This is a genomic window from Sporosarcina sp. E16_3, assembly GCF_017347125.1.
In the GTDB taxonomy this organism is placed as follows: Bacteria; Bacillota; Bacilli; order Bacillales_A; family Planococcaceae; genus Sporosarcina.
Map to the genome: position 1 here is coordinate 1 of NZ_JADPRX010000024.1, position 54,415 is coordinate 54,415.

Annotated in this window: 75 protein-coding genes (1 of these 75 cut by a window edge); 5 read left to right on the top strand and 70 right to left on the bottom strand. The window is 47.9% G+C overall.

Translation table 11 applies throughout. From position 1 onward, the window contains the following. Window positions 1-165: 165 nt before the first annotated feature. The 17 genes from I2483_RS13590 to terL form a co-directional block, all read right to left on the bottom strand. The gene (locus I2483_RS13590) at window positions 166-1,494 is read right to left on the bottom strand and encodes a pyocin knob domain-containing protein (protein ID WP_207277675.1); all 1,329 of its coding nucleotides are present in this window, start codon (window positions 1,492-1,494) and stop codon (window positions 166-168) included. A gap of 3 nt (window positions 1,495-1,497) precedes the next feature. Next, window positions 1,498-2,355 carry a phage tail family protein gene (locus I2483_RS13595; protein ID WP_207277676.1) on the bottom strand — a complete coding sequence of 286 codons (858 nt, stop codon included), beginning with the start codon at window positions 2,353-2,355 and terminating at the stop codon, window positions 1,498-1,500. Between the two features lie 3 nt (window positions 2,356-2,358). Continuing rightward, a complete protein-coding gene (locus tag I2483_RS13600; RefSeq protein WP_207277677.1) occupies window positions 2,359-6,105 on the bottom strand; it encodes a phage tail tape measure protein in 3,747 nt (1,248 codons plus the stop codon). Continuing rightward, window positions 6,098-6,430, bottom strand: a complete 333-nt coding sequence (locus I2483_RS13605) for a hypothetical protein (RefSeq protein WP_207277678.1) — start codon at window positions 6,428-6,430, stop codon at window positions 6,098-6,100. The genes I2483_RS13600 and I2483_RS13605 overlap by 8 nt, the downstream gene beginning before the upstream one ends. Before the next feature lie 29 nt (window positions 6,431-6,459). Next, the gene (locus tag I2483_RS13610; protein ID WP_207277679.1) at window positions 6,460-6,825 is read right to left on the bottom strand and encodes a tail assembly chaperone; all 366 of its coding nucleotides are present in this window, start codon (window positions 6,823-6,825) and stop codon (window positions 6,460-6,462) included. A 76-nt stretch (window positions 6,826-6,901) separates the two neighbouring features. After that, window positions 6,902-7,339 carry a phage major tail protein, TP901-1 family gene (locus I2483_RS13615; protein ID WP_207277680.1) on the bottom strand — a complete coding sequence of 146 codons (438 nt, stop codon included), beginning with the start codon at window positions 7,337-7,339 and terminating at the stop codon, window positions 6,902-6,904. A 25-nt stretch (window positions 7,340-7,364) separates the two neighbouring features. Then, window positions 7,365-7,805, bottom strand: coding sequence for a hypothetical protein (locus tag I2483_RS13620; protein WP_207277681.1), 441 nt, complete (start codon window positions 7,803-7,805; stop codon window positions 7,365-7,367). After that, on the bottom strand, window positions 7,802-8,146 hold the full coding sequence (locus I2483_RS13625) for a hypothetical protein (RefSeq protein ID WP_207277682.1): 345 nt from the start codon (window positions 8,144-8,146) through the stop codon (window positions 7,802-7,804). Before I2483_RS13625 ends, I2483_RS13620 begins: the two co-directional genes overlap by 4 nt. Next, entirely contained in the window at window positions 8,146-8,538 is a 393-nt protein-coding gene (locus tag I2483_RS13630) for a hypothetical protein (protein ID WP_207277683.1), read from the bottom strand. The genes I2483_RS13625 and I2483_RS13630 overlap by 1 nt, the downstream gene beginning before the upstream one ends. Before the next feature lie 4 nt (window positions 8,539-8,542). After that, window positions 8,543-9,343 carry a structural protein gene (locus I2483_RS13635; RefSeq protein WP_207277684.1) on the bottom strand — a complete coding sequence of 267 codons (801 nt, stop codon included), beginning with the start codon at window positions 9,341-9,343 and terminating at the stop codon, window positions 8,543-8,545. Further along, a complete protein-coding gene (locus I2483_RS13640) occupies window positions 9,328-9,750 on the bottom strand; it encodes a hypothetical protein (RefSeq protein WP_207277685.1) in 423 nt (140 codons plus the stop codon). The genes I2483_RS13635 and I2483_RS13640 overlap by 16 nt, the downstream gene beginning before the upstream one ends. 12 nt (window positions 9,751-9,762) lie before the next feature. Continuing rightward, window positions 9,763-9,921, bottom strand: a complete 159-nt coding sequence (locus I2483_RS13645) for a hypothetical protein (protein ID WP_207277686.1) — start codon at window positions 9,919-9,921, stop codon at window positions 9,763-9,765. A gap of 11 nt (window positions 9,922-9,932) precedes the next feature. Further along, the gene (locus I2483_RS13650; protein WP_207277687.1) at window positions 9,933-10,946 is read right to left on the bottom strand and encodes a major capsid protein; all 1,014 of its coding nucleotides are present in this window, start codon (window positions 10,944-10,946) and stop codon (window positions 9,933-9,935) included. 80 nt (window positions 10,947-11,026) lie between these two features. After that, a complete protein-coding gene (locus tag I2483_RS13655; RefSeq protein ID WP_207277688.1) occupies window positions 11,027-11,413 on the bottom strand; it encodes a hypothetical protein in 387 nt (128 codons plus the stop codon). Between the two features lie 79 nt (window positions 11,414-11,492). After that, complete coding sequence (locus I2483_RS13660; protein WP_207277689.1) at window positions 11,493-12,026, bottom strand: hypothetical protein; 534 nt, start codon at window positions 12,024-12,026, stop codon at window positions 11,493-11,495. A gap of 89 nt (window positions 12,027-12,115) precedes the next feature. Continuing rightward, on the bottom strand, window positions 12,116-13,666 hold the full coding sequence (locus I2483_RS13665; RefSeq protein ID WP_255550437.1) for a phage portal protein: 1,551 nt from the start codon (window positions 13,664-13,666) through the stop codon (window positions 12,116-12,118). Between the two features lie 28 nt (window positions 13,667-13,694). After that, complete coding sequence (gene terL / locus I2483_RS13670; protein WP_255550438.1) at window positions 13,695-15,305, bottom strand: phage terminase large subunit; 1,611 nt, start codon at window positions 15,303-15,305, stop codon at window positions 13,695-13,697. Window positions 15,306-15,692: 387 nt separating this feature from the next. Between terL and I2483_RS13675 the strand changes: the two genes are divergently transcribed. Next, on the top strand, window positions 15,693-16,232 hold the full coding sequence (locus I2483_RS13675; RefSeq protein ID WP_207277690.1) for a tyrosine-type recombinase/integrase: 540 nt from the start codon (window positions 15,693-15,695) through the stop codon (window positions 16,230-16,232). 621 nt (window positions 16,233-16,853) lie between these two features. Here I2483_RS13675 and I2483_RS13680 read toward each other — a convergent pair. The 6 genes from I2483_RS13680 to I2483_RS13700 form a co-directional block, all read right to left on the bottom strand. After that, a complete protein-coding gene (locus tag I2483_RS13680; protein WP_207277691.1) occupies window positions 16,854-17,234 on the bottom strand; it encodes a phBC6A51 family helix-turn-helix protein in 381 nt (126 codons plus the stop codon). A gap of 19 nt (window positions 17,235-17,253) precedes the next feature. Then, on the bottom strand, window positions 17,254-17,409 hold the full coding sequence (locus I2483_RS13685) for a hypothetical protein (RefSeq protein WP_207277692.1): 156 nt from the start codon (window positions 17,407-17,409) through the stop codon (window positions 17,254-17,256). Window positions 17,410-17,413: 4 nt separating this feature from the next. Then, window positions 17,414-17,548, bottom strand: coding sequence for a hypothetical protein (locus I2483_RS19435; protein ID WP_255550440.1), 135 nt, complete (start codon window positions 17,546-17,548; stop codon window positions 17,414-17,416). Between the two features lie 438 nt (window positions 17,549-17,986). Then, on the bottom strand, window positions 17,987-18,811 hold the full coding sequence (locus I2483_RS13690) for a hypothetical protein (RefSeq protein WP_207277693.1): 825 nt from the start codon (window positions 18,809-18,811) through the stop codon (window positions 17,987-17,989). A gap of 807 nt (window positions 18,812-19,618) precedes the next feature. Further along, complete coding sequence (locus tag I2483_RS13695; RefSeq protein ID WP_207277694.1) at window positions 19,619-20,305, bottom strand: RNA polymerase sigma factor sigma-70 region 4 domain-containing protein; 687 nt, start codon at window positions 20,303-20,305, stop codon at window positions 19,619-19,621. Next, window positions 20,305-20,577, bottom strand: coding sequence for a hypothetical protein (locus I2483_RS13700; protein ID WP_207277695.1), 273 nt, complete (start codon window positions 20,575-20,577; stop codon window positions 20,305-20,307). The genes I2483_RS13695 and I2483_RS13700 overlap by 1 nt, the downstream gene beginning before the upstream one ends. Before the next feature lie 76 nt (window positions 20,578-20,653). Here I2483_RS13700 and I2483_RS13705 point away from each other — a divergent pair, with 76 nt between their 5' ends. Continuing rightward, window positions 20,654-20,806 carry a hypothetical protein gene (locus tag I2483_RS13705; RefSeq protein ID WP_207277696.1) on the top strand — a complete coding sequence of 51 codons (153 nt, stop codon included), beginning with the start codon at window positions 20,654-20,656 and terminating at the stop codon, window positions 20,804-20,806. Between the two features lie 256 nt (window positions 20,807-21,062). Beyond that, on the top strand, window positions 21,063-21,374 hold the full coding sequence (locus tag I2483_RS13710) for a hypothetical protein (RefSeq protein WP_207277697.1): 312 nt from the start codon (window positions 21,063-21,065) through the stop codon (window positions 21,372-21,374). Here I2483_RS13710 and dcm read toward each other — a convergent pair. From dcm to I2483_RS13830, 25 genes are all read right to left on the bottom strand, one after another. Continuing rightward, entirely contained in the window at window positions 21,331-22,620 is a 1,290-nt protein-coding gene (dcm, locus tag I2483_RS13715) for a DNA (cytosine-5-)-methyltransferase (RefSeq protein WP_481886348.1), read from the bottom strand. The genes I2483_RS13710 and dcm overlap by 44 nt on opposite strands. Window positions 22,621-22,814: 194 nt before the next feature. Continuing rightward, on the bottom strand, window positions 22,815-23,039 hold the full coding sequence (locus tag I2483_RS13720) for a hypothetical protein (protein WP_207277698.1): 225 nt from the start codon (window positions 23,037-23,039) through the stop codon (window positions 22,815-22,817). Further along, entirely contained in the window at window positions 23,036-23,539 is a 504-nt protein-coding gene (locus I2483_RS13725) for a DUF3310 domain-containing protein (RefSeq protein ID WP_255550442.1), read from the bottom strand. Before I2483_RS13725 ends, I2483_RS13720 begins: the two co-directional genes overlap by 4 nt. Window positions 23,540-23,588: 49 nt before the next feature. Then, window positions 23,589-24,275 (bottom strand): RlpA-like double-psi beta-barrel domain-containing protein, encoded by a 687-nt coding sequence (locus I2483_RS13730; RefSeq protein WP_207277699.1) that lies wholly within the window; start codon window positions 24,273-24,275, stop codon window positions 23,589-23,591. Continuing rightward, on the bottom strand, window positions 24,272-24,988 hold the full coding sequence (gene thyX, locus I2483_RS13735; protein ID WP_207277700.1) for an FAD-dependent thymidylate synthase: 717 nt from the start codon (window positions 24,986-24,988) through the stop codon (window positions 24,272-24,274). Before thyX ends, I2483_RS13730 begins: the two co-directional genes overlap by 4 nt. Further along, a complete protein-coding gene (locus I2483_RS13740; protein WP_346267730.1) occupies window positions 24,989-25,384 on the bottom strand; it encodes a dUTPase in 396 nt (131 codons plus the stop codon). 51 nt (window positions 25,385-25,435) lie between these two features. After that, entirely contained in the window at window positions 25,436-26,146 is a 711-nt protein-coding gene (locus I2483_RS13745; protein ID WP_207277702.1) for a PhoH family protein, read from the bottom strand. Beyond that, on the bottom strand, window positions 26,147-26,497 hold the full coding sequence (locus tag I2483_RS13750) for a hypothetical protein (RefSeq protein WP_207277703.1): 351 nt from the start codon (window positions 26,495-26,497) through the stop codon (window positions 26,147-26,149). A 277-nt stretch (window positions 26,498-26,774) separates the two neighbouring features. Next, a complete protein-coding gene (locus I2483_RS13755) occupies window positions 26,775-28,460 on the bottom strand; it encodes a ribonucleoside-diphosphate reductase subunit alpha (RefSeq protein WP_207277704.1) in 1,686 nt (561 codons plus the stop codon). Window positions 28,461-28,513: 53 nt separating this feature from the next. Next, complete coding sequence (locus I2483_RS13760) at window positions 28,514-28,663, bottom strand: hypothetical protein (RefSeq protein ID WP_207277705.1); 150 nt, start codon at window positions 28,661-28,663, stop codon at window positions 28,514-28,516. Between the two features lie 35 nt (window positions 28,664-28,698). After that, on the bottom strand, window positions 28,699-29,952 hold the full coding sequence (locus I2483_RS13765) for a ribonucleotide-diphosphate reductase subunit beta (protein WP_207277706.1): 1,254 nt from the start codon (window positions 29,950-29,952) through the stop codon (window positions 28,699-28,701). Continuing rightward, complete coding sequence (locus I2483_RS13770) at window positions 29,949-30,119, bottom strand: hypothetical protein (protein WP_207277707.1); 171 nt, start codon at window positions 30,117-30,119, stop codon at window positions 29,949-29,951. The genes I2483_RS13765 and I2483_RS13770 overlap by 4 nt, the downstream gene beginning before the upstream one ends. After that, window positions 30,119-30,241 carry a hypothetical protein gene (locus I2483_RS19440; protein WP_255550443.1) on the bottom strand — a complete coding sequence of 41 codons (123 nt, stop codon included), beginning with the start codon at window positions 30,239-30,241 and terminating at the stop codon, window positions 30,119-30,121. Before I2483_RS19440 ends, I2483_RS13770 begins: the two co-directional genes overlap by 1 nt. Then, entirely contained in the window at window positions 30,238-30,723 is a 486-nt protein-coding gene (locus tag I2483_RS13775; RefSeq protein WP_255550449.1) for a crossover junction endodeoxyribonuclease RuvC, read from the bottom strand. Before I2483_RS13775 ends, I2483_RS19440 begins: the two co-directional genes overlap by 4 nt. Before the next feature lie 26 nt (window positions 30,724-30,749). Continuing rightward, window positions 30,750-31,778 carry a hypothetical protein gene (locus I2483_RS13780; RefSeq protein ID WP_207277709.1) on the bottom strand — a complete coding sequence of 343 codons (1,029 nt, stop codon included), beginning with the start codon at window positions 31,776-31,778 and terminating at the stop codon, window positions 30,750-30,752. Window position 31,779: 1 nt separating this feature from the next. Further along, window positions 31,780-32,043, bottom strand: a complete 264-nt coding sequence (locus I2483_RS13785; protein WP_207277710.1) for a thioredoxin family protein — start codon at window positions 32,041-32,043, stop codon at window positions 31,780-31,782. Beyond that, window positions 32,040-32,750 carry an HNH endonuclease gene (locus tag I2483_RS13790; protein WP_207277711.1) on the bottom strand — a complete coding sequence of 237 codons (711 nt, stop codon included), beginning with the start codon at window positions 32,748-32,750 and terminating at the stop codon, window positions 32,040-32,042. The genes I2483_RS13785 and I2483_RS13790 overlap by 4 nt, the downstream gene beginning before the upstream one ends. Window positions 32,751-32,768: 18 nt before the next feature. Continuing rightward, the gene (locus I2483_RS13795; RefSeq protein ID WP_207277712.1) at window positions 32,769-34,901 is read right to left on the bottom strand and encodes a DNA polymerase; all 2,133 of its coding nucleotides are present in this window, start codon (window positions 34,899-34,901) and stop codon (window positions 32,769-32,771) included. A 154-nt stretch (window positions 34,902-35,055) separates the two neighbouring features. Further along, on the bottom strand, window positions 35,056-35,844 hold the full coding sequence (locus I2483_RS13800; RefSeq protein ID WP_207277713.1) for a hypothetical protein: 789 nt from the start codon (window positions 35,842-35,844) through the stop codon (window positions 35,056-35,058). Beyond that, window positions 35,844-36,242 (bottom strand): group I intron-associated PD-(D/E)XK endonuclease, encoded by a 399-nt coding sequence (locus tag I2483_RS13805; RefSeq protein ID WP_255550451.1) that lies wholly within the window; start codon window positions 36,240-36,242, stop codon window positions 35,844-35,846. The genes I2483_RS13800 and I2483_RS13805 overlap by 1 nt, the downstream gene beginning before the upstream one ends. Window positions 36,243-36,254: 12 nt before the next feature. Continuing rightward, window positions 36,255-37,040, bottom strand: coding sequence for a YheV family putative zinc ribbon protein (locus I2483_RS13810; protein WP_207277715.1), 786 nt, complete (start codon window positions 37,038-37,040; stop codon window positions 36,255-36,257). Between the two features lie 58 nt (window positions 37,041-37,098). Then, on the bottom strand, window positions 37,099-37,845 hold the full coding sequence (locus I2483_RS13815) for a hypothetical protein (protein ID WP_207277716.1): 747 nt from the start codon (window positions 37,843-37,845) through the stop codon (window positions 37,099-37,101). Window positions 37,846-38,043: 198 nt separating this feature from the next. Next, the gene (locus I2483_RS13820; protein ID WP_207277717.1) at window positions 38,044-38,607 is read right to left on the bottom strand and encodes a hypothetical protein; all 564 of its coding nucleotides are present in this window, start codon (window positions 38,605-38,607) and stop codon (window positions 38,044-38,046) included. Further along, complete coding sequence (locus I2483_RS13825) at window positions 38,604-38,774, bottom strand: hypothetical protein (RefSeq protein ID WP_207277718.1); 171 nt, start codon at window positions 38,772-38,774, stop codon at window positions 38,604-38,606. The genes I2483_RS13820 and I2483_RS13825 overlap by 4 nt, the downstream gene beginning before the upstream one ends. Window positions 38,775-38,920: 146 nt before the next feature. Further along, window positions 38,921-39,493 carry a hypothetical protein gene (locus I2483_RS13830; RefSeq protein WP_207277719.1) on the bottom strand — a complete coding sequence of 191 codons (573 nt, stop codon included), beginning with the start codon at window positions 39,491-39,493 and terminating at the stop codon, window positions 38,921-38,923. Window positions 39,494-39,623: 130 nt separating this feature from the next. On the opposite strand from I2483_RS13830, the gene I2483_RS13835 reads away from it, so the two are divergent. Beyond that, window positions 39,624-39,830, top strand: a complete 207-nt coding sequence (locus I2483_RS13835) for a helix-turn-helix domain-containing protein (RefSeq protein ID WP_207277720.1) — start codon at window positions 39,624-39,626, stop codon at window positions 39,828-39,830. Window positions 39,831-39,899: 69 nt separating this feature from the next. Beyond that, window positions 39,900-40,097 (top strand): helix-turn-helix domain-containing protein, encoded by a 198-nt coding sequence (locus tag I2483_RS19770; RefSeq protein WP_207277721.1) that lies wholly within the window; start codon window positions 39,900-39,902, stop codon window positions 40,095-40,097. 81 nt (window positions 40,098-40,178) lie between these two features. On the opposite strand, the gene I2483_RS13845 is transcribed toward I2483_RS19770, so the two are convergent. From I2483_RS13845 to I2483_RS13945, 22 genes are all read right to left on the bottom strand, one after another. After that, window positions 40,179-41,171, bottom strand: coding sequence for a toprim domain-containing protein (locus I2483_RS13845; protein ID WP_207277722.1), 993 nt, complete (start codon window positions 41,169-41,171; stop codon window positions 40,179-40,181). 70 nt (window positions 41,172-41,241) lie between these two features. Continuing rightward, window positions 41,242-41,574: a hypothetical protein gene (locus I2483_RS13850; RefSeq protein ID WP_207277723.1), complete on the bottom strand. Its 333-nt coding sequence runs from the start codon at window positions 41,572-41,574 to the stop codon at window positions 41,242-41,244. Between the two features lie 179 nt (window positions 41,575-41,753). After that, window positions 41,754-41,882, bottom strand: a complete 129-nt coding sequence (locus I2483_RS19445; protein ID WP_255550445.1) for a hypothetical protein — start codon at window positions 41,880-41,882, stop codon at window positions 41,754-41,756. A gap of 32 nt (window positions 41,883-41,914) precedes the next feature. Further along, entirely contained in the window at window positions 41,915-42,166 is a 252-nt protein-coding gene (locus tag I2483_RS13855; protein WP_207277724.1) for a hypothetical protein, read from the bottom strand. A 212-nt stretch (window positions 42,167-42,378) separates the two neighbouring features. Continuing rightward, window positions 42,379-43,185, bottom strand: coding sequence for a zinc-ribbon domain-containing protein (locus I2483_RS19685; protein ID WP_207277725.1), 807 nt, complete (start codon window positions 43,183-43,185; stop codon window positions 42,379-42,381). A gap of 15 nt (window positions 43,186-43,200) precedes the next feature. After that, window positions 43,201-44,457: an ATP-binding protein gene (locus tag I2483_RS13865; RefSeq protein ID WP_207277726.1), complete on the bottom strand. Its 1,257-nt coding sequence runs from the start codon at window positions 44,455-44,457 to the stop codon at window positions 43,201-43,203. A 105-nt stretch (window positions 44,458-44,562) separates the two neighbouring features. Then, window positions 44,563-44,742 carry a hypothetical protein gene (locus tag I2483_RS13870; protein WP_207277727.1) on the bottom strand — a complete coding sequence of 60 codons (180 nt, stop codon included), beginning with the start codon at window positions 44,740-44,742 and terminating at the stop codon, window positions 44,563-44,565. Between the two features lie 16 nt (window positions 44,743-44,758). Next, the gene (locus I2483_RS13875) at window positions 44,759-44,995 is read right to left on the bottom strand and encodes a hypothetical protein (protein WP_207277728.1); all 237 of its coding nucleotides are present in this window, start codon (window positions 44,993-44,995) and stop codon (window positions 44,759-44,761) included. A 45-nt stretch (window positions 44,996-45,040) separates the two neighbouring features. Next, window positions 45,041-45,295: a hypothetical protein gene (locus I2483_RS13880; RefSeq protein WP_207277729.1), complete on the bottom strand. Its 255-nt coding sequence runs from the start codon at window positions 45,293-45,295 to the stop codon at window positions 45,041-45,043. 38 nt (window positions 45,296-45,333) lie between these two features. Further along, on the bottom strand, window positions 45,334-46,062 hold the full coding sequence (locus I2483_RS13885) for a P-loop NTPase family protein (RefSeq protein ID WP_207277730.1): 729 nt from the start codon (window positions 46,060-46,062) through the stop codon (window positions 45,334-45,336). Window positions 46,063-46,069: 7 nt separating this feature from the next. Then, complete coding sequence (locus I2483_RS13890) at window positions 46,070-46,312, bottom strand: hypothetical protein (RefSeq protein WP_207277731.1); 243 nt, start codon at window positions 46,310-46,312, stop codon at window positions 46,070-46,072. 4 nt (window positions 46,313-46,316) lie between these two features. Continuing rightward, window positions 46,317-46,802 carry a hypothetical protein gene (locus tag I2483_RS13895; RefSeq protein ID WP_255550446.1) on the bottom strand — a complete coding sequence of 162 codons (486 nt, stop codon included), beginning with the start codon at window positions 46,800-46,802 and terminating at the stop codon, window positions 46,317-46,319. Next, on the bottom strand, window positions 46,727-47,080 hold the full coding sequence (locus tag I2483_RS13900) for a hypothetical protein (RefSeq protein WP_207277732.1): 354 nt from the start codon (window positions 47,078-47,080) through the stop codon (window positions 46,727-46,729). Before I2483_RS13900 ends, I2483_RS13895 begins: the two co-directional genes overlap by 76 nt. Further along, complete coding sequence (locus I2483_RS13905) at window positions 47,077-47,403, bottom strand: hypothetical protein (RefSeq protein WP_207277733.1); 327 nt, start codon at window positions 47,401-47,403, stop codon at window positions 47,077-47,079. Before I2483_RS13905 ends, I2483_RS13900 begins: the two co-directional genes overlap by 4 nt. Next, window positions 47,400-47,753, bottom strand: a complete 354-nt coding sequence (locus I2483_RS13910) for a hypothetical protein (RefSeq protein ID WP_207277734.1) — start codon at window positions 47,751-47,753, stop codon at window positions 47,400-47,402. Before I2483_RS13910 ends, I2483_RS13905 begins: the two co-directional genes overlap by 4 nt. Further along, a complete protein-coding gene (locus I2483_RS13915) occupies window positions 47,750-48,097 on the bottom strand; it encodes a hypothetical protein (RefSeq protein ID WP_207277735.1) in 348 nt (115 codons plus the stop codon). The genes I2483_RS13910 and I2483_RS13915 overlap by 4 nt, the downstream gene beginning before the upstream one ends. After that, window positions 48,094-48,255: a hypothetical protein gene (locus I2483_RS13920; RefSeq protein WP_207277736.1), complete on the bottom strand. Its 162-nt coding sequence runs from the start codon at window positions 48,253-48,255 to the stop codon at window positions 48,094-48,096. The genes I2483_RS13915 and I2483_RS13920 overlap by 4 nt, the downstream gene beginning before the upstream one ends. A 1,200-nt stretch (window positions 48,256-49,455) precedes the next feature. Continuing rightward, window positions 49,456-49,980 (bottom strand): hypothetical protein, encoded by a 525-nt coding sequence (locus I2483_RS13925; protein WP_207277737.1) that lies wholly within the window; start codon window positions 49,978-49,980, stop codon window positions 49,456-49,458. Between the two features lie 120 nt (window positions 49,981-50,100). Further along, complete coding sequence (locus I2483_RS13930) at window positions 50,101-51,027, bottom strand: helix-turn-helix domain-containing protein (RefSeq protein ID WP_207277738.1); 927 nt, start codon at window positions 51,025-51,027, stop codon at window positions 50,101-50,103. Between the two features lie 258 nt (window positions 51,028-51,285). Continuing rightward, window positions 51,286-53,781, bottom strand: a complete 2,496-nt coding sequence (locus tag I2483_RS13935; RefSeq protein WP_207277739.1) for an ATP-binding protein — start codon at window positions 53,779-53,781, stop codon at window positions 51,286-51,288. Window position 53,782: 1 nt separating this feature from the next. Continuing rightward, window positions 53,783-54,055, bottom strand: coding sequence for a hypothetical protein (locus I2483_RS13940; protein ID WP_207277740.1), 273 nt, complete (start codon window positions 54,053-54,055; stop codon window positions 53,783-53,785). Window position 54,056: 1 nt separating this feature from the next. Then, window positions 54,057-54,415: the 3' portion of a glycosyltransferase gene (locus I2483_RS13945; protein WP_207277741.1), read on the bottom strand. Its footprint extends 10 nt past the window's final position; 359 of the gene's 369 nt are visible here — the last part of the coding sequence; the start codon falls outside the window, past its right edge; its stop codon occupies window positions 54,057-54,059.

Here is a 54,415-nt window from a genome sequence, read left to right on the forward strand (position 1 = left end):
ACAGATCTCACATCAGCATCATCAACGTCCTCACCGATAATCTCTATAGACACCTCGTCATAGCTGCCATCATCATTCAGACCGTCATCATCGAATAATATATCGACGGCGATACCAACCGCCACAAATTCGTCCATTAATTTTATCGGGTTTACGCCATCCACTTTAATCACGTCGCACTACCTCCATCCCAAAATACACACCCCTAGTCGTCGGAGTGTTGGCGCTACCAGTCCCCTGATGGGTTACGGTTACCTCAAAGTAATCACCATCGTCGACAATAAGGACTGGGGTAATGCAAGTTAGAAGTAAAGAAGTACCTGGTACAATACCGTTAACTTGGGATTGGTCCAAATAAGTACCATTTTTCTTTATTATGACTATAAAGTTTCTATTAGCTATCGTTGTACCATCTAAATTGACACAAGCGGTTAATCTAACTCTACGTATACCGAGACCAGCAGGTATCTTTAATCTGGTATTCACCACCGCATCTACCAAATTACTATCACCTTTTGGATAGTTATTACTCCACTGCATAACAACCTCGGTATTTGCCGCCACGACTTGATTTTGTAGTTTCTCCACATATACCGAGCCTAAATTTGGGGATTTATTGACTCTGGTCCAAGTCCACCAGCTACCGGAATGCACCCTCATCCATATCTCTGGGTTATCCGATGATGTCATACTGAAAGCTATTTGAAGACAATTCATCAAGTTAAACTCGCCTGGAGAACCGGTCTTAGGTGTATATGTGGCAAGAACCATGATTTGATATGTGGATCCACCAGGTAATGTACCCAAAGTACCCCAGGTCTTGTTGGCAAAATATATACCCGTTTCTTTCAAATCATCTACATTTTTTGCCGCTGGTTCACCGAAGGAGGAAGTCGTGTCGAATGTGCTTCTGCCATTAGTCAATGAGTACATGGTAGCGACCTTTTCGACTAAATCCTGTAACCCTTCGGCATCGAAGTTCGGAAGAATATTACTCCCCGCCCACGGACAAATAACATCTTTCCCTCGCTCATCCGTAACGTCAACCGCATTAATATACGTCTGTCCGCCGATAACCTTCACCTGCGCAAGTGAGATTTCATATACGTTCGCCGTTCGCTCCAAAGGTGGCGCTGATGGACTAACACCCGCCACGCCTTTTTTCACAAACGCTTCAATGTAACGTGCGTCCAAATCTAAGACTAATCGCAACACTAATCGGTCTATACGTGACTTGCCTAGCGCTTCGACTTCGTGTAATAACGTTAGTATTGAATCGTTCTCGTACTGTCTGCCGTTTAGGAAGGCTGTTCCTGTATCAACAGTGGTAATCATATTCGAACCACTTGTGCCGACTTTCAGCATGTTTCCTGCACCCTTCATTATCCCAGTAGTGATTAACGTGTGGAAATATGAAGTGAACTCGTCGGCGGTATAAACTTTATCTGGGTTCAACGGATCTAAACTGTCAAAAAACCTGCTATGCTCTGCCATGTGTCACACTCCTAAAAATAAATTTCTGTATTCTACGAACACTTCTGGACTACCACCATCCGTAATGAACGACAGTTTGTTCTCACCTACATCCAAACTCATGAAAGTGGAATTTAAGTCGATATAGCCCATTGCGTTACTTTCCACTCCGTAAGGATCAATTATCTTCACTGATTTTTCGTTAAACCCTGTCGTGATAATCAGACTGTGTTCAGCGGGTATTGTTCGGTTGATTCGGATAAACTCACCTGTGGATACCTTCGTGATAACCGGATTCACTGATTCCCCGCGAAATGTCACATTGATTGGAGTCGGCACATCTCCCGTATTTAACAAGTTCTCTTCATCCCCGCGGATTGAAAAGCTTGCCGGAAATGATATTGGGAAAAAGAAGTTGCCCACAAAGTCTTGTAGTTTAATAATTGTTGGGTTAACATCTTGCCAAAACGGTGACGGACAAACGAACGTAACTAACGCTCGCTGCCACCGCTCACCGCGCCCTTCCGCGTCGGGATAATATGGAACTGATTCCGCTATCGCCATTATTTGGCGTTCTTCTCCGTCTGCCACATAGCGTAATACACCTACGCCCAACTTCGGATTAACTACGCCCGTAAGTCGCTTACGCTCCGACCTAACCACGTTGTAACCCCCGCCTCTAACGATAAGTTCCGTCTGTACATAGCGCGGTTCTAATAAGGCGTCAACAAAGGTCGCGCCGTCTTGAAAAGGAGAGCGGTGCGTTTGTATTTCCGCCCCGACATCGCCTAATCCTTCTACAGACACTAATCCGATATTTGCGTCGCCAAGACGTATGGTATCGCCTCGGCTATTCGTAAATTCGAGATATTCGCTTACCATACGTCAAACACCCCAATCCATTGCGATTTTCCGTAGTACCTGCTGTTGCTTGCGTGCGCTTTCCGACGGCGTAGAATGAGCCGGCGTAAAGTTGTTCGTAATAGTCGGCGAGAAACCTCCGCTACTGTTTGCGTTTGTTGATTCGCTAGACACGGATTTTAGCAGTCCAGTACCGCTTCTAGGCGTCTGATAGCCCGCAATCTGCGGCGTGTTCGGCGTCATCCATCCGCTTGCTTTATCGGAAACTCCGACCACCTTCGAACGCATCGAGGACATTCCGTCCATCCAACCTTGCATCATATTCACGCCGATAAAGTCGCGCATCCATCGGGAAGGAGATTTGATGTCGAAGGCTCCCGCCATTGCTTTCTTGACGGAGTTAGCGATGTCTGTTGCCGTGCGTACTAGCGCCGGCTGCATCGATTCTAGTCCGACCTTTAAACCTTCCGCAGCTTGCCGTCCGATAGTCTTTAGTGATGATAGTTCGCCGTCGGTAGCGCGCGTAATGCCTTTAATCTGATTCGTCCAGTCACGTTCTAGTGCGGACAGTTCCCGATTAGCGACCGCCTGTAGTTCCTTGATTTGCTTCGCCGTATCCGCCTTCATTCCGATAAGTTCCTTCTCCGCTTGCGTACGAGCCAGTTTAGACTTCTCTGCGTATAGCTTCGAATACTCCGTCATTTGCTTGTCGGTCATCGAGTTAAGCGCGACTAGCTGCGGTAAAGCCTTCGGCCCCATTGCGCGCAGTTCTGCGATTAGCCCGTCGTCGATAGCCTTCGCGGATAGAATGTCGATTTGGTGCTGCCAGCCTTTAAACGCCGATACTTGCGAGTTTAAGTTATTCAGTAGGTCGGCGCCCGTCTGCTCCAACTTATATTCGAAGTAGTCGAATGTGCCTGCGAAGTTATAAAGAGCGTTCGCGCGATCATCGACTGTTTTCGTATATTTGTCCGTAAGTTCCTGCTCGTCATTGCGTAGCTTTTCATTTATAGCCGTCATCTTACCCGCGTATTCTTCGTTAGTTTTCGTGATTTCATCGTTAATAACTTTGAGCGCCTTCTGATATTCCTGCTGTGCCGTAACGCGCTCCTTCGTGCCTACCTTAAACGTGTCAATTGATTTACGCCAGACTTCCGATTCAGCTACAAGGGAGAGTTCTTCCAGCGACTTCTTATCGCCTACATACGTTTTAACAGCTTCAAGACGCGCCTTAGAGACTTCGTTTTCTTTCTTAACGATGTCCGCCCAAGCCTTATCGTTAACCTTCGCGAGTTTCGCCTGCTCATCGGCATTAAGCTTTGTCAGTTTTGCGGAGGCATCTTGTCGGATTTTATATACGTTATTCTCGCCGGTAGTGACGATTTCACCTTTTTTATTCTTGTGCGTTTTTAATGCGGATTGAGAGGACTGCGCCGATTTGCGTGAAAGTTCCGCGCGTTTAGCTGCGAAGTCTTTCTGTATAGCCGTCCGATCCTTTTCAGCTTTGGATGCGATTAAAGTAACCTCCGCCGCATTCGTACGAGTGACTGCTGAAATCGCTTTGCCAACGCCAGCAATCGCTTGGATATTGGATGCCTTTGTTTCGTTAATTCCGATTGCAAGCCCGTCGCCTATGTTATTTCCGTATTCCATAAACAGGCGTGAGGGGGATTTCATTTGCATCAAGTTCGTAAATGTCGTCTTAATATTATTACCAATATTTTTAATTGTGTCACTGACTGCCGTAGCCATCGAACTGATCCCCTTAATAAGTCCGTTCATGATGTCCTTACCAACGGAAACTAAGTCGACCGCTCCGAGGAATGATAGGATATTACCCCATATCGTTTTCATCGTATCGAGAATTGTATTCCAAGCGCCTTTCCAGTCCCCTTGTAACAGTTTTAACGCCGTTTGGATTACACCTAAAACTAAAGTAATACCACTATCAACTACGGTTTTAATTAAGTTCCATGCGACAACGACTACGCTCGTAATTATCGGCCACACCGTTTGAAATACGATTTGGATGACTTTCATAGCGCCTTGTATTACCGTCTGTATTACAGTGAAAGCGCCTTTTACGATAGTCATAATAGCTTCGCCGTTCTCCGTCCAGAATGCATCAAGTTTATCTAGCTGTTTCTTAACGAGGTCGACCGTACCTGTAACGATCATAATGACGATGTCCTTTATTTGCGTAAAGACTTCTTTCGCCTTATTCATAATCCCTTCGCCGTTCTCCGTCCAATACTGCTTTAACTTATCGAGCGCTTCTTTCGATAACTTTACAATGGCGTCCATGACGGTTTTGAGTAAGTCCCTTATACCGTTAAACGCGGTCGTCGTGGCGTTCTTAACTGCTGCCCATATTTCATTTACGCCGTCACGGAACCATTCGACTTTCTTATACGCCAATACTAGTGCCGCAACAATCGTACCTATCGCCAATACCGCTAATCCAATAGGTCCCGTCAATGCCGTAAACGCCGCGCCTAGCGATGCCCCTACCGTACTTACTGCCGTGAACCCTGCGATAATCTGCGGGATGAATCCGATTAGTAGTAATATAGGTCCGACAACCAATGCGACAGCCGCCGCTACTGCTAAAAATACCGCAATCGCCGTCTTAGTTCCTTCGGATAGACCGTTAAACTTGTCCGCTAAATCTTGAATAAATTCGACTAGTATTTTAACTGCGGGTAGTAGTGCCGTTCCGATGGAGATTCCGATTTCTTCGAAGGCTGACGAAAGATTTTCCATCGCGCCTTGCAGGTTATCCTTCATCGTATTACGCATCTGCAGTAGGGCGCCGTCCGAGTCGATGATTGCTTCCTTTAATTCGTCGTACTCACCGCTCAAGCCGCCCATCATCGCACTAAACGCTTTACCGTGATTAAGCCCAGCTATCTGCGTTTGGTAGTGCGCCTTTTCCTGATCCGTCAGTCCGCTTAACGCTTTATTAGTTTCTTTCAATACAACTTCCATACCACGGAAACTTCCGTCGGCGTTAAACGCATTGACTCCTAGCGCTTTCAACGCACCTGCGGACGGACCTGCCGTCGCTGTCATACGTGTCATAATTGCGTTTAGGGCCGTCCCTGCTTCTGATCCTTTAAATCCGCGGTTGGCGAGTATCCCGAGGATGGCGTTAGACTCTTCGAGGGGTACGTTAAATCTGCTGAACGTACCGCCGGCGATTACGAACGCTTCCATAAGTGCGTCGATGTCCGTGTTACTACTTGCCGCAGTCTTTGCGACTTTATCGAGGTAGCCGTCGAGGTCTCCTACTTGCAGCCCAAGTCCTGCCATACTATCCGTAACTAAGTCTGAAGTCCTACCTAATTCGAGGGCGCCCGCTTCCGCTAAGTGGAGAATCGGCGTTATTCCTCCGAGCATTTGCTCCGTACTCCACCCCGCTAAAGCCATAAACTCGAGAGCATTCGCACTGTCAGTCGCACTAAACGACGTAGCACTTCCCATCTCTCGCGCCTTTGCGGTTAATAAGTCGAGGTCTTTTCCGGTCGCACCACTTATCGCAGCTACCTTCGACATCCCCGCTTCAAAGGTGGCTGCGATTTTAACGGCACCCCCGAGACCTACGGCAACTGCTACGCCGAAACCTGTAACAGCCGCTCCAGTCTTCTTAAACGCGTCAAACGTCTGCTGATTCGCCGCACTAAAGTCACTTAACGCTCGATTCGATTCGGCCATAGCACGACTAAATTGCGTAATGTCAGCGCCAATCCGTACTAAAATATCGTTACTCATTTATTTCGTCACTCCTTTCCGCCGTAAACAACGTAAACTGCTCCATCCATTCGGACGCGTTACGGCTTTTTTTGAGTAAGTCTTCGACCTTCTTTTCCGCCGCATCTACGTCTACTGGCCGCTTAAATAGATCGCTTGCCTTCGGACGTTTCGCCCTTGTCGCACTTTCCTGCATAATCGACGCAAAGGCCATTCGCTCATATTCGTCAAATTGGCGTTCCTGTTGCGCCCGCATAAGAATCGTAAACTCGCGCGGTGTCAACGATTCTACTTCCTGCGGTTTGAGCGCTAGGTAACGCCAACCATCCGCTTTAGCGACTTCCACTTCGCATAAATCACGTAAGTAATTCGGTGTTATTTTAGAAGTGTGTCCAGCGCCTTCTTCGCGTCCTTGTTGTCCTTCATCAGTTTCGCGATTGTTGCTTTGTAGAAAAAACTCTGTGTAATCACTTCGTTGGATACCTTCAATACGCCGTCTAGGTCCAGACGTTCAGCGTCGATAGCTTCTGCGATAGCCTGCTCAATGTCACCGTACGAGAAGTTCTCGCCAGTATGTTTTAGTGCTGCATGAACTACGTAAGGGAATGTATCGAAGTCACCCATCATCGCCTTACCAATCATTTCGTAAGAACCGCCTTCGTAAAGTCCGTTCAAATATTTAACGCCGTTATAATCAATTTTAAGATCGTATTCCTTGCCGTTTACCGTAAAGTTCGCCATCTATAATTACCTCCATTGTTTTCGTAGTTAAGTATGTGGCGAGGGTTTTACGCCCCGCCGTTATTGCTTAGTAGAATTATTCTGCGCCGTCTGGGAGTTCTGTCAGTGTTTCCGCAGTTACGGCGCCGTTTAGTGTCGCATCCAGTGAGTAAGTAGCGAAGTCTCCGTTACCATATTCGCGGTTGAACGAAGAAACCATGTATAAACCATGCTCCGCTTTTAGGTCACGCGTATTAATTTCGTAAATCTTAACGAACTTCTTCTTGCGGATTGCCTCGATAATGAAGTCGATAAACTCGTCGCCCTCCGTCAAGATTCCTTCTAGCGATACGGACTCCGTTACTTTCCCGTAATCCGACCCCGTGCGATCTTTCGTATCTAATTCGATAGAGTCTGCCGAGATTTCCTTAGAACCGCCGGTCTGGTTAAACGGACGGATTACTTTTACCGTTTCTAGTAAGTCGGGAATCTCTACCGCAAAAATCTTTTCTTCGCCTCTGTATTCAATCGCCATTAATAATTCCTCCTATAAATTCGTATTATCTTCGTTTCACGTCCGTTATTTCCACGTCGAAATAGACGCGATGGTACCCCGTCCTAACGCTCACATCCGAAGCAGGCATCGGAACGACCGCCCTTAAAACGCAATTAAAAAAGCCTTCCTGAACGGAGGGCGTCTGTAACGTATCGTAATAAGGAATATCGTCGAAGTTGAAAACCTGCGTTAACCGTTCTTGATTAATCGAAAGCTGTACGCTATTAACGTCATGCAAACCGACTTGATAACGATAAATTACTTCGACTGATTCGCGACCTTTGGCTAGGACGCGGTTATTCGCCTGCATCGTTTCTAACGTAATTAGCGGTCTGTCCGCCGGGAACTTATAGCCGTCATATACGAGGTCGACCTTCGCCTCTGTAAATGCTTCGCGTAGATGCATGATTAGCGAGCGGTTTAATCCGTGTTGGTGTACACTCATACGTCAGTCACCTCGCGTCGCATAGCCTCGCGGTAGCCTTCGCGGTTATCCCAAACGGACTTACGTATAAACCCTTTATGCGTCGCATGTTCGTATTCCTGTCTACGCGTGTAAGGCAATGTTCCGCCGAATTCCCACGTAGCAGGCGCTAGTCTGTGTGGACTCGCTACGATATTGGCGCGCATATCTCCGCTATCGACCGGTGCCAACGCCGCCGCCTCATTCGCCATCTTCCGCGTATACGTTTCCGTGACCTTATCCGCCGTGCCTTGCGCCTTAATTCCCGCAAGCGTAAACCGCTTCATAACGGCATCCAATCCGTCTATCCTTACGTTCAGCATCACGCAATCACCCGCCCTTTAATTTCGTAGCGGTTACGTTTCCCAATACCCTTACCGTCATCGCCGAGAATTTCGTACTGTTTTCCGTTGTATGATAGTCGCGTAATCTTGTCGATAATGTCCTCGATATATTGGACTTTAACGTCGACTTTAATATCGCCTTGATCGAATTCGATACCGCCTACAACGAACCGACTTCCGTTCACACTCTTCGTTGAGATTTCGGTCACGACGGCTTCAACTTCGCGCGACACCGGTACGTTTCCGATTTCTTCGTTGGTAAAGTCGTCATACTGAATATCATCGTAAATAACAGTAATTGGGCGTTTCCGCAATTCATACATTTCGTCCTGTGCATCGTTCATAAACGTAATATCTCCGCTTGTTATCATTCCGTCATAACCACCTCTCGTCTAGGACGTAGGAAGAGTATCCCGTACAATTTACGTGAGGCATCCACAAGTCTGTATCCACGGGGCTGAATATCCCTGTCCCTTTTCCGTAACGGTCTTCCTCGGATAAAGCTACGCAAGGCTTCGACTTCTTAACGCCCGCATGAAACTGGACCCACTTTACGAGTCCAGATTCCTGTGCGTTGTATCCGATAGCTGCACGATGGGCCGTTACCGATTCATTGCGTGCGAGCCGTCGAATCTTCCACGTTTCGTTATCGTAGACCTTGCGTATCTTCGGTATCATTGCGTTAATTCCATCGCCTCGGATTATGCCCGTACGAATAACCGTAGACAGTTCGTCACGTATTCCGCCAGACAGACCCCATACGCGATCCGATAAGACTAAGCCGTCCTCGCCGAACCGTTCGACTGCGTATCTGACAACGTGTTTGTTGATTCGGTCGAACTGCGTAGCTGATAAAGTTACGCCCATTCCCGCCGTAATCGCCCGTGTAGTCCATTCGCTAGAGTCCCCGATAATCCCTTCGAGGACTATTGTGCCATTACTGCGTAAGGACGCTTCTATCACGTCTAATTCACGTAGTAACCGAGCCGTCCGCTGTTGCTTAATAACGCCGTCCGTATCAGCAAAGTCCGCTAACATCTCGGCTGTTTCTCCGCGTATTCTTCCGATTTCTTTGATTGCATACGCCTGCTGTTTTTTAGTAAGTGCGCCGTAATCACGTTCCATCTTTCGGAATACTGCATCCATATCCGCTTGTGTCGTTAGTACCTTCGCCATACGTTACGCCCGCTTTCGCCCGTTCTCGGCGTTGTATTAGGTCGGTCTATACGCATAGCTGTGTAAGCCCCACTACCGTTACTCTTCGCTGATTCCGCGTCGTATTGACGTCTAAGGTCAGCCGCTAGTTTGCGATAGTTTTCGGATAGCATCGACTTGTCGACCGATTCTTCTCCGTCCGTAAACTTGAAGTAATGCGCAACCGAGAACGCTATTTGAAAGGCACTCTCCGATTGCGCTAGTAGTAGCAATGCCGTTTCTTTATCCGTGGGAACGCTATCTGACGGGTCATATCCGATAACTTGCATAGCGTCCGCGACGGAATCTGCTGCGTCTGTAATTTCGTAATTAGGTACGCCTTTAAAGCGTCGTAATAGACGTTCGGCAAGTTCTGATATATTCGCCATTTAGCGTCCTCCTTATTTATCTTTCGATACTTTCGCCTTTGGCGCAGGTTTCGGCGTTTCTTTAATTGGCTCCACTAAGCCTAATTTTACGTAATGATCCGCCTCTGCTTGCGTCATATCGACGATAGAGCCGATAGGCTGACTGTTAAAAACAGCGCCTATCGATTTCATCTGAACTAGCTTCATACGCCTACGTTAGCGTGGAAGATAAGGCTAGGGTTTTCTACGACAGGTACGCCCGCCGCTGCTACTCGGATAATCGACTGGATTGGCTCGAATTTATCGTAAGCGCGAAGGTCGATGCCCGGCTTATAGTCGTTCTCTACCGTTGGGCCAAATAGATACTGACCTGCTCCGCGAGATGCGAATACTACGCGATATTTCGGAAGGAACTCGATAACTTCGTCTGCGCCCGAGTAAATATCCTTAACCGTGATAGAGCGCTCGGCTTGGATTTTGATTGACGGCAATCCGTAACCTGCAAGTACGTCGTTTACTTCCGCTACTGAAATACGTGAGAATACGCCTGTCGCTCCGCGTGCTTCCGTAATAAATTCAGCGTTAGTTTGTAGTAGCGATTGTGCTTCACGTGACATAATGATTGCGTCCGCGATTTTTCCGTTCTTCGTTACATATGCGTCGTTCCATTCGATCAAATCCGATAGAGGTTTCGCAGTGGCAGTCGCTGTCCATGCGTTAACGCCCGTTTTAGATACAGGTGCTTCGATGCCGTAATTTACGTTGATTTTAACGCCGTTCTTGTTATACGAGAACGTTCCTTTGAGTAGCGCCTCTAGTTTCGAAATGTCTACGCGTTTACGTAGTGCATTAACGAGGTCTGCCGCTTTAACGACTAACTGATCGACCATCGCTGACTTTTCAGCGTCAGAACGCGCTTGGTTCAACGCAAGTAATTCTTCTTCCGTAGCGATATATTTAAGACCAAGTTTCGCAACTTCGCCCATTTGCGATGCTACTGCGTCACGGTCGATGACCGGTGGCTCTGCGCCGTATCCGATATATGCTGCGATGTGATTCGACTTCTTAACGATGTCGTACGCGAATGTCGAACTGAACGTCTGACCGTCCGGTAGAAACTCGTCCGCCAGTGTAGGCGCCTTGTCGTTTTCGATTAGTACCGTTAGTCCGCGAAGTGCGGGTTTCTGCATTTCCTTTAAGTGTGTAATTCCAGCCATAATTAAATTCCTCCTAATAGTTTCCGTTGTATTTTCGTTATTTTTACGTAATTAAAAAGACGCCTATATTTAAGCGTCCGTCAGATGTGTGAAATGTATTGGATTAGTGGTGTAACTGCTTTGAAATCGGCATTAGGTACTGCCGCTAGTTTAGCTGTATATACGCTACCTCGTACGATTACCTCGCCCGCGATAACGTCATTAGTACCGTCGTTATCGAAGTCTACGTTTAGGATTCCGAAGTTATCGTATGCGTCTAGGGCTACCTTCGCAAGTGCGCCGACATCCTCGAACTTACCGCCTGTCTTGTTACGAGCAACTAAAAGACCCGCTTCGTGGTACTTCTTCGCGAACTTAGTAGCGTCAAGTGTTGCACCGCCTTTAATAAATTCCAAGTGTTCCGACGCTAAGATGTTCTTACCGCCTTTAAATACTGGCTTCGTGAATTTCGGTGTGTATAATGGCATTTGTATTCCTCCGTTAGTTTTTATTTTGAGTTCGCTTGTATACCGTTATCTCAAACGGTGTGCCTGTCGCAGATTGTGCTTAACGCAATTTGTGCTTTATTCGTTCGTACATACTTGCGCCTAGTTCCTCGCCATCTTTCGCAGCAGGTCGTCCGCTCCCGCCGTTCATTCCGCTTGGATCAACATAGGCCGCTTTAACTGGAAACGCCTTTTTCAAACCTTCAAGGGATTCCGTTAACTCTTCGTCCGTGCTACCTTCGAGCAAACGCGTCAATAACGTAGCTTGTTCGCCTTCATAGCCTGCAATCGTAATGAGTGCTTGTTTTCGCGTGGCGAGCGCCGTTACTTTCTGCGCCTCTAGTTCTTCGCGGTATTTCTCCGCCAATTCCTTGTAGTTCTCCGATTCTTCCAAACGTTTACGCTCGGATTCCTCTTGTGCCTGCTCAAACTCCGCAAGTCTTTTCTTTAACGCGTTAGATTCGTCAACCTTCGCTTTAAAGCGGTCATACGGAATTGTCTTGCTATCGACGTCGGTACCAGTGTTTTCCGTCCCTGCGGACGCATTTACGTCGTCTGTTCCTTCGTTTGTTTCGTCAATAACTTCTTCTGCCATGCGTATCTACCCCTTTCGGTTAACGCCCGACGGCGAATTTGTAGCAGATGGTCCCGAATAGTTTAACGTCTTTGCGGACAGGTTCGGGATTATTCTGCGTTGCTGTATGGATCGGTCATTCGTTGTTGTGAGGCGCGTTCGCCTTCGATTTCCTGTTTCTTCGCCGATACATTCTCGACACCAAGTCGTTCGATAGCGCCTTTCACCGATTCGAAGCCTGCGCCTGTTTCAAACGTAAGCAATTCGACTAGTTCCTTGCGGTTATCCGGTAATGGTAAAACGAAACGCATTTCATTCGTATAATCTTCGCCAATACCTTTAACGACCGCTTTGTCGTATGCAAAACGTTGTGCCTCCGTCCTTGCTTGTAAGTAACGGATAGACTTTTCGTGTAATTCCGCTAGATTATAGCCCCACGATAGCCAGTGTTCTTCCGTATCCGTAATAATGTCGTGGAATAGTACCTGCATAGCCTCGCCGTTAAGTCCGCCGAAGTTGAGTTCTTGCGGTACGATTTGAGGTAAGCCGGATATTTCATGCATTGCGGATTTAACGCGCATATACTGGTCCTTAAACGCTTCCTTCCACTTAAATCCGGATTCCACACGCTTAACGTCCGGCTGCTGTCCATCACTACCGCCAGTAATTTCGAATACCGCGTTAGGTGCGATGAATAACTTCTCCGCAGCGCCGGGTGGTCCGTTTAATACGGCGATTGGCGAGAACATTTCGAATTTCATCGAGTCGATAGCGTCCTCGTTCATCTGATTAAGTACGTCGTTCTGCTCGCGTAGGTCGCTGATTTCGGATTGTCCCAGTGATTCCGATATTAATTCGTTGACGGGGAATATTACGACGGGAATAAAGTCGATGCCCATATCGGCTAACGGTTGTATCGTTTTGAGTACGGTTAAGTCGCTTTCTGCGTAGATAGCTTCCTCTACGTGGCAATTACCGTCTTCCATAAATCGGAATGTCTGGCGTTGTATTGCGTCAATCTCCGTTCCGTCCGCTTTAGTCCATTTCCGAGCCTTAACGAAGTGTGCTGCGATTAAATCCTCGAAGTCATCGTCGCTAAATACGGGAATAAATTCGTAATCCGGTACCCATATCCATCGTAGCTTGCCGGTGGTCGGATTGAATACGATTTTACATACGACTCTATCCGCAATAAGCCGATCCCTTGCCGCCTGCACTAGTTTAGCGCGCATCTTGTTTTCGTCCCATAGGCGATATAACAAACGCTCATACGATTCCGCGCGTACGTTTTCCGCTTGCTGTGCGGGGCTTGGCGTATAGCCCTCCGTAAATGTATCCTCGATAGCATCGACTTGTGCGCGAGGTACGGAAATTCCGTGCTTGCCTCCGTGTTGCCAACGTGCCTTACGGTCGACTATCGCCTTGAAGTAGTTCGTTGCATAACGTGTGGGGTCGTAGTCGAGTCCGGGTGGTCGCGCTAGTTCGGACGCTTTAACGAGTTGTCCCGTTTCAGGCGATACGTGCTGCTTGCCTTCGTAATATGCGTAGTTGTCGAGTTGTAATCGTAATCGTTCTCGCGTTTGCTTGCCGAGGGATTGCTTATATGGCGTGAATAGTAATTCATCCATTTCCTGCGGTGTTAATAAGTTGTAGTCCGTCAAATTAGCGCCTCCTTTCGTTTAGTTTGCGTCACCAGCGACTGGCTCGCCTTACGGTTGTTACTGATGCCGCTTGCCCTAATAACGCTGATACCGACATTTCAGCCGCATCTATTACGTCATCATGTGAGCCAGTTCCGTACATTTCATATTGTTCAAGAAGTAATGAGTGCCTGCGGTTATATTGGATAGTGCCGTTCTCAATCTGGGGCAATAACGCCTCGATACGTAACTCTTTACGACTGCGGTGGTAAATCTTCTTGACTCGAGTGCCAGCCGGATAGCCGACCGCTTCTAACGCCTTCTTTAGTTCGTCGACGATAAATTCCTGCGCTGCAACGGCCTCTGCCGCAACTACAGTCGGCTGATATTTAAGTACCTTTTCGACGATTACCTTAATAAAGTCGCTCGGCTTGATGCGTTCTCCGTATGCGTCTATTACGTATATGATTCCGGTTTCCCTGTCCTTCGCAGTCGTAACGATTGCCGAGAAGTCACCGCGTTGCTTACCCATTGCGGGGTCGACGCCCATTGATACGTCATATCGTCCGCTTAGATAATCTATTTCTCCGTGATAGTACGTAAATGTTTCGGGATTGAATATCATCGAATCAGGATCGACGGGATTGTTCATATACTCCGTATTGAACGCCTTTGATCCGTTATCCCATTTCCACGTCATCAACTTCCATATCGGCTGGAACTCTTGCCATAAAACTTCGACGCCTTCGTCCATATCCTCGCGATTATCTGCGTAGAATTGACGAGCATCATCCGCCCGCTTACTGTTATCACGATTAATATAGATAAGACGGCATTGCTCCCACAAGTCCATACGTTTAGGCTCGTTGATAATCGCACGATATACCGTCGACTTATAATCGGACCGTCCATATAGAACGTGCATTAGTAAAGATTCTCGGTGGACTGTCGTTCCCATAACGACGAATGCCGTCTTAACGCCTTTAGGGTCGCCTAGCGCCATTACCGTTTGAGCCATCCAGTCGCGAAGTTTAAGTCGTTGTTCCGGTGTGGATGCGTTACCGCCCGGACGAGCATCCTCCAAGTCATCGCACAAAATGAGGTCGGGTCGCGTTCCGTTCCAGTTACGTCCACGAAGCGCCTGCCCTGTCGATGCTGCCTGCATAATCGCTAGTTGTCGCTTACCTCCGTGACCGTCATCGTGCCAGGCGATAAACTCTTCGCCGTTGTCTACGATGTTCGATTGATCCTTCGGCGATAACAGCGGCCCAAAGTCCTCGCGTAGCTTACGATTGTATTTCAGTTGATTACGTATCCACTCCATATTCGCTTTTGCTACCGTAGGTGTTTCCGAAATGATTATCGTGTATTTACGTTTACGGAATACTAATTCGCTGACCGGAAAGGCTTTAGATAACCATGTTGATTTAGCGTGTGACCTCGGTGCCGCAGCGGCTATCTTGGCGTTCTTTTCCGTAGTAGATACGTTATCCATGATTCCGGTCAAGTCTACGTGGAAGTCGGCTGATTCGGAGGCATTCGCGATATCAAAGCCATCCCAGTTTCCGTCGTTGCTGGGGTTGCGTGCTTCCGAGAAATATTCAATACCAAATTCGAGTAGATTACCGTCACAGAGCTCAATCCGTTCCAACCGCTCCAATTCCGTCCTCTTCTCGATATAGTCCTCGATAAGTCCAGCGTCTGCTAATTCGTCAGTGGTCGGATACTTTGCGTCCAGTACGGCGATGTATTCCGCATAGACTTCGATCAGTTCATTACGCCGTTTCTTCGATAGCCATTCATTATTAACCCATGCGATAAGACATCGCCTCCCTTCCGCTTAGTATGTACTTCGTTGTTTGCGCTTGTTTCTAGCGTGTGCAGCCGTTGCCTATGTGTTTATACCAAACGTAGGCTAGGACGGTTAAAACGCCGTATGTATCGTGGGTGAATCGTGTTGATTACGCTTGGCTGTCGCTAAAAGACACTTGACTTACGTTATCCCTCCGTATATACTGAATGTAACATAACACGGGAGGCGTTACTTATGAACGAAGTACAGGCGATTAAAGACCGCGCGCATATTGAGCGAATGAAGTTGGCACTTAACGGACGCGACCTACTATTATTCACACTAGGTATCAACGTCGGATTACGCATAAGCGATTTACTCGCGCTAAAGGCGTCTGATTTACGCGACAAGGACGTTGTGAAGGTAACGGAAGGTAAGACTGGTAAGATGCGTATATTCACGTTAAATGACGCCGCAAAGGACGCGGTTAAGTCGTTACTGCCCGCCGATACTGAATACGCGTTTCCTTCACGTAAGGGTGATCGTCCGATTGGACGCGTTCAGGCGTATCGAATCCTTAATGCCGCAATAGTACGTGCGGGGCTATCCGAAGTGTATACGTCATTCGGAGCTCACAGCCTTCGTAAAACATTCGGATACTTTGCATATAATAGTGGCGCAGATATTACGTTGTTAATGCGGATACTGAATCACTCGTCAGCACGCGAGACGCTTCGGTATATTGGCGTAGAGGCTGACGATATTGCAGACGTGTATAACGCAATTAACCTTTAGGCATGCGATCAACCTTTAATAGTATTAGCGATGGTCCTCCGTATTGTTTACGGGGGCTTTTCGTTGTGCTACGATAAGGGCTACGCATAGTCAAAGTGATTATTTTATATCGCGAAGTTAAAATCGACCAAAGCGTTATTTTGAGTTGCGCGAGTTAGAATCGTCAGGAAATCGTTTTTCATTTCCGACACCCCCGCCCCTCTTTCGATTTCCCTACGTTAGCCTCTCCGCCATAACACGTATACATAGTTAGTGTATAACGAATGGTACACAATCATGCGGAGTTACATTCGCAAGTAGCTACTAACCGCATGCCTACGCCATTCCTTCGATGTTACGCACACCATCGTCTATGCATACGATATACATCCGCATACCTATCGCCTTTATACATCCAACGTATAGCCTTCGCATGTATATAATACAGGCGTTTATGCATAGCGGAGTTGTGTGTAATACGTGATAACTTCAAAGCGTTCGGAGGGTCACGCGGAATATCCGTTTTGCTGATACGGAGCCACTACGTTACCCCTATGCGCTATCCCTCGATGTCACCTATTGACACGTACCCTCTACGCCATCCATCCGAGTTCCTTCTATATAACAGCCGTATCCATTCGCTTACTTCCCATCCTCTACGCCTCGCATACGTTCTATCTGCGCCTTCATAGCGTCTATGTCTGTACCTGTACCCTTCGTATCTACTTCGATCTTATCCGTCAGTAGTCCGTGTGCCTGTAGTAGTGTGCGGAATAACGCCGCATTACCTGAGTCTATAATATGACGTGGTATTGACGCCATAATATCCGGTAGGCTATCGAGTGTAGCCCGTACTATCTCACGCTTTAATTCGTCGTTGAAATCGTCCCTCTTACGCCATTCTAGCAGTGTCTTACGGTCGACTCCGACTGCATCCGCTACTTGTTCAAACGTCATGCCTCCGCGTTTAGGCAGGGATAATAACGCTATTGCTGCGATTTGCTTATCGTGTAGTTTCGCCATTGTTCGTTTCACCTCCTATTTACGTTATATCTACCTTCGCAGGATACGTAATATCAATCGTGAATCCCGTAGACCCATCGTCATATTTCGTATGATTAATCTGTACCGTTTCTACGTCCGTAGGATTGACGGCTTCTAAAAGACGTGTCGCTGTTACTAGTAATTCGTTATGCATTCGTCTACTCCTCCTTGTATTCTACGTCCTCTATATCGCCTTCATCCGTACTCCATTCGTATATTCCGTCGATATTAAACATTGCGTGTTCTATCGCTGATAAAGCGTCTACCTCGTAATCGTCATATATTACCGTCATTGAGAACGTTACCTTCTTCGCCATATGTCCGAAACACCTCCGTCATATTGTCCGTATCCTATCGCCTGTATGTCCGTAGTGATGGCGTTAGTAATAAAGATAAGTGCGAGTGATAAGTGATGCCTCCGGCTTGCGCCGTCGGACGTATCCTTTATTGCGTATTACTCTCTATAGACGATAAGCACTTATAAAACGTAGCGTCCGCCGTTTCCCCGAACTTGGGAATAAGGCGGTATCACTTAGTCTCTTTACGTTACTCTCGGTCTATATAGATAAGATATAACTTCGGAAGGAATACGCCCAATTCTCACTGAATAACGTCTACAAACGTTGATTATACACCATTTATACGCCTTATTCACGGTAAGATGCCTCGTATTCTCATTCCGAATAGCGTCACACTTTTCGACCTTTATTCCGAGTAGCGTCACACTTTTATTAATCCAAACCGAATATCGTCCGCACAGTCACGTCATAATCTACGTTCGAACGACGGAACACCTGCGGATTTAGCATATAGTAAGTGCCGTCCGTAGCCGTAGTAACCTTCGCGAATACCGACTTACCTCTGTAAACCATACGTCCGGTAGCACGGCTTATTAGTTCAGGACTAACACCAATCGCTTCGGCTAGTTGCTTACGATTAAACTTGCGAACATGCTTCGGACTGTTCTCCTCCGGATTAGCGCACAGCATATTCGAATCCTTGTGAATATACGGAATCAGCCGGTACAACAACCCGATGTCGTGAGCGCTAACTTCCGCATACATCTCGCGCAACTTCGTAATCATCGTCATGACAACGCGATCACCCTCCGTCTTGCCTCGGAAATGGAACTGCTTCGTAACATAAAAACGCCCGTCGCCGCTATCGGTAATAATACCGTGCGACAGACAAGCGTCCAAGAAGTCGTAGAAGGAGGACTGTTGCGTCTTCGTAATCTTTAATACACGTTGCATATCCGTAGTGGACATCGGCACCTTGTCGTTCTCCGACTTGACGATAAGCCCTCCGAAGTCGATATAACTCGACAGCACAAGTAGGTAACCGCATTGAGCCGAAGTCAACGCCTCTATTACGTAGTCCAGCCGTTCCATCCCGTTAAAGAAGAATTTCTCCTTGCGACCCCCTTCGCTTTGTATCGCGAAACGACGCTGTGCCTCTTGTTGCGCGAAACTGCCTACGTAATGGGTTTCGCTATCTACGATTAGTAAGTGTTGGCCCGTTTCTTCGTTGTAGTATTTCTCTATTCCGTTAGTCATCGGTTGACACCACTCTTACAGTAAACGCACTTGGCGATACCCCTTACGCCTTCTCCGAGTGATATAACGCCGGATCCGCCACACCTAAAACAGGCGTCTGTGTCCTTAACTGCTAATTGCGCCGATTCCAACTCACGCAGCGCCTTCGTAGCATCCCGAGCCTCGCGCTGAATCGCCTTTAGACCGCTGATTGCGTCGCTCACGTCTAGGTCGAGTTTGACCGTTAGGCTATTCGCTTTCTTGCCGTGAGCCCTCGCCAGACGATCCGTTACAACCTCCGCCGATTCACCCACGCTCGACAATGCCTCGATAACTCTTTCATGTGATAAATCTACTTCGCGCGACAGTTTGTCCGCCATGTAAATCGCCAACTTTCGTTTGAATGTCGCTTATAGTCCGCCGACTTACCCCAATAGAAAAGAACGCCCACCTATCGGACGCTCCCCGTATGCCTGCGACCACTTGTACTACGAAGTACTCGCGTACAGGCGATATATGTAAAAACCTCGTAGCGACACCGTTAGGCATCGCCAGTCATCAGTCGCCCTACGCTCAGACCCGAAGGCTAGTCGTAAAGGTATTGCACCCGCAGGGACGCCGAAGCGCCCACGTCCATTACGTTGTCTGCGGTGGTAATGTAATCGTCCAACGCGTCGAAGTCGATTACCGCGCCTTATATTGCACGCCTACTCTTCCCGTTTATTTAACGTGTTATCGGGGCCACACGGCATTATAGCGTTTTACGTCCGATATGCTTGGACGTATTCCTTCTCTCACCTCTATATACAGCAGATTACGCATAAGTTACTATTTTACGCCCATAACTCGCCTAATCTTCGCCACCCCTACGTCTAAATACGCATTGACGTTCGACTTAGCGATGCCCATTTCGCTCGCTGCGGCTTCCTGCGTCTTGCCATCGCCGTAAACTAGGTCGATTGCCTGCGCCTGCCTAACGGTCAAGCCTGCGTTCTGTATACCGTTATGCAGGTCGATATTGGCGACGCTGGCGCAGAGGTTATCCTCCCACACGTTAGCCATTCGCGGCTTAGTTGAGCGGCTTACATCGTTCTTGTCCGTGTATATCAGCGTTTGGCGTCCGTTATTGCCGCGATCATTATGCTCGATTTCGCCCGGCATGGACGTTCGACTTGCGCGACGCTTCGCCTGACTATCGCTCATAATCGGAAACTCTACCAACGACATCTTATCGGCGTGCGACCACGTTAAATCTTCGTATAGCGCAAGGTCGGCAAAGGCGTGTAGCAAGCGGTCGTTCTTGTAGTTAATCGGCATGACGCGTCCACTCTCCCGCGCCTTATCGTAAGCCTCTGCGTGTGCTAACGCATATCTATCCGTTACCTCCGCTATCTGGACGAGCCTTTCTTCGCGGGGCAGTCGTCCTTCGCGTATTTCCGTGCGGATACGGGTGTAGTCCGCCTGTAATTGCTCTGCGTATGTGAGGCTTGCGCCTTCTTTAAGTTCAATCGTCATCACTTCGTCCTCCTAATCGCTGGCAATCCGTGCCTACGTCGGTCATTATTCGATGTATTTCCGTAGCCGTAGTACATATACGCAAGGCAACGATACCACTCGCCATATAAGCCCGAATAACCTCGATGAATATACGGCTTACTTCCAAAGTCATTGCCGTCAATAAACATTTCCGCCTTGAACTGCGGCCATGAGGAGTACGGAAGCTTCGCCTGCCTAGCGGTAAGATCCTCGTAATATGCGAGGGTTCTTGCGTCAATTGGATTCGCCATAATTTCGTCCACCTTTCGTGTATATATCGTTTGCAAACCGCGTATACTGCCTTATAACCTAACGGGAGGTAATCGAATGTATTCGTATGAAATCCGCAAGCACCGCCGGTATCGTGGTGGCGACGTATTGGAATCGGTCGCTACGTATAGCGCTCCGACAGGTATTATCGGACACCACTTCGTCGATCACGCTGAATTTACGTATCACATCGTTGTGAAGGCGCCCTAACCGGCGTTCTTTTTGTTTACGTCAACCCTTCGGTATACTTACTTGCTATTACGTCCATACTTCGTGTATAATAAGCGTAATCAAGCGTGTAAGACACGCCACCACTACGAAGAATGGACGTGACCTAATGGATACTTCGAAACTTGACGAACTGAAATCGCTACTTAACGGATTTGACATCGTACCGCCCGACTCGCTACCGTTTATTACCCTCGACAATCAAAGGAGATTCTATATAAACGCAAGCCTTCGCAAGATGATCGGAGTCGGCGCATATGAACGCCTTGCCATCGGATACGACCCGATTAAACGGCAGCTAATCGTATTGACTACCGTGACTGCTGACGCTATTGATGCGCCGACTTATACGATAGACAAGCGCCACTATATGTCGGCTAGGCGATTCTGTGCGGAATATAAGTACGACGTCGAGGATGCTCCGTTTACGTTCGCTTATGACCGTGCGGCTAGTGTGGCCGGCGTGTATTATTTCCGATTGAAGGGCGTTAAGGCTGCGAGAGGTCTTACGTCGTCAAGTACGGAAGTAGTCGCTCACCAATCGCTTTAATTACGTTAACAGTGACGGCGTTGCCCGCTTGTTTGTAGCGTTGTGAGTCCGATAAGCCTGCGTCGACGACCGTTTGGTGTTCTTCGTCGCTGAATCCTTGTAAACGCCAGCACTCTAGCGGAGTTAGCTTGCGGATGCGGTAGCGTGGCTTAACGTCCTCGCCTACGTGAGTTCTTCGGCCTTTATTAAGTCCGCTCGGAGCGAGACCTTTCGTGTAGTTTGCGTCTAGGCAGTAGGATAGATCGTCCCCTTCTGCGATTACTTGAGGTTCCGCAATTTTAGGCTCACGGTGACCTCCGCCCATTGTCGTAAGAGTCGGTCGGACCGACTCCGTGCTGTAAACGCGTTTGATTGCGTCATGCCCGTTTAACTCGACGTGTCCGAGCATTTGTGGATCGCCGAAGATCATGGTTGATTGCGATTTATTTATGTGTTGCGGAAGGTTCATGCGTGGAGTGCTTCCGATTATCGCGCGAGATTCCCCGTCTTTACCTACCCCTACAGCAGGGAAATCCATGCGAACACTTCCGTCTAATTGGGCGACTAACTTCGCCGTCTTATCGTCCGACAGGTAATACTTCTCGTCCACTTGCGCTTCTAATACGTCACGTAGGCGCGTAGTAACGGTGTCATTCTTGGGCCAATCGAAGTTGAACGACTCTACGCCATAATCTGCGATTCTTCGCTTACCTTTCGGAACGACCGTGTTACCTTCGATAGCCCACGGTACACTATCTACAAGGTCGTCGCGCACGCCAATGATGAATATACGCTCACGATTCTGTGGGACGCCAAAGAATTTACTGTTGAGGACTTCGAAGTCTACGGTATAGCCGATGTCGTTTAACGTCTTAACAATCGTATCTAGCGTTTTTCCCTTATCGTGACCGACTAAGCCTTTCACGTTTTCGAGTAATACGACCTTCGGCTGTTTCTCCGCTGCTAGGCGAGCGACTTCGAAGAATAACGTCCCTCTTGCGTCCTCAAATCCGCCACGCTTACCGGCCACACTGAAACTTTGACACGGAAAACCTCCGACAAGTACGTCATGATCCGGAACATCCTTCGCATCTATCGCCATAATATCGCCTGCCGTTGGGTGTCCGTACAGTGCTTCGTATGATTGATTGGCGAATTTATCAATTTCGGACGATAGTACGCATGAGCCTCCGAGATTGTTTAGTGCTTGTTCGAATCCTCCAATACCGCTGAATAAACTTACGTAGTTGAAAGGAGTGGTTTCGATAGGCGTTGCGTTAGTTACCTCGTTTGTGTTCGTCAATTTAACGTCCCCTTTCGTTGTAACATCGTTGTGTACTTCGAGAATGTGCTGCTTAGAAGACCCGCCTTCTGCCGCTTTTAACGCGTAACACATACCGTCATGCCGCCGTTCTGCGCCCCTAGAAACGAGGTTTAAGGCGTAGACCGCTTCTAAACTCGTCATATCTCCGTCCCCTTCCGCATCCACCCGAGCGATTCCCTGCCCGTATCCGTCAAATAAGCGTCAATCAGCACACGCATGTCTGCCACCTTTTCCGATTCCAACCGTCCGCCTCCGTCGATGATTACGAGGGTACTTAGGATGAACGACGTATCTGCGTCTAGTTCTTGCGACTGCTTTCGGAATAGGGGGACGGGATTAGGTGCGCGGTAGGATTCCGTCATTGCTTCGCCTCCAATTCGTCGATAAGCCAGTCGAGGTATACGCGCGCTTTCCGTAAATCTTCTACGCCGTTCTTATGGCGATAGCGCATCGTGTACTTTATGACGTTACCGAGGCACAGTCCTTCGAATCCGCCCGCTCCATCCGTTGCTTGGCGTATGATGTCGATAACCTCTACGCCTCCCTGAGTATAATGTTGTGGAGAATGGACGGCATCGGCTTGCGTCTGATTTACGCCTTCTTCGACGAGTTCGTACTTTCCGAAATCGCAGCCTTCTTCATGTCTTTCACCGTAGAGGTACCAAATTCCATCCTCCGAAGTTATACGCATTTCATCGGCGTTGCGAGTATCCAGCACCTCGTAGACGCTTCCTACTTTTACAGGCGCATCATGACCGTCCCCACCTAAATATCGAACCTTATCGCCCGCCTTCGGCATCTTCTTCAACATAATATCGCTCCCCTTTCGATTAGTAATTCTCAAATACCAACATAGCGACAACTCCCGTAAGAGCGCCTAATATAAATGCAAAGAACATTCCAGCACCTCCTTATTTACCTCGCCTAACCAACCGAACCTCAACCGCTTGCCTACCGAGTACATACGCTTCTTGCCGTGTCTTAACGAGAATGTCTATGCGACCGGCGCCGATGTCCCCGCCCCGATCAAGCACGATTCCGTCAAACGTTGAGCCATCCGCCAGTGTAATCCGCAATATTGAATACAACGGAACCGACTCCGGCGCTGCTAAGATGCGCATACCTTCGTAATGTATAGTGCTCGACACATCGTAACCACTCGCTGTAACGCCGGTGCATCCCGTAGGACAGAACGCCGTGTAAAATGTAGCTTCGTAGCTTTGCGCCTGCCCTACGTATGCTTGACTGCGGCTCGGCGGTGCTGTGCGTGACGCCTGCGCTACGCGGGATTGTGCTACGCGTGCCTGTGCCGCTTTTACGTCCGCCTTATGCTTCGCCTCTGCGATACGGAGCGCTCCTTGTGCGTGGGCTTCCTGCGCGTAGATGACCGCCTGACGCTGTAACGCTTTGTAGTTTCGGTCGTGTTGCCTGCGTAGTGCTTCCGTCTTGATTGCGTTGACAGCCGTAGTATTAGCCGCCAACGCGTCAATGGGTCGGGCATCCTCGTCTGGTACGGGAGGCTCCGGCTTGCTTGTGATTAGGTACGCGGATGATGCGATGATTAGTAGGGCGAGTGCCGTGCGTTTGGCGAGGTTCATGCGTCCACGTCCTTTACTAGTGCGTCGATGCTGACGGGGAAGTGCGGTTTAATCAGTTCGAGTACGGCTTTTGCGTATAGTTGAAATTCGTATTGACTATCCGATGCTAGGCGCTGATTAAGCATGTGGCATACTGCGGCTAAACTAGCGGACCAATACCAGCGGACGTACATCGAATATGCTGGAAGGAATAGGCGTGCTTGCTCCGGCGCTACACCGTTTGCCATCGCATCTTCGTAAAGACGTTCGCTCTGCTCGACGTGCTTCCGCAGTTCCTTCGTTAATAGCGTACCTTCGCCAACATCTAAAGTTGCGCCGCTTCCTTGCTTGCTGTTAGCCGGCTTTGATCGCCATGCGTCTGCTTCCGGAATGTGGAACGCGGCTTCCTCTGTGATATACCTGCGACTACTTTCGTTATGTGCGTTGAATGAGTGATCCGAACCGATAATGTGTTTATGCCATTGGCGCGAAATCATTAACGGCGCGTATATTTCGAATTGTAAGAAGGCATGTCGGAAGGGCGACGTATGCCTTTCTCGCGCTAGGAATGCGATTAGTCTGCGGTCGCCGTCCGTAAGAGCCTCCGACTTCTTATCGTAGGAAACTCTTGCTGCATTTACGACGGATAGGTCGCTTCCCATTACGTCGTGGAGGATGACATACCCCTTGTCGTCTAGTACGTTTATGCGTTGTGGTTCAATAGTTTTCGTCATTTATAGCGCCCCTTTCGAATCGTATCCGTCTTTATCTGTAATACCCGCCTGCCTGTCGTGATTCTCCGCATTCTTCTCGATGTACAAGCGGTGAATATCGTCCGGCGTCAGCCCAACGTGTCTAGCGAGGGATAATACGAAATGCACTACGTCGATTACTTCGCCTTGTAACGCAGGTATGTCGACCGGCTTCGGATTCTTCCAGTGCTTCCAGTTAACTTCGCGCCGTATCTCGTCGATTTCCGATTCCATTGCGATAGTTAGCGCGATAACCCACTCGTCAAGCGTCTTTACGATGCTACGCTCGGCGATGATACGACTATCGAGCGCTGTCTGCATATCGTACATTTGCGTTAGTTTGTCGATTGTTGTCGGCGCCTTAACTTGCGGGCGCACCTCCGCACTTGGCGGCTTGAAGAAGTCCTCGCGTTCTTTTGTGTACGTCATTTATAGCGCCCCTTTCAGAATCTTATCGACCGTATCCGCTACGTTATCAGCGTGCAACGACCATGGCCCGCGCCAGTTAGTATGAAGCTTATGGAATGAGGACCTCTGTCCTTCGAAATGACGCATGTAGACTTCGAAAGGTGTTAATCCTCCATACCGGGTAAGCTTCTTATTGTCGATTTGTTTCAACGATCCGATAGATACGATTTTGCACGAACTTGTCGGACGCGTGTATATCGTCTGTAATTCGTCGAGTCCAAGTGATTGTACTTCGTCGATAATAATAAAGGCGTTATCATACGTAACCCCTCGCTCATGTGTCGGACTAATAGCGAACGCCTTTCCATCCGCCTCCCACGCTTCGAATGTGCCGGGCTTAACGAGGTCGAGCGCACTTATGAATGGCGTCATATGCGGCGCAGTCTTTTCCGTGGAATCACCGGGCAGGAATCCGATTTCCTTACCGACTACTTCGGTATTACGAATATAGATGATGCGGTCGTATTCGCCTTTCTCAACGGCATAGGCTCCGGCAAGTGTTGCAAGGACAGTTTTACCAGTCCCCGCTGCAGCTTCGCAGAATACGCCTTGCAACTCTTTCGGCAAAGTCCATAACGATTGCATATAAGCGTATTGGTGTTTATCGTCCATTACGTCAAGTCCTCGCTCAGCCAACCATTTCCACTTAATCTCGCCGTATTTTTTCGCCATTTATACCACCCTTTCGAATTTTAGTCCGCGCTTATTGAACTTCGGGTATCCGTTAAGCTGTTTTCGGATGGTACTACGGCTACTTCCTGTTTGATTAGCCGCGGTTAAAATCGTTTTATATTCCACCGTGCTCCCATCTGTTGAGGTGACTCTTACGGCAGTGCCCATCGTTTCTCCGTCCGGCGTATTCTGCTCTGCTGTGATTAGCCTTATATTCCCTTCTTCGTAATGTCCATAAGGGTCTATTCTGTCAATAGAAGGCCTTTCACCTCGTAAAATCATCCTCTCGGCTTCTGTATAGAATAACTCCTTTAATTTATCAGAAACTTCTTTAGACGTAGTGCCCAGCAAGCATTGAATTCCCCGATCTGTATACGTTTTGCTTTTAGCAGGCGCTCTACTTGGGTCTGTTCTTCTACGTATAGAGGAGGAACTTCTATCGAAGAAGTAGTTAACTTTGTTTTCTCCCTCGATCCGCTTATTGTATATAGCAGAGCAAGGTTTACATTTGGTAGTAGTCTTTTCGAGTTTCTTATAGAAGTTGTCGACGGGTTTTGATTTTCCGCAACCTGTGCAGACCTTCAAATAAATCGCCCCTTTGCGTTTTAGTTACGTCTCGAATGCGTTATTAAGCCTCGCACATCGCACATAGCTTATCCTTGCTGAACTGCTGCGCTGCGTTAGTTCCGTGTTGGTAATACAACGTCTTGACTCCGTTTTCCCAAGCGTGCAGAATTACATCGTTTATTTCCTTCGCTGGTACATTCGGATTTATCATGAGATTAAGCGACTGACTTTGGTCGATATACTGCTGACGAATGGCCGCTTGGTCGACTACTGCGTACTGGCTGATTTCGCTAAACGTCTTGAATACGTCCTTTTCGTGGTCCGTCAAGAAGTCGAGATGCTGTACCGATCCGTCATAATCGCGAATACTATTCCACACTTCGCGAGTATCCTTGTCATACGTCGCAAGTACTTCCGTCAAATACGGATTACGAATTGTAACCTTCGCCTTCGCTACGTCCTTAACGTAGTTATTCGACCAGACAGGCTCGATACTCTGCGACACTTGGCCGAGGATAAACGCTGAACTTGTCGTAGGTGCGACCGCTGTTAGCGTTGTATTACGTCGACCGTAACCCTTCAATACTTCCGGCTCTCCGAACATTACCGCCAGTTCCTTCGAAGCAATTAACGCCTTCTCCTGTATGTGACGGAATATCTGCGAGTTATACTTAGTCGCGTCCATACTATCAAACGGAATCATCTTCGACTGTAAGAACGAGTGCCAGCCTAATGCTCCGAGTCCTAGTGCGCGATTAGCCTTCGCAAAGTTGTACGCCCGCTCCATAAACTTAAACGCCGTACGATCTTCTTTAGCGTCTGAATCGCGTAGTGCTTCTAGTTTCGTTAGGAACTCCGTCATAACCGCGTCTAGGAAGTAAATCATCGTCTCAACTGCGTCCGTTTCCTTCCATTCTTCGTACGTTAGGAGGTTCATAGACGATAGGTTGCAGACGAACGACCATTCATCGTTATTCGGTAACGCAATTTCCGAACATAAATTACTGTGATTAATCCGCAATCCCTTATCTTTGTAAACGTCGACCGTTCCGTTGTTCACCGTATCCGTAAAGAAGATGTACGGTAAGCCGATTTCCACTCGTCGCTGGATAACCTTCGCCCATGTAGCGCGTTTAGCCGAATCACCTGCGACCATAGCTTCGAGCCATGCGTTAGATACCGTCACACCATGCGTTAATTCTTGGATAGGGTCGCCTTCTGTGCCGATGTTTAGAAACTCGTCGATATCAGCGTGGTCAATCGGAAGGTACGGAGCGAAACGTCCTCTACGCGTTGACCCTTGCGATACTACGTCGATGATAGATTCGAACAGTTTCATAAAGTGGACGGCGCCCGATGATTTACCGTTGTCCGTGATAGTAGCGCCACGGTGTCGCAAGTCTCCGAAGTAACCCGATGTGCCTCCGCCAAACTTACTCATAATGCCGACCTCGGCCTGCGTCTGTAGGATACCGCCCATATTGTCCTCGATGTGCGATCCGAAGCAACTAATCGGAAGTCCTTTATTCGTTCCGAAGTTGGACCATACCGGCGACGATAGCGAGTAGTAGCCTTTCGACATATATCCGTAAAACTTGTCGGAGAATCCTTCGATACCGAGGATGCCCTCCGCCGTGTCTGCGATTGATTTGATACGTTGTTCGGGCGATACACCTTCCGTTAGGTATCCGCTGTTAAGGAAGTCCTTGCTTATATCGTTTAGCCATACGAAGTCTTTGTTCGTCATTTATGAATCGTCCCCTTTTCGTTGTATGTTCGGTAGATGGGTCGTGCTGCTTATTACTTCGCTGATGTGAAATAGCTTTCATACAAAGTAGTTACTTGCTTGTTATCGTCTTTTAATTGCACATATTCCCCTGCGCAACCAAGTAATTTATATGTTTTCCCTAACGTAAATCCTTCTATTTCTTTAATGCATTTGAGTTTCAAACCACGCCACTCCTTCACCTAATGTGTCTACTACATCAAAACAAGTCATCCCCCGTAATACTACGCGCCCTTTTCGTATAATTGACGCTTCTCTTAACGAAGAAGTCTACGTGCTTCGTGGCAATAATTTCGTCTGAAAACCAGTCCGTCTGCTCTACTACTTCTGCGTCAATATCGAAGATTGGCGCATAGCCGATACTTTCTAGCGAGTTGTTTAGACGCTGTTTAACGAACTCTTTGACGGTAGCTTTCGGCAAGAAGTATAGGTCGCCTTGTTCGTAAATCCAGTCGATTACGATTTCCTCCGACCTGTACGCTTCCTTACATGACTCAACGACTGCACGCTCTAGGGACTCGTCGAACCATTCCGGATGCTCTTCGCGGATAATATTGATTAGTTCGATGCCGAACATTCCGTGGATCTGTTCTTCCTTCGATGTTGCCTCGATTACGTTGGATACGCCTTTAAACAGATTCTTGTGCTTATTGAACGACATAATAATTAGGAACTGCGAGAATAGCGATACGTGTTCGATGAATAGCGAGAATAGGAGGATTGACAACGTATAGTCTCGATCACTTCCAGTCCGTGATAACGCAGCGCCTTTCGTTAGATAGTCGATACGTTGGAACAATTCGGGAATGTTCTCGATATTCTCAAACTCGTTATTCATTCCGAGTATTTCGAGTAGGTGTGCATATGCGTCTTGGTGGCGTACTTCGCTTTCCGCAAACGTATAGCCGACCGATCCTACTTCCGGCTTCGGCAAGCGGTGATACAAGTCGCCCCAGAACGTCTTGACCGATACCTCTACTTGCGCAATCGCGAGCATGGCGTTCTTAATCGCATTTCTTTCGGCGTCCGTTACGTTGACTTTAAAGTCCTGTATATCGGACGTATAGTTAAATTCGGAATGTAGCCAATACGAATGTTGTACCGCTTCCTTGTAGTCGATAAGGAGCGGATATTCGAACGGTTTAAGGTTGAGTCGTCGCTTGAAGATGTCAGGTTTGCGTGCCTGCTTACGTTGCTCACGGTAGATGATGTACGACTTAGCGGTGGTCTTGTATTCCGAATTAAGAAGCGCTAACTCCACCTCGTCTTGTACGATTTCCACCGTTAAGTTATCGTTGAATCCGATATTATTGACCGTTACCATCGCCAGCCTAATCGCCTCAACCTCGTCAAACTCTCCTGTGCGTTCGCCCGCTAACTTAATAACTTGCGTAATCTTATCTATATTAAAGACGGCAATCGTACCGTCACGCTTCTTAATTTTATGCGTCATTCATTCGTCCCCTTTTCGTCAATTAAGTCTTGTATCGCATCCTGTACGTCGAGCAACGCCTTTTCCATACGGCCCAGTCCGACTTTCGCACGGGCAATGTCGTACAGGATTTCTCCGCGTTGTTCGTCCATTAAGCGTAATAACTCTAATCGCCTAACTTCGTCCATTATCGACCGCCTCCGAACGCCCATGTAAGAAAGAGCCACGTAATAGATGCCGATGAAAGTACGATCATACTGCCGACGGCCACTACGATGAGTGTGCCGATTACTTCTCCTAGCTTGCTCATTCCGTTATCAATCCCTTTCCGAGTAGGTACGCTATGCCGACCGCTGCTGCATCCGATTCGTCGTCATTAGCGAAGTAATCCGTCTGTTCAATCTGTAGTATGCGGATTACAGCGTCCTGTACGTCTTGCTTCGATGCCTTGCCGCTACCTGCGACGGTCTTCTTGACCGATGTAGGTGAGATTTCGGCTACCGTTGCGTCAGCGTGGATATACGCCATGTAGTCGGAGATTCCTACGACTTTGAACAGCGTCTGCGTTACGGCAGGGAATCGGCTGAATCCCTTCTCACGGACGAGGTGCTGCGGAAGGTATATCGTCAGCAAGCGGGCTATCTCGTCCGCTATGTCCGCGATTCTTGCTCCGTGGCTTTGCTTAGGATTCGTCTTAACGTGCGACTTTTCGAGTATGATCGGCTTGCGTTCGCCCTTGTCTACACATACTGCGAGGACTGCGAATCCCGGCGATGATAAACTTAAATCCATCGCCAACGTGATTTCCGTAAAGTTCGTCAACCGCTCACGCCCTTACGTATCTCCGTTATAAACTCGATAGCTTCCGCATAGCCGCGCTTCTTAAACGCCTGCAAATTCGAATGCTGCATCTTACGATTGATTTCGATTAGTTCTGCGTATTCTTCGTCGGATAGATCGAGTGCACACGCTGTTTTAAAATTATTGAAAAGCCAATCGTCGAGGCTCAACGGTGGGGGCGTTCCTTCTCGGACTGCCTTCGTTATTGACGCCGGCTTATCGAGTAGCGCCAGTTTATCCGCTTCCGTAACGTGTAGGCAGAACGCTCGAATGTCTGGCGTCTTAGCGTAATCTTCGTCGGAAATCGCCCAGCCTTTCTTCGATAGGTTAACGTAGAGGATTACGTAATAATCACATCCGTACATCTTTGCGTAACATTGCGTTTGTACGATGTGGCTTTCGTCCGGTTCCCGCATAGAGAATGCCGATGTCTTAGCTGCCGTAGATGCCTTCGACTTTACTTCGAGACCGACGCGGATAACTTCGCCACCGTCCGTCGTATACTGCATGATGCCGTCAGGTGAACCGCTTAAATTGAACGTTTCCCCGTTGTGCGACACCTTGACGTTAGCTTTCGCGAATTCCTCGAAGCGGGGGCGACCTTTGTCATCACGTAGAAACTTAAACCGTGGCTCGTTGCCCGTGTGCTTTGCGTAATGCTTTTCGATAAGTAGGATTTCACGTTGGATCATATCGCCCGTCAGCGTTCCCATTTTCTTTTGACGGCTTTGATGTGGGGGTTGTCGGAAGTTATCTTTCTCCGCGCCCTTCGCCTTCAAGTACAGCTCACGCGGACAACTACCTAACGCCGACGGTGAGAAGTACGGCTTTTCCGGCCACACTTTCGGGGGGTTAACGTACCATGCGTGTATTTGTGAATCGAGTTTATCGTCGTATACTTCCGGTAATGAAAACCATTCGTCGAGCATTGCGATGAAATCGCCCTCAATCTGTGAGGACAAGTCGCCTTCTATTTGTACGGATAAGTCTGTTGTGAATTCCGTCATATTATCGCTCCCCTTTCAGTAACTCCGCTACAGCTTCTGCCGGATGGAATCCCGCTAGGCGTTCGATTTCCGTACCGTCCGCATCCTCGATAATCATTACGGGAATACTCGAGATGCCATACTGCGCGATTGCGTCCATATCTTCCGTAATATCAATCGTAACGTGCGGTACGCCTTCGCGTTCTAGCGCCTGCTGCATCATAGTACACGCAGGGCATCTTGGTATGGATCGTTTGATTAGCGTTAGTTTTCGCATGTTTGTCATATTGTCGTCTCCTTCTGTACTATGTTTACGTGAGCCTTGTCGCCTTTCAATTCCTTGGCGTATGCGTTGTATGCTAAAGCTGCGCCATCCTCCGTATCATATGATCCAATAACTATCTTTTTCTTAATTGAGTTGTTCCATATGCTGGCTACCCACTTACCTCTCACTTCGACGTAATGTACGCCTCTGTACATAGAGGATTGTTTTGGCAACTTCCTGATTTCAAACCCTTCGTGATCCACGTCATTTAGCCACGCAAATTTCCCGAAATATTCCTCAGCCTTAATGTTATACGCTTTCGCCGCTTCTCTAGCGGTGTCGTAATTACCTAACCGCTCCCCAACGCCGTTATTTCTGATGGTAGCTGCGAATCTTCCGTTTCTTCTTGTAACTCCTTTATATCCAGTGGTATTCCGTACAGTAGGACCTTCATTTCGATTATTTTCTGTGACCGTTGCGAACCTCAGATTAGCCCTAGTGTTGTTTAATTTATTTCCATCTCTGTGGTCAACGATTTGACCTTTACCGGCGCCCATTATTAATCGGTGCATAATTAAGTTCTCCCATACGTATTCACCTTTGTATAAGTTCTTTACCGCATACCCGTCGGCATTCGTATACCAAGGAATATCCTTCACGAGTCCATAATCTGCTAAATCTACTAGCGCCACTTTCTCCGTATTTGTCATAGTTACAATAGCGGTCACAACATCGCCCCCACTTCCCTATAATTTAGGAACTTCAACGCCCCTCAAGTATTCCTCTAACGTGATCGAGTCGCTCCACCTAAGTTGAATTTCCACGTCGGTTTCGTTACTCACGCCTTCAAACGTGTGAGTCTGTGTCATAATCTCGTCTAACTTATCGAAATCTTCTTTAACAGAACTCGTAGGCATGAGGACTTGGATTTCGTCATGGGTCGTTGACCACAGTTTCCAATCACGCTTCTTAGCCTCGGCATGTAGCGCCAACATCGTTTCCTTTGTTTGTATAGAAGCTAGCCCTTGAACGCGCCCATTACTCGACTGCCTCATAGCTCGATTACGCTTAGGGTCGTATATCTTCAAGTTCCCTTTAGCGTCCGGCAACCGCCTCTTTCTTTGTTCGTCGCCTATCCATACAAACCCGTGCTTATTAGCGAACTTCTCGGACTCTTTAATGAATGCATCAATCTTTTTATACTTCTTAAAGAAGTCGACTAAGAACTTCGCTGCTTCTTCTACACTGATATCTAATGCGGTTGCTAGACCGTGCTTGCTGGCCCCATACATTGACATAAGCAGGACGACTTTCATCCGCTTGCGTTCCTCGGTATCGTCGCCGTTTGGGAGTTTGTAACACTCGTCGTAAGGCTTATTAAAGAACTCTGAGGCAAGCGTTGCGTAGGCGTCTACTCCACGTTCGAACGCATCCAGTAGGACTTGTTCACCCGATAAACTAGCGATAATCCGCACTTCTTGCGCCGAGAAATCCGCACTCACGATATAGTAGCCTTCCGGAGCAACGAACATCTTTCTAGCTTGGTAAGGCTGGTTTTGTAAATTCGGGTTATTCGAACTAAATCGACCCGTCTTTGCTCCGTTCTGATTAAAGTTAGCGTGTAATCTTCCAGTCTTTTTACGAATCATCTCGGGCAAAGCATCGACATACGTTCCGAGTAGCTTATTAATCTCGCGATAACTCAGTAAGTCCGCAATGATCGGCCAATCCATCGACAACGGTTTGAGTGTCCTTTTCGCGTCCGTATCAGCGATAGCCTTGCCGATGTGCCCCTCAATCGTGGCTTTCAGTTGTACAGGCGAATTTATGTTTATATCGCCGAATACTTCGGATAATCGCTTACCGTATATCTCCGCATCCCTACGTAATTCATCGCCATAAGTAGCCGCAAACTCCAAGTCGATTTCGTAGCCTTCCGTTTCCATTTCGACTATCAACGGAATTAACGGAACCTCGACCGTTTCGAAATACGTTAGGACGCTCGGCATCTTCGCTAAGTGTTCACGTTGGAAATCACGCAGCCTTAGAGTGACATCGCCGTCCTTCGCTGCATAGGCGACCGCCTCGTCTAACGGTATCTCGTTGAATCCGCGCTGTCCGAAAAGTTCTCCGTATGTTTGCGACGGTTCGTTAAGGTACTTCGTGACTAGCGGTTTAAGCGCGTATGACATTTCGTTTTCGTTAAGGAGTTTCATCGCCTCTAGCGTATCCCACGTTAATCCTTTAAAGTCGATTCCTTCGCGTAGTGTCATATGAATATCGAACTTCGCTCCGTGGGCAACCTTTCCGATGTCAGCGTCTTCCAGTAATGGGCGAAGCACTTCGTTAACGTATTCGTGGTCTAGTTGCGGCTCATCATCGTCATGCTTAGTCGGAATGTATCCGTGAATATCCGCTTCGATAGCTGTGATTACGTAACCTACGATGTAATCCTCCCAAATATCGACGCCTGTAGTCTCCACGTCATACACGATCTCCGTCTCACTTCCGATAATCCCCATGAACTCGGCTAACCGTTCCTTATCCGTAATCAGCCAGTAGTTCGACGGCATTTCCTCGACCATTCTGCGGAGGTTATCCGCTTGTTTCTTTGCGTCTAGTGTTCGCCACATACGGAGGGCTTCGGCTTTACTGAATCGCTTTTCAGGCGAATCCCTTCCGACTTCTCCGTCCTGCATGGCGACCTTTACGGCGAGCAGTCGTTGTTGATCCGGCGGACTATTATTCATCGCAAGAATCCGCACCCAAGCGTCCTCCATCGTTTCAATCGACGCAGCCTTACGTTTAGCCGCCGTCTTAACCGCATCGCTTGTCGTAGGAGGCTGTCGGATATTTAGCGTTAGTTTTACGTCGTTCATGTGACGTTCATCCTTTCGTAAAAGTCGGTAAGTTCGTCCGTGTTATCGTCCGCCCAATCGAGGAAGCACGCACGGCCGCAGTAGTATTGCGCTAAACGGTCGTCATAAGTGCTGTCTTCGAGTTCGACGGTTGTGTTGCAGAAGTTACACGTTGTCACTTCGCATCGACTCGCGATTCTACGAAGGCGATAGGCGTAATATCTTCCGGTCTTTCCGTGGATACCGGCGCGAATCGGCTCGGTTGCGTTATAATGCGAATTCCGTATCCTTCGGAATCTTCCTCTACCTCCGCAAGACTGCCCTTCATCGTCGAATTTCCGAGATACCGTACAATATCGCCCTTCTTATACTCGTCAACCTTGCGTCCTGCCTTCGTAAACACTTCCGCACGTTGGGCGTCTTCTGCGTCCTTTGTGTAACGCTCGATTTCCGCAGGCGTTGCGAGGCGCATTTCGGTGAATAGCGTAAAGTTGGAGAAAGTCTCTCCGCCAGTAACCTGCACAGCTGCGTTGATTTCGTCGTTATATTCTCCTTCGACAACCTTACCGATATCACCGACTTTATTTACGGAGCCATTCGTATTCGCCGTGATTACTACGATGTCGCCTACTTTCGGCTTTGGTGCATTCGGCTTGGTAGGCGCATCGACTTTAACGAGGTCTTGCGGACGGAAGTAGCACGTCTTAGTTTCCGTTTCGCCTTCGATGCTGTGCGGGTCATCTGGATAAGATGCGTCTAAGTCCGTAATCTCGACGATTTCACCTGCTTTAATCTCGCCGAACTCCGAAGTAGTAAGTGCTTTTGCGTAGTCGCCGACCTTCAACGTTTCGGGCGCAGTAACTACCGCCTGCTCCGTCGCCAACGCGCCAAACTCCCGAACCAAATCCGCCAATTCTACCGCCGTACCTTCGTATGTGATTTCGCCAATTGTCATCTTCGCCATTATATAACCGCCTCCAATGTAGTAGTCGCAAGCCGTAGCCAGCGCGTCTTTGCCGATGTTTCCGTTGACCAGTATTCTGTTAATCCGGTACATTCGAACATGTACGCATGATTTCCGTCGACTCCGATAATATAATCGACTTCATCCTCCGTATAAGCAGTTCCGTTACCCTTCCGTGCATATACGACTAATGCGTTGTCGCGGTCGGCTCGGACTCTAAGAGTCTTAACTTGTATACGGTGATAGTCGCCGTTAACGGGATCTCGCGCCAATAAGTCGTAACATTCGTCGACCAACGGCTTACTGACTTCGTAACCTAGTTGCGTCATTAGTAGCGAGGCTGCCGTTAATTCGCTAACGGCGCCAGTTATCTGGGTTAAGTGAGCTACTTTACTCAGTCCTTTCTTTCGTTAGGTAGGTTCGCACATAAATACAAAGTCGCGGTAATCCTCCAAGGTCAAATCGTTCATCTTAGCCAATCGAGAGACTAGTGCTTCCCACGCATCTTTCTCGAATTCACCCTCCGCTAACATAGCTTCCGCCCAAATGAATGGGTTCTTATTTCCCTTCAGAGCATTAAGCCTTCGGTCTAAGGGAATAAGGTTCGTGTTGTCTGACCCGCCTAACCCCCAACTCACAGGGATGAAGTGGTCTATGTGAGTACTCGCGGAACCTGTCAATGGGCACACGTCATTGAAGTTTCTTCTAATTAAGAAGTGGGAGTCAGGACTTAACGTACTAACCGACTTATTTGCGTTAGCTCTACGTCTACTTTCCTTAGCGGATATGGTATCTAAATACCGTTCCCTGTTACCTGCCTTCCACTTCCGGGAAGCTTCGTCAAGGCGTTCCTTATTAGCGCGGTAGTATGCTACGTTCTTTTCCCGACAATAATGATTCTTCCTCTTGCAGACCTTACACCTATTTTCAACCCCAAGAACACGAGTTTTTTCTTTTACGTAATCAGAAGTGTGTTTATATTCGAAGCAGAGATAACACTTCTTGTATGCCTCGCCGTCTATAAAAACTACTTGTTCATCTTTCGTAGTCTTAGGCCTTCTCCCTTTCTTGCGGGAATCGTACCGACAATCTAAGCACTCTTCGATACATTCCCCGCTCTTTATTCCCCTCATGATGAACATATACATCTGCCTAACCTGCCCACACTCCGGACACTTCTTGGCATCGACCAGCATATCGTGCATCTTTATTTTTAGTAAGGTTCTTCACGCTCCTTTCGGGTTATTTGCGCATTCAGAACGGTAAATCATCAATATCGACTTTCGTATTATCTACGGGCGTTTCCGTCGCTGCCGTCTTAGTCAGCCCAATCAGCGAAATATCGAAGCCCGCTTGTACGAGGTTGTCGATTTGTTGCTGTTCGTCCGCTTCGAATAGTAAGCCGTTGAATAGCGCCATATCGAATGCTTCCGGTGCTTTGGCGATGTTAGCGCGCTGTACGTCCGTCAAATCCTCGTCGGGATACATAACCGGAGATAGGCTGACTGTCGTCGATGTGCTTGCGCCTTGCTTCGACAGTTCGAACACCATCTTATCCAGCCGCTTTTCATTCTTCGTGATAATTCCGTGGATTGCCTGCGCTTGGTTCTTAGATACGTCGACAATGATCGGCTCGCCCGTAGATAGGTCGAAGAATCCCATTGCGAATCGTTCTTTCGCGCGATACTTCCCGGCTTCCTGACCGTGGGCATCGTTGAAATCCTTCGATAAGTCCTTGTGGTATTTCCACGCCTTATCCCAAACCGTGAGCGCGTCAATCGGATAGCCTTTCGCTGATTTCTTCGAAGGTGTTTCAGCTACGAATGAGTGTACTTTGCCGAAGATTCCGTATGAGAAGAACGAAATCAAGTCCGCCGTGCCGAGTACCTTAACGAAATACGACGTCCCAGACTTAAAGCTTGCGAATTCAGCGCCACTTCCTGCGTCGTCCGTGCGGTTTAATGCGGATAGTGCGTCTGCCCCTGTGGTATAGTTAGTCAAATCATCGTCCCCTTTTCGTTGTTTTATTATTGCTTCGAACGCGTAAGCAGTCGTTCGCGATATAGTACACGACTGCCGTACCTGCGCCCGCTAACGTACCCTAGCGGAAAGGGCGCCTACTTTTACACCGCGCTGCCACTCATGGCCTCGTCTGAAACCGCTAAGATACGTTAGCCGACGCAAGTATCGCCGGCTTTGTTACGCTTCAACCGCATACGTCTTAGCTTCGTCTTGCAAGCGCTGATACTCCGCTTTCAACGCTTTACGATCCTCCGCCAGTTCTTCCTGCCTTGCGTGGATTAACGCCACTTTGTCCGTAATGTGTTTCTGCGTAATTGGCGACCTTGCACGCGCCTTATTCAACGATAGCTGCGCGATTTCCATTCCGATGACTGCGATTTCCTCAGTGATTGCGCGATACTCCCGAGTAAACGTGCGACGTGCCTTCGTTAATTCTCGCTGGACCGCTGCTTTGATTACGTCGGATAATCGACCCTCATGCATCGTATATGCGTTGTTCTTACCTTTGCCCGGCGGAGGTAGCACCGTGATTATTACGCCACCCTCGCCGATTACGAGCATTACGTCCTCGACTACGCTTTTAAATACGCGTCGTCCCTTTTGCGCCATTTCTACGAATTGTGCGCCTACCATAAGTTCGTTTGCGTAATCAGTCGCGTGTATTTCCGATGTTCCGAAGTATTCCCGTAAGCGTTCAATGGCGTGGACGGATGGGCGATATTTCAACGGCTTTATTGTCATGCGATACGCACCGCCTTTACTGGCGCGTAGTAGTCCGCCGGATCTTCGTCGGATTCGATTGCTCCGTTATATAGAAGGAACGTCGTTTTGTCTTCGCTTAAATTCCGTTGTGAATGCGTGTATAATTCGTCATGCGTTTGCGTATAATACGTAGTATGGAAAGGCATTTCGTTAACCTCCGATTGTTTTTAGTTTTGGTATTGCGGATTATTTCCATGTTTCACAAGTTAGAATTGAGGGCTACGGATTGAATGATTAAATGATTACATGATATACTATCGAAAGTTGGCGTACTTAAAGACGCCTTCGACAACTAAATAGCCTGCGCGGTTAGTACCGTGCGACATGTCTTTCTAAAACGCTTGATGAAACTAAGATGACCTGTAGCTTGTCCCGTAAATACATCCGCCAAGATGTGGGAAATTTCGGTGTCATCTGTGTATCCGTCAGCCCATGCGTTTAGAACAAATTCTTTACGACGGTCTTCCTTCGCCAAAAGGTTGATCGTTTCTTTTATTTCTAGGTTTCTGCTGTTGACGTTCGCCAAAACGTCTTGGGGTTCGTACTCGATTGCCTGTCCTTCTTCGTCGCTCGATGTTAAATCTGCGAGGTGTTCTGCGTGCTCCCTACGATTGCGTTTTAACGCATCGTTGACTTCACGGAAGATCAAACGACCTATGTGACCGCGATTTCTCTTGTTGCCCTCGTCCATTGCGAGGTACCGCCCTACTTTGATTAGCGTTCGACGCTCAACTTTTGCTGTGTCGGTTAACTGATGCGCGATGGTTTCGACCGCTCGCTGGACTGTGTCGACAACCCATTTTTCAGAGTAGCTATGAACTTCGTATTCTATCATTTCATCCCTCCTACTATATATGCCCCGCAAACTTTTCCTTTCGGACCGCGTGGTTTTAAAACTTTTAATCTTTGTTTCATCTGCTATACTTATTACTATAATGCTAGTGTTTGATATTGTCAATCAATTTGTGTAATAATTTAGAAAGGAGTTGCATACAGTGTTCACCTACGCAAAACTTCGTTCCATCCTCGACCGTCGCGGAATCTCCCTACGCCAACTAGCGCGCGATACCGGCATTACTTCGAACTGTACCGGCGACCTCAACAACGATCGCCCAGTCGGCATCGACAAACTAGCGATAGTCTGCCAGTATCTTAACGTCTCTATAGAAGAGATCGTCGAAGTATTACCGAAGGCGCCGTAACTGGCGTCTTTTTAATCGCGGTAAATTATGGTAAGATAGTCGCGGAGGTGTGCGACCATAGACGTCCAGTTGCGTTGTCTACTACGCGACCGACGCAGGGCGCAAGGCGTATCACAACGTGACCTCGAAAGGATTTCCGGTATTGCACGCGCCAACATATCGGCGTATGAGAATAATAGAGTCGTAATGACCATCGAGACTGCTGCGAAGTTTGCGCTAATCCTCCACTGTACTCTGGACGACTTATTCGAGATTAAGCGGAACTAGTCGGTCGCGGGCGAGCGTAATGCTCGTCTGTTTAGCCGGTATGTCCGAACATACCCCGAACATCTGTTACCTATTCCTAGCCTACTTTACGCCTATGTTCGGGATTTGTATACAAATAACCGACGGTTTCGACAACGAATCGTTCGACATTTTTCGCAGTCCCTCGCTACCCTCCGCAACTAATACAGTATTGGCGTCGTTATGCGCCTTATAATCGACTCCGTATAATTCGACATATCCGCTTAATTCCCGTATTATCTGCGCATTCAGCCGCCTTCCTGGACCATCGTTATCCCCGCCAACTAGTAGCCTACGAATACTACTCCGTTTGATAGCGTCCAATTGTGCACCACTTAGCGATGATCCGCCAAGGGCTATTCCGTGTATGCCCGCCGTAGCCCAACTTAGTGCGTCGATTTCCCCTTCGCACAATACCGCAGTAGTCGCCTTATCCGCATTCACGTTAGCCAATCCGTAGACAAGCGTATTTATAGGAGTAGCGCCTTTTTCGTAGAAGAACGTCTTGCCTTTGGTGCTTCGATACTTTACGTTTGCTATCCGACCATCCGGCGTATGCCACGGCATTGCTGTATATCCCTTATAGTTTTCACTGTACCCTACGCCGTATTGTCGCTGTACCACCGCACTAATTCCGCGTCTAGTCAGATACGGACTTACTGCTTGCGTAACGGTGTCGGACGGCACCTGCACGACTGTGCCACGCTGCGCCAAGCGTATTTCAGGCAGGCGTATGTCCTCGGCGTCTTCGTAGAGGATTCCGTATTGATCGAGTAGGTAGCGTTCAGTTTCTTCGTGGGATTCCTCGCGAAGATACGCTAATAGTTTCGTAAAGCTGCCGGACTTGTACTCGTCGTCGAACGCACCGCTATCTCCCCACGATCCGGCGTAATCTCCGTCTAGCATGACGAAGAAGGACGGCGTATCGTCGGGGCGAAACGGACTGGCTGCGATAAGTTTATCTGCGGACCATCGCGGTCGTTGCCAGTTGTATGCGGATAGTTCTTCGGTTATATCGACGTCGACTTCGTGGTTGCGGATTTTGATTATCGGCATTTTGCGTTTGCCTCCTATACTATACGTTGTGCCTTAACTGCTTTATATACCCGTAGATTCGTACTGTTGACTAAACGTTGAACCTTTCACACGTACTGATTTCAATGTAGTCGTATTTTTTATATCCGTAATTATCTTCGATGAATTCTCTTAAAACCTCTTCGCAATCTGGATTGTTCGGTCTATTTATATCTTCTTTTACTGACACCACAATAGAATCAACATCTTCAAATGTCACTAGATATTCTCTACCCATTGCATTCTTACATTCGCTAACCGTATAGGTTTGAAACCCTTCGACCTCTATAATTTTCTCGATGAGCAAGTCAACGGTGTCGATTTCTGCTTCCGTTAACGCCTTTATAATCGCTTCCCTATTGAGAACTAAATACTTATCATCCATTCCTATTCCTCCTCATCCTTATGTGTCGACTGCTTAATACAATGTTACTACGGAATCTTCCGTTTGTGTCGTATTCATCACCATTCGAAGTTCTATGCGATTTTGACATTAAATGAACACTTGCCCCGCCTACGTTTACCCTTTTACCCTGGGCATTTCCGCCAATTATGAATACGAAATCAGCCGTAACCACTCCCGAAGATTCCTTTAGGTGTCGCACAAACAGTAGATGCCCCAACGCCATGTAAACCTCCGATCGGTTTATAGCCGCCATGTCCGAACTTACCGCCGGCGTGAAGAACGGTCATAATTCGATTACTTCGTTATATGGTCGAACTGATTACTGCCGAATCTTTAATTCATTCTCTAAATACGCTTTAAATCCTAACCAGCTCGTTTTATCCATCTCCATACCGTAGTTCTCGCACTCGGCTACTTCCCGAATGTATGCTTGTATGTCACCCGTACTTAAATCATTGATATTGGCTTTAATATTGTCCATTATTGTACTCGGCGCATAAGACATTCTCCCCAATGCATACCTAAAAGCATAAAACAATATCTCTTTATTGACTTTTAATTTTTTATCCATATGCTCAACTCCCTTATTAATTAGTATGTGTCTTATTACGATATTACTACGAAATCATCCGTTAGCGTATTAATCCACGATCAATCGTCGTTCTATGAGATTTTGCCATCGAATGAACTCGAGCACCGCCTACTATATAGGGTACTTTACCTCGTCGGATTCCCACGCGTAGTAGGATGTTTCGTGTTAGGTGGAATTCAGTGGTAATCTTTTTACCCTTGGATAAATCGCATAACCTTAGTCCAAATCCGGTCTATTTCTGTGTATTTTATCCGCAACAAGGGTATTCCATTTCTTACACAGTACTCATCCTTTATTCGATCGTGCGTTACTATTAGTTCGTGCCCATCATCTTTGAACAGCTTATGGAAATGATACATTCCGTCGTATTCAATTGCCTTTTCTACTTTGCCGTCGGAGTCAATTAGAACAAAGTCGTATCTAAGGGGTCCTCCACCATTTCCGTAAAGACCGTCAAAGTGATACTCCCTTTCGTATCGAACTTCGAACGCATCCAGTACCCCAGCCACATATCTTTCTCCCTTAGATTCGCTACATATTGGGCATCCCACCATTGTTCCGCCTGTTCTCGAGTACACACGCGACGCCCATTCATGTCCTTTTTCACAAATCCAGTGCCCTCTTATCCCGGAGTACGGAGTGACCTGTGTTGGCGGTGTTTTATTTCTCTTCCTATCCCACTGCGCGGCCATTTCGGGGTACTTACTTTCAAGACTTCCAGATATTAGCTTAGAGTCCAAGTGCTTTTTCGACGCACAACCTCCGCAACAATCTTTGGGTACTTTAGTCCTCCCTCGAATTATCGTATCGTACTTCTTACGACTTTCATCACCGCAATAGTCACACGTAAATCTAACCTGAATATTACTACCGTGAGATAGTTGCGTGGATTTAACGATGAACACATCGTCTTTCTTTGTGAACTTATATCCTAAACTTTCATAATGCGTACGAGTCATCCCATGCCACTTGACCTCAACATCATGTTCTATAATCACGCGACATACCCTCCCCTAAAAGTTGAATTCCGCTGCTACCGCTTCTCCTGTTTCCAGTTCCTTTAGTACCCCGTAGTCAAATAATGCCATTAACTCTAGTCGGAAATCTTCACCCCCGTTCCTCCCTTTCTCGATACCTACCATCGCTCTTCCTTCTTTTTCAATACTATCGAAACTTATAAGGTTAGTAGCGATATCCAGCAATCTTTTAGAGGTCTTAACTTGGTCGCGAGTCGGAAGGTTCATTTCACGTACATCGTCCTCGTCCATCGTCTTCTTCTCGACAGTCGCCTGTACCGCGTAGAATCCTACTACGTCGTTATCTCCGATGATATTCTCGAATCTTGTCGCAGCATATTCCGCTGATCCACCAGTAGTATTATTCGCATTTTTACCATATACGTCGGATAATCCATAAAAGGGGTCTAGGAATACAGCGTCAATACCCCCGCCCTTTAGCTCGCGATCCAAGTCGTCCAATGTCCGCGTCATATTAGGGTCGGACTTACCTTGAAAATATAGCTTGCCGGGATAATACGAATCTAATGCGACAAGCAGCTTCGTAAATTCTTCGTAAGGTAGTCCTTCCAGTTTAGCTGAAAGTATCTGCTTATTCGGTATGCCTAATCGGCGCCCTAAATCATCTACGAAAACCTCGTCCACGGCGCTAATTATCGAAATCAAACGGGCTATCCATACGTATTCCTTTACTTCGTACGACTTAACGAGGACGTTAGCACCTTGTCGCAGTAACGAATCGATTATTTTTATGATTAAATACGTCTTCCCGCGTCCTGACTCCGCCATAATTCCGTAAACGTCACCAGCAAACCATCCGCTAATCTCTTTCGTCAACGGCTTAAATGGCGTATCCCACCGTTTATTAGACTTGCCACTCTTCCGATCCTCGTACTCCTCTAGGAAAGATCCCTTAATTTCCGTGAGTGTACGTCCTACCTTCGATTTAATAGCCGTCTTCGCCCGAATACCCTCCGTAATCTCCGGCAGCCATCGCTCGATAAATTCCTCGCCGCTAAGATCGTTCAGCTTACGTTCAAACTCGCCACTACGGAACAACGCAATAACCGCCTGCTTCGCCGAATATCCCTTAATCTCCCGCGCTAAATACGTATACGCATCGGATACTTCCGGAATATATTCGAACCCCTCGACCTTTGCGGTGACCGTTGCGTATGATGGCGTCGCCCCACCGTTCTGCTCCGAATATTCCGTAATAAACTTGTAAGTCGCACGGTCCACATCCGTATGCATATCGGCAAGCGTTATATTATGACGTGTGAGTTGCGTTATATCTGCGTCCTCTACGATTTTGTTAAGTAACAGCTTAGATTGCTCGATAGTTAGCGCCTCCTTTCGTTACTGCGTGCGTTCTCCGATAAGATTCTCGTAATATTGTTCGCGCGAATCCCATCCGTTATCTTTAAGCAACGCGTCCAATAAAGCGGAATCCTTGTGGCTTGAATACGTTATAAACTCGCCGTTAATCCTTACTTGGTACAGCCGTTCACCGCGGACTTTCTCGAATGTGTATTCCATCGTTTACCTCCTTTCGTTACTGCGCCAGTACCGGAATCTTCGCGTGTATTCCGCATTCTCCGTCGGCATCATACCGTTCCCAAAATTCCTCGAGTACCGCTGCCGGTCTTGCCAACGTTTGGAATTGGTAACCGCCTTCGGGGTCTACACCTATTACGGACAGTCCGAATGTTGAGTAGGATATTACGCCAGTTACGTTGGGGTCGTCGATGCGTCGTACAGTGTCGCCGGGTTTAAGTTGTGGCTTCGTCATGTTAGCGTTCCTCCTCCGAGTTATTAGGGTCGTACTGTTTAGTAGTCATTCCATAAAGAAATTAGGTTGTACTCCATCATCAATGACATACCAATTAGCTTGCTTGATTAAGGACTTACAATTCATAGATGTTAAATGCATTCCTATTTGTCTTAGAAATTCGTTGAACATCATTGGTACTCTTAGGTCTATACCATATTTGTTAATGCTGTTACTCAGTAACCAACATTCACACTTTATCTCTCCATCACATTTAAGCATGATTTCAAATGGTACTTCTCTCCACTTTACTTCTTGCATGTAATCACTCCTCTTCAATATTTTGTGTCTACTATTTGTCAGCGTCTTCCTCGATGCGACACGCCTTTAAAGTGGATAACTCCGCATTGATCGCGAATCCTATCGTACAGCCTAGCGTCAAACACGGTCGCCATTTCTTCAATCGGGAGGTTACTCGTGTATATTGTAGGAAGTCCGTTCGATACACGGTAATTTATAATCGTATGCAAGTCGCCCCTAAATCCGTCTGTTGCGTCGCGCACACCTAAATCATCGAGGACTGCAAACGGCGCCATCTTCGCCCTTTCCATCTGCCGGTAATATGGTTCGCTACTCTTTTCCGCAATATCCTTCGGAATGTTAGGTCGCGTGAATCCCGTATACAATTCCTGCCATGCGTTAACATCTAGGAAATACGCTAGTAATTGCGGGGGCTGTACGTCCTTGAGTAGTGCTTCATAATACGTCCTTGCGATGTATGCGTTGATAAGTCCGGCCGCGGTGCTTGTCTTTCCCGTCCCCGGTGAATCGCTCCACAAGTAAACGGACTTCACATCGTCGCTGCCGAAAGTATCTGCGTATCTTCCGAGTGATTCGTATATTGCGGATTGTGACGCCTTAACTGGCGAATTAGCAAGCGTGATATTCCGATAATCCTTCGGTAATCCTGCGCTACCAATACGTCCGCCAGTTCCGCTTAAGCCGTGGAGGGCGATATAATGCTGACAATGTGCGTTACATGCGGAACATCCGCCATTACGTTTTTCGTCGAGTATGCATTTCGTCATAATTGCGTCACCTTCCCTCGTCTTTCTTTATCCCGTAAAACACTTCGACGAATGTCCGCTTTGATTTCCGTTGGATTATCTCGATAATAATTACCGGTATGCTGATGGTATTAAATATCGGGATAAAGTTTATAACTAACTCCGTCGCATCCGGCGGATCTCCATTAATTACGGATAACTTTCGTATTAGAAACCGCATTATAATTACGGAAATTACATATACCGCCATAACCCATAGGAATATATTCATACCGTCACCACCATCCGTTAAGTATTTCGAGGTCAGGCGTATCCTCTACGCTCGCCTGTCGTTTAGCCTTCGTCAATTCCTGCGCCTGTATCCGCGACCATTCCAGTTTCCGATACGTAAACATAAAGCCGAAGCTTGTTCCGGGATATGCGCTAGTCGGCGTATATGCGTTAAACGTAAGGTCGATAAACGCCTTTACCGATTCATTCGATGCCATCCGCGGCTTGGCGTTCTTGCCCGCTGTGCCGATCAGATTGCCGATAATTCCTTGCTCCATCGCCCAGCGTCCGCCCATTGGTACGTAGTCGATGCCGAATATTTCGAGGTGTAGCGCCTTTAGGTACTCCGTGAATGTCAAAGTTGTCCAATCGTCGATATGGCGTTCTTTCCACGCCTTTGCTGGCGCTAGTTTCGTCAATGCGTATCGCCTCCGAGTAGCTTTTCGATTAATTCCGCATGTATCTGGTTTATTACGAATTGATCCGTACAATCTTCGTTCGTCATGTCGTATAGCAAATCGTCGATTATCGTCCGCAACCGCTCAACCTCCGCAAGTAGCGCCGGAATATCCTCCCGTGCGTTTGCGATGAAGTCTGCGTCTTTAATAGTGGAACATACCGCTATTCTTTCGCCGATTCCTTCCGTCAATCTATCGTACTCGTACACTTCGTTTACATACTCACATAGCACATCATCGAAGTTTGTCCACTCACCCTCCGTAGTTGCCTCCGCTCGCTTGCGGATTGCTTCGATTTGTTCCTTCGTCATACGCGCACCTCCGAACTCCACAGCGTCCTTAACTCCGCTCGAAACGCCTCGAATTCGACGAGCAATCCTCGTACATCCGTATCGGGTCCGCTTTTCAACGCGTGATACAGGACGCCTTCTAGTGCTTGCGGAATAGTTGCGTAATACTTTCCGATGGATTTCCATTCATAACGTAGGTCGGGCGAGTGTTTCGCCGGATCGTACGCCGGTGCCTTCGTCGGGTCGACCGTTGTGAGGCGTTCGATTTGGATGTTGTCCGTGTCGATGGATAAGCGGTAGTCTGCGTTGATTGCGATTGTTCGTTTGCCTGTGGGTTTAGTCAATCGTTATCACCTCCGATTTCAATTCCGAGTAGGTCGAGTGTCCTCTCGATTCCTTCCAATATTCCGTAAGCATATCCCCTATCGTATTGATCCGCAAATCGTCGTTTACTACCTTTTGCGTTGTAATACTCGCGTACCTTTTCCTCCGGCGACTTTTCGACTTCGTAGCCGTTGACTAGTGCCTTCATTAACGTAAATAGATCGAGTCGCATAATGGTGGCAAACCGCTCGTATCCTATAGGGTCCTTTTCCGCAACAATCGCGACCATCCTCTCTACATCGCCTTGTGACTTACTTAGTTCAATTGCCTCCACAACCTCGCGTGGTAGCGTTACTTTTGCGTTTGTCATATTACGTTCACCCCTTCGATTTTGATGTCGAGAATATCGAGCGCCTGCGTTACCCCGTCAATAAATCCGGCGTTATATAGAACATCCTCGCCTTTCCGCTGCGCCGCGTTAGTTACGATTTCCAGTAATTCAGCATTCTGCGGGCTGTCTGCTACGTCGTCCCACATGTGCTTCGTCACATATATTTCGAACAACGCCGTAATCGGTCCATATAGTTCCGAACGGTCGATTCCGTGTGTAGCCGCCAATGCATCGAGTAACGCGTCGATGTCGTAGATAGGATCGAGCGCATCTTCGTATAAACGCATTTCTGCCTGTATTACGTTGTGGTTTCGTCTAATCATTTCGATTCCTCCGTTTCATATCCGCGCGTTACAGCTTGCAGGATTTCGTCCGATGTCAATTCGTCGAGCGGTTTCAGTGTTTCGTAATGCTCCGTTAGGATTCGAAGCGCCTTCGCCTGCTTTTCGGAAACTACGAGTAATTTCGTTGAATTCGCCATTATTCCGCTCCTTTATCGCCCAAACACGAACAATGCGTCTTTTGGACCACTTCGTATTTTACGGTAAAATGCTTGATATTCACGTCATACTACGTGAAGGATTTCACAAACTTTACGTCGTTTTCCGTGTTGGCTTCCTTCTATTAAAGCGCAACAAGTTTAGTAGCGATCATTTTACGTATAATTGCGGCTATTTATCGCCGATGCACCGTTAGTGTATAATGCCTTGTTTTAGACGGTGTTTTAAGCGTCCTAGCGTCGAGGTGAGTGTTTATACCCGAAACGTGCTACGGACGTTAAATCAACGTGTATAGCAAGGGAGAATCATATCGCTAGGATTAATGTGCGGGTGTCGTCCGCCAAAACTGCCGAAATCGGCGCGGAAACTTTTATTATTAATTTTGACTAGTGCGTCCGTCTTGTAAACCGCGTGCCTATCGTCTTTGTATTACTTGGCGATATGCCCTTAACGCTAGTAAATGGCTTAGGTATCACGTTACGCCAGACTATTGCGTAGCAATTGGCTGTATCTCTTGACCTTAAGACCTTAGTACTTAAAGGCTTTAAGACCTTAAGTTCAAGTAATACCGCCGTCTAGCGACGTCGGACGTATCTTTACCAACGCCCTTTACGCTGTATTAAGTACTCTTGACGCGCGTATACGTGCAGGAAAGGTTTTTGCGATGTCCACAACGACTTTCGCCGTCCTGCATTTCCGCGGACAACTCCGATTCGCCACCGTATTTCACAAACTTTCCGGTGTGATTTTCCGTAAAAATGCATTACTTTTACGTTATGAAAACACGAACAATGGGTATTTGTGCCTACACATATAGACGATCCTTATCGCATTATATCCGTTCATTGTTCGCTTTCCACGTCACTCCTGCGTCCCTGCATCGCGCCACATACGCGCCAATATCGTTAAAACGATTACCGCCGATACTACTACGACTAACATGCTTCCGTATTCGGTCATTTGTCTACGCCACCTTTCCGCCATGCGATGATGCAGGCGATTAATAGTACGACACTTGCGATGTTGGCTGCGATTAACAACTGCGTACCCTCCGTTATTTGTCTTCCTACTACATATGCCCCGACGTTCACAGAATTCGGACCACACAGATTAAAATCTTTTCGCACAACGCAAAAAAAGACCCCACGCAACTTCTGCGCAGGGCCTTCCGATATTCTCTGTTACTTAGCCGTCCATCCTTTATCGAAGTGACTCGTATCAACTACGTGCTCGCCTTTCGTGTTAATGAAGTAAACGTATACGAAATCTTTACTCCCACGCCCCTCAAACGCCAACGCCCGTGTACTGTTTTCGATTTTACCGCCGAACTCATCTACGAACGCCTGCCGCAAATCAACGGGCGCATAGGCGAAGTCATCCGATAAACGTACGTTAATGATTTCGTAGTCTTCCTCGGGTTCAATATTTACGATAACACCCTCGGACTCCGCGATAAGGCTGACGTACATCTCCGTAACACGGCTTCGATCAATCGGCTCCTTCGCTGCTACAGCGGTCTTGACTGCTGGCGACGGCTTAACGACAGGCTGCGTCTTAGCCTTCGCTACCGGCGCGACAACCGCAGGCTCCTCCACTTCCGGCACAATCATCCCGATAACTATTACGGCGACAAATACACCGCCCCATACTTTCCAACGTTTATACCACGCCTTCTTACCGCTAGGCTTATAATCTAATTTACGCATATATACCGACTTCCTTCCGTTGTCTAATTTATCCGAATTGTACCACGGACACGCAACGGATGCAAGCGAATCGACGACGTAGCCGCTGCGGAAATGTGACGTAAAGGACATGCGCTCAAGTCAGAACGGAAGTTCCCCTAATAATACCGCCTCGATACGTCGTTGCATCGGTGCGTGACGTTGTTGGCGCTGTATTGCGACTGCTGTACGTTTGAATGCCGTGTATAAATAAGCGTACCATTTCGAACGCTCGATTTTACCTTGTTTCAGCGATACCCACGACTTGCGAAGGACTTCACCGAACTCTTCAACGTGATCCTCGACGCGTAAATCCGTGCCGTGCTTGCCTTTGAATAGTGCGCCTGTGATTCCGTATAGGTCCGCGTAGTCCTGCGCATAGCCGGAGGCTTGCTTATACCATCCGTCAGGTAGCGAAGCCTTTAGGTGCGCCTTGTCGTTCGGATTGACTGCGTCTTGGTTTTCGTCCTTCTTAGCTGCGTATTCATCCTTGTGGATAACCTGCGCTTCTGTATCGTTTGTATTAAGGGTATTAGTATTTATAGGAGAATTAGCGGGAGTATATAAGGCGTGACATTCCGGTGTGACATCGGGCGTGACAGGCGCTAACTTTACGAATACAATCGCATTAGTCGACTGGCGACGATCTCCACCTTTACGCTTAGTTTCATGCTGTACGATAACGCCGAACGATTCCAACGCATTGCAGGCGCGGATAACTGTGCGACGAGTAATGCCGAGGATTGCCGCTATCTTCGTTTTACCGAGGAAGCAGACGCCGGGATACTTACATGCCCAGCGGTGAAGCACGTCCAGTACGTCGTATGTTGCTGGCGTCATTTGGTCAGCGTATTGGGCGCGGATTTCCGTAGTGTTGGCGTTGAGTTCAGCGACCGTGTGGAACGGTTGTAGGTTGCGATAAGTCTCTTCCGTGTTTAATAATGTGTCTACGAGATTGTTCGTCATATGCGTTATCCCCTTTAGATACGCAAAAAAGCAGCGGTCCGTCGATTTAATCTGACAGACCACCGCTTTATACCTTGACCAATCCGCAATAGTTCGATATAATTACGGTATATTGATTTACAAGGTGTGTAGCAAGTGGTGCTGTCGGGGTTGATCCGACTTTCACCGGTGATTGAGGACGGGAATCCTCTTTCACGGCTATGCACCTTTTCACGTTCATTTATATTTCGTTGGGATAAGCATACCTCGTAAATTGTCGAAAAGCAAGCGGAATCTTCGAAACTATTAACATGTGGATAACTTCCGATTTCGAACCCCACGTTACAAGTCCTGCAAGTCTTGCCATTTGCGGCCGTACTTTTTAGCGTGCTGTGCCGTTAGCCTACTGTTTTTATAGCGCAACGGCGTAGGTGGCTTCATTTTAGCGATAAATGCCGGCTGTAATTCGTTGGCAGCGCGTAATGATATGATTGCGTAGTGTTGCGGAAGTCGGACCGCTTGCTCTAGTGGAATGGTATCCTCGAAGCGGTGCGCCGACAGTTCGAACGTCTTATGATGATCGTTAGCGAAAAGGAATTGCTGTACGCCTCCGCCGAGTAGGTTCTCTTGCAACGACTTCGGTAGTTTGTTCCAGTGGTGAAATGCGTAAAGGCTTCCGAAACGTTCCTTCCGACCTTCCGTACCAATCCGCCCCATCAGCTTCGTAAGTCCCTCCGATACATACTGCTCCGGCTCATTAAATACGATAAAGCATCCGTTAGACTGCTGTTCTTTACTCATTAACATGCGCGTCATAAACGCCTTTAACGTAATCCAGTGGACAAGTGTCTTCGTCGCCACTTCGCCGAGTTTACGATTCGGTACGCGTAGTATAATAACTTTCCCCTCCGACATCCACTTCACAAAGTCAACGTCCTTATGCGGTTTCTGTGCGAATATATCGTGCAGACGGTCGTTTCCGAAGAATGTATCGAGCCTATCGAGTACGGCATCCGCCTTACTTCCTATATCGTCATTACTACCCCACGCGGCTAACTCACGGGCTAGACGCTCATTACCTTCGATAATTAGGCGCTCAATCGTAGCTAGACGGAAATCTTCGTCCTCGATGATTCTCTTAATTCCGTATAATGATCCGCCCGATGCTTTAGCTGCTTCGCGCAAGAATCGCCGTGACCGCGTATGTCCGCCAAGGTCGATAAAGTCGATCATTTCATCGCCGAACCTTGACGCACCTAAACGACCTAAAGCCGACACAACCTCCGTCAAGTCGAGCGGTACTACGTAATTATCGTCACTAAGGTCGATGTCGATAATCTTATCCGCAGGCAATGAATCACGGATGCCGTCCGCCATGCCACGCTCGCCCGGCTCGTCGATTGCGTCGATGACTACCGCAGATATTCCATGTATTAAGCATCCGTCGATAATCCAATTCTTAATCGCCGTATCCTTACCTGCGCCTTGGCCACCGATAAATACATATCCGCGATAAAGTGCGTCTGGCTTATCGACTGGCATATCGACGCTAACCGTGCTGTCTTTAATAGTCGCTGCCCCGAGCGGTAATCCTCCACCTATACGCAACGGTGCAGGCACGTCGACCTCTATACGATACTTAGCGTCTAAAGCGTCTGCATAGCGCATTTGCAAGTCACGCGACGGCAATTGTAGCGCCAGTTTCGCCATTTCGTCAGTCGACGATAGATTGACGTTAGGGTCCATACGCGAAGTGTGTGTAAGTTTCAGCGTGTTAAGTTCGTTTATTACGCGTGTAGCGGTTTTACCTCGGACCACTACGCCTCGTAATTCGTTATCTTCCGACGTATCGCCGATGCCCGTCGCCAGTGATTCCGCTAGTGTGTCCCGTGTCAGACGGTTTGAAGAGTGCGCTGCGACACGTATATGTGTGCGGAATACGGGAAGATTAGCTTTATCGTTAGTTGCTCCGCTTAGTTTAGTCGAGTTGATTTCGTCGAGTAGCGAAAAGTCTTTGTCGATAATTGCGTTCTTTTCGATTTGCTTATCGGATGTGAATACGCTGTTATGAATTGCGGATACTACGTCGACTAGTAGTGAGTTTACTTCGTTGACAAGTCCGGCGAGTCCCGTCTTTAGTAGCGGAATCATTTGACGTATACCCGCACGCTGCGGTACTTTACCTTTCGCTAACTTCTCACGCGCCCATGACGCATTCTTAGACCATCGGGGGCGTGCTTCGTGATCGGCGCATATGGACAAGCGAGCAACATCGCCGTCGTGCGCTAGTTCATCGACTGTATTAAGTACCGTAGCGATAGGCGTTTGACGCTCCGCAGTCTGCGTATTCAGCGAGAAGATGTCATGACGTAGGTAGCGCATTTCCTGCACGACCGTGTTGTCTAGCGGGATTTCTACGTCTGCAAGCGAAGCCTCCTTGATCGTAACGTGCATCATATTTTCGAGGCGTCGCTTTAACTTTTCCGCTTGGAATTCGGATGTGCCTACGTAAAACTCAATCTTATCCACACCGCCAACTTTGCGGAAAACTACGTCAATCCATAACGTATCCTTTTCGCGGTAACGGAATTTAAGTCCATCGCGCTCTAATCGACTGCGTGGTGTTGCGTACATATCGTACATCTTATGAAGCGAACGCCACATACTTTTCGTGTTGCCAGCGACGTTGGCGTGAGGGATAACGCGGTAGACGACCATTTCGTTCGGTACGTAGACGACTTCGATTTTCTTACTCTGCCACCACGACGACTTTAGTATAGAAGGAGTTTCGGAAATGATTGCGGGTAGCTTCGGCTCGTATATCGCTATTTCGTACATGTTAAGCCGCCTCCAATACGCATACTGCAACGATAAGTCCGCCCGCAAGGAAGCCTAACGGTCTAACCATACCGCGACCTGCCATCGTGCTTAATATGACGCATACGCCCGTGACCATCGTGCCGTAGCCCGCCAAGTCCGGTAGTGACTGTACGAACCACTCCCAAACGCTGTGACCGATACTTGATAAGCTATTTTCCGCTTTTTCTACGAAATAATCCATTGACGGTTCGACGATATACTTCCGATGTAATCCCCCTAAAAAATCGTCCATATCAAAGACCTCCCATTTCCGGTACTAGCGATTTGAGTCCGTCGCGTATATGCACGGCGTTACGGATAATTAAGTAGCCGGCAGATGCCCCGAGCAGTAATTCGAGCGACTTAGGACGGTTGCCTAGAATCCACGTCGCGCCCGCAAAGATGATTACGAATACTACGCCTGCATCGACTACGCGCATCGACGCCTCGTATATTTTAATAAACGTGTTACTGTCGCCCGCAGCAAACGAAGTCAACGGCATTAGTAACGTAGATGTTGCCGCTGATACGCCGACCGCTTCCATATAACGCTGACGCTTGTTTAAAAATACGTACTCACCGTCGATAAATTCCGCAACCTCTATACGTTCAT

Excerpts from the sequence above, each read along its gene's own strand:
- I2483_RS13590 (WP_207277675.1), bottom strand. The coding sequence starts at position 1,494 with ATGGCAGAGCATAGCAGGTTTTTTGACAGTTTAGATCCGTTGAACCCA.
- I2483_RS13595 (WP_207277676.1), bottom strand. The coding sequence starts at position 2,355 with ATGGTAAGCGAATATCTCGAATTTACGAATAGCCGAGGCGATACCATA.
- I2483_RS13600 (WP_207277677.1), bottom strand. The coding sequence starts at position 6,105 with ATGAGTAACGATATTTTAGTACGGATTGGCGCTGACATTACGCAATTT.
- I2483_RS13610 (WP_207277679.1), bottom strand. The coding sequence starts at position 6,825 with ATGGCGAACTTTACGGTAAACGGCAAGGAATACGATCTTAAAATTGAT.
- I2483_RS13615 (WP_207277680.1), bottom strand. The coding sequence starts at position 7,339 with ATGGCGATTGAATACAGAGGCGAAGAAAAGATTTTTGCGGTAGAGATT.
- I2483_RS13620 (WP_207277681.1), bottom strand. The coding sequence starts at position 7,805 with ATGAGTGTACACCAACACGGATTAAACCGCTCGCTAATCATGCATCTA.
- I2483_RS13625 (WP_207277682.1), bottom strand. The coding sequence starts at position 8,146 with ATGCTGAACGTAAGGATAGACGGATTGGATGCCGTTATGAAGCGGTTT.
- I2483_RS13630 (WP_207277683.1), bottom strand. The coding sequence starts at position 8,538 with ATGATAACAAGCGGAGATATTACGTTTATGAACGATGCACAGGACGAA.
- I2483_RS13635 (WP_207277684.1), bottom strand. The coding sequence starts at position 9,343 with ATGGCGAAGGTACTAACGACACAAGCGGATATGGATGCAGTATTCCGA.
- I2483_RS13640 (WP_207277685.1), bottom strand. The coding sequence starts at position 9,750 with ATGGCGAATATATCAGAACTTGCCGAACGTCTATTACGACGCTTTAAA.
- I2483_RS13645 (WP_207277686.1), bottom strand. The coding sequence starts at position 9,921 with ATGAAATCGATAGGCGCTGTTTTTAACAGTCAGCCTATCGGCTCTATC.
- I2483_RS13650 (WP_207277687.1), bottom strand. The coding sequence starts at position 10,946 with ATGGCTGGAATTACACACTTAAAGGAAATGCAGAAACCCGCACTTCGC.
- I2483_RS13655 (WP_207277688.1), bottom strand. The coding sequence starts at position 11,413 with ATGCCATTATACACACCGAAATTCACGAAGCCAGTATTTAAAGGCGGT.
- I2483_RS13660 (WP_207277689.1), bottom strand. The coding sequence starts at position 12,026 with ATGGCAGAAGAAGTTATTGACGAAACAAACGAAGGAACAGACGACGTA.
- I2483_RS13675 (WP_207277690.1), top strand. The coding sequence starts at position 15,693 with ATGAACGAAGTACAGGCGATTAAAGACCGCGCGCATATTGAGCGAATG.
- I2483_RS13680 (WP_207277691.1), bottom strand. The coding sequence starts at position 17,234 with ATGGCGAAACTACACGATAAGCAAATCGCAGCAATAGCGTTATTATCC.
- I2483_RS13685 (WP_207277692.1), bottom strand. The coding sequence starts at position 17,409 with ATGCATAACGAATTACTAGTAACAGCGACACGTCTTTTAGAAGCCGTC.
- I2483_RS19435 (WP_255550440.1), bottom strand. The coding sequence starts at position 17,548 with ATGACGGTAATATATGACGATTACGAGGTAGACGCTTTATCAGCGATA.
- I2483_RS13690 (WP_207277693.1), bottom strand. The coding sequence starts at position 18,811 with ATGACTAACGGAATAGAGAAATACTACAACGAAGAAACGGGCCAACAC.
- I2483_RS13695 (WP_207277694.1), bottom strand. The coding sequence starts at position 20,305 with ATGACGATTGAACTTAAAGAAGGCGCAAGCCTCACATACGCAGAGCAA.
- I2483_RS13700 (WP_207277695.1), bottom strand. The coding sequence starts at position 20,577 with ATGGCGAATCCAATTGACGCAAGAACCCTCGCATATTACGAGGATCTT.
- I2483_RS13705 (WP_207277696.1), top strand. The coding sequence starts at position 20,654 with ATGTATTCGTATGAAATCCGCAAGCACCGCCGGTATCGTGGTGGCGAC.
- I2483_RS13710 (WP_207277697.1), top strand. The coding sequence starts at position 21,063 with ATGATCGGAGTCGGCGCATATGAACGCCTTGCCATCGGATACGACCCG.
- I2483_RS13720 (WP_207277698.1), bottom strand. The coding sequence starts at position 23,039 with ATGACGGAATCCTACCGCGCACCTAATCCCGTCCCCCTATTCCGAAAG.
- I2483_RS13730 (WP_207277699.1), bottom strand. The coding sequence starts at position 24,275 with ATGAACCTCGCCAAACGCACGGCACTCGCCCTACTAATCATCGCATCA.
- thyX (WP_207277700.1), bottom strand. The coding sequence starts at position 24,988 with ATGACGAAAACTATTGAACCACAACGCATAAACGTACTAGACGACAAG.
- I2483_RS13745 (WP_207277702.1), bottom strand. The coding sequence starts at position 26,146 with ATGGCGAAAAAATACGGCGAGATTAAGTGGAAATGGTTGGCTGAGCGA.
- I2483_RS13755 (WP_207277704.1), bottom strand. The coding sequence starts at position 28,460 with ATGACGAACAAAGACTTCGTATGGCTAAACGATATAAGCAAGGACTTC.
- I2483_RS13765 (WP_207277706.1), bottom strand. The coding sequence starts at position 29,952 with ATGACGCATAAAATTAAGAAGCGTGACGGTACGATTGCCGTCTTTAAT.
- I2483_RS13770 (WP_207277707.1), bottom strand. The coding sequence starts at position 30,119 with ATGGACGAAGTTAGGCGATTAGAGTTATTACGCTTAATGGACGAACAA.
- I2483_RS19440 (WP_255550443.1), bottom strand. The coding sequence starts at position 30,241 with ATGAGCAAGCTAGGAGAAGTAATCGGCACACTCATCGTAGTGGCCGTC.
- I2483_RS13775 (WP_255550449.1), bottom strand. The coding sequence starts at position 30,723 with ATGGATTTAAGTTTATCATCGCCGGGATTCGCAGTCCTCGCAGTATGT.
- I2483_RS13780 (WP_207277709.1), bottom strand. The coding sequence starts at position 31,778 with ATGACGGAATTCACAACAGACTTATCCGTACAAATAGAAGGCGACTTG.
- I2483_RS13785 (WP_207277710.1), bottom strand. The coding sequence starts at position 32,043 with ATGACAAACATGCGAAAACTAACGCTAATCAAACGATCCATACCAAGA.
- I2483_RS13795 (WP_207277712.1), bottom strand. The coding sequence starts at position 34,901 with ATGAACGACGTAAAACTAACGCTAAATATCCGACAGCCTCCTACGACA.
- I2483_RS13800 (WP_207277713.1), bottom strand. The coding sequence starts at position 35,844 with ATGGCGAAGATGACAATTGGCGAAATCACATACGAAGGTACGGCGGTA.
- I2483_RS13810 (WP_207277715.1), bottom strand. The coding sequence starts at position 37,040 with ATGCTGGTCGATGCCAAGAAGTGTCCGGAGTGTGGGCAGGTTAGGCAG.
- I2483_RS13820 (WP_207277717.1), bottom strand. The coding sequence starts at position 38,607 with ATGACAATAAAGCCGTTGAAATATCGCCCATCCGTCCACGCCATTGAA.
- I2483_RS13825 (WP_207277718.1), bottom strand. The coding sequence starts at position 38,774 with ATGCCTTTCCATACTACGTATTATACGCAAACGCATGACGAATTATAC.
- I2483_RS13845 (WP_207277722.1), bottom strand. The coding sequence starts at position 41,171 with ATGCCGATAATCAAAATCCGCAACCACGAAGTCGACGTCGATATAACC.
- I2483_RS13850 (WP_207277723.1), bottom strand. The coding sequence starts at position 41,574 with ATGGATGATAAGTATTTAGTTCTCAATAGGGAAGCGATTATAAAGGCG.
- I2483_RS19445 (WP_255550445.1), bottom strand. The coding sequence starts at position 41,882 with ATGACCGTTCTTCACGCCGGCGGTAAGTTCGGACATGGCGGCTATAAA.
- I2483_RS13855 (WP_207277724.1), bottom strand. The coding sequence starts at position 42,166 with ATGGATAAAAAATTAAAAGTCAATAAAGAGATATTGTTTTATGCTTTT.
- I2483_RS13865 (WP_207277726.1), bottom strand. The coding sequence starts at position 44,457 with ATGCATACGGATGTGGACCGTGCGACTTACAAGTTTATTACGGAATAT.
- I2483_RS13870 (WP_207277727.1), bottom strand. The coding sequence starts at position 44,742 with ATGGAATACACATTCGAGAAAGTCCGCGGTGAACGGCTGTACCAAGTA.
- I2483_RS13875 (WP_207277728.1), bottom strand. The coding sequence starts at position 44,995 with ATGACGAAGCCACAACTTAAACCCGGCGACACTGTACGACGCATCGAC.
- I2483_RS13880 (WP_207277729.1), bottom strand. The coding sequence starts at position 45,295 with ATGCAAGAAGTAAAGTGGAGAGAAGTACCATTTGAAATCATGCTTAAA.
- I2483_RS13885 (WP_207277730.1), bottom strand. The coding sequence starts at position 46,062 with ATGACGAAATGCATACTCGACGAAAAACGTAATGGCGGATGTTCCGCA.
- I2483_RS13890 (WP_207277731.1), bottom strand. The coding sequence starts at position 46,312 with ATGAATATATTCCTATGGGTTATGGCGGTATATGTAATTTCCGTAATT.
- I2483_RS13900 (WP_207277732.1), bottom strand. The coding sequence starts at position 47,080 with ATGACGAAGGAACAAATCGAAGCAATCCGCAAGCGAGCGGAGGCAACT.
- I2483_RS13910 (WP_207277734.1), bottom strand. The coding sequence starts at position 47,753 with ATGACAAACGCAAAAGTAACGCTACCACGCGAGGTTGTGGAGGCAATT.
- I2483_RS13915 (WP_207277735.1), bottom strand. The coding sequence starts at position 48,097 with ATGATTAGACGAAACCACAACGTAATACAGGCAGAAATGCGTTTATAC.
- I2483_RS13920 (WP_207277736.1), bottom strand. The coding sequence starts at position 48,255 with ATGGCGAATTCAACGAAATTACTCGTAGTTTCCGAAAAGCAGGCGAAG.
- I2483_RS13925 (WP_207277737.1), bottom strand. The coding sequence starts at position 49,980 with ATGCGTAAATTAGATTATAAGCCTAGCGGTAAGAAGGCGTGGTATAAA.
- I2483_RS13935 (WP_207277739.1), bottom strand. The coding sequence starts at position 53,781 with ATGTACGAAATAGCGATATACGAGCCGAAGCTACCCGCAATCATTTCC.
- I2483_RS13940 (WP_207277740.1), bottom strand. The coding sequence starts at position 54,055 with ATGGACGATTTTTTAGGGGGATTACATCGGAAGTATATCGTCGAACCG.